General features: G+C 67.2%; 48 protein-coding genes, 1 other RNA gene, 1 pseudogene and 1 riboswitch (1 of these 51 cut by a window edge). Of the genes and pseudogenes, 32 read left to right on the top strand and 18 right to left on the bottom strand.

The genetic code is table 11. The features are described from left to right. A protein-coding gene (locus V3B46_RS13885; protein WP_329892171.1) for a fimbrial protein crosses the window boundary here: on the top strand, positions 1-459 show its 3' portion. It extends 345 nt beyond the left edge of the window; 459 of the gene's 804 nt are visible here — the last part of the coding sequence; its start codon lies beyond the left edge, outside the window; it ends in the stop codon at positions 457-459. 213 nt (positions 460-672) lie between these two features. Here V3B46_RS13885 and V3B46_RS13880 read toward each other — a convergent pair whose 3' ends face one another. From V3B46_RS13880 to V3B46_RS13865, 4 genes are all read right to left on the bottom strand, one after another. Beyond that, positions 673-2,058, bottom strand: coding sequence for an FAD-binding oxidoreductase (locus V3B46_RS13880; RefSeq protein ID WP_329892170.1), 1,386 nt, complete (start codon positions 2,056-2,058; stop codon positions 673-675). Further along, positions 2,055-2,774: a metal-dependent hydrolase gene (locus V3B46_RS13875; protein ID WP_329892169.1), complete on the bottom strand. Its 720-nt coding sequence runs from the start codon at positions 2,772-2,774 to the stop codon at positions 2,055-2,057. The genes V3B46_RS13880 and V3B46_RS13875 overlap by 4 nt, the downstream gene beginning before the upstream one ends. Positions 2,775-2,884: 110 nt before the next feature. Next, the gene (locus tag V3B46_RS13870; protein WP_329892203.1) at positions 2,885-3,253 is read right to left on the bottom strand and encodes a YraN family protein; all 369 of its coding nucleotides are present in this window, start codon (positions 3,251-3,253) and stop codon (positions 2,885-2,887) included. Beyond that, entirely contained in the window at positions 3,243-4,964 is a 1,722-nt protein-coding gene (locus tag V3B46_RS13865; protein ID WP_329892168.1) for a penicillin-binding protein activator, read from the bottom strand. Before V3B46_RS13865 ends, V3B46_RS13870 begins: the two co-directional genes overlap by 11 nt. Before the next feature lie 81 nt (positions 4,965-5,045). Between V3B46_RS13865 and rsmI the strand changes: the two genes are divergently transcribed. Both rsmI and rnpB read left to right on the top strand, forming a co-directional pair. Next, positions 5,046-5,864: a 16S rRNA (cytidine(1402)-2'-O)-methyltransferase gene (gene rsmI / locus V3B46_RS13860; protein WP_329892167.1), complete on the top strand. Its 819-nt coding sequence runs from the start codon at positions 5,046-5,048 to the stop codon at positions 5,862-5,864. Between the two features lie 155 nt (positions 5,865-6,019). Further along, positions 6,020-6,371: RNase P RNA component class A (gene rnpB, locus V3B46_RS13855), an RNA gene on the top strand. Positions 6,372-6,517: 146 nt separating this feature from the next. Here the strand turns inward: rnpB and V3B46_RS13850 are convergent. Together V3B46_RS13850 and V3B46_RS13845 are read right to left on the bottom strand one after the other, a co-directional pair. After that, complete coding sequence (locus V3B46_RS13850) at positions 6,518-6,997, bottom strand: DM13 domain-containing protein (protein WP_329892166.1); 480 nt, start codon at positions 6,995-6,997, stop codon at positions 6,518-6,520. A 101-nt stretch (positions 6,998-7,098) separates the two neighbouring features. After that, the gene (locus V3B46_RS13845) at positions 7,099-7,875 is read right to left on the bottom strand and encodes an NRDE family protein (protein WP_329892165.1); all 777 of its coding nucleotides are present in this window, start codon (positions 7,873-7,875) and stop codon (positions 7,099-7,101) included. 322 nt (positions 7,876-8,197) lie between these two features. Between V3B46_RS13845 and mraZ the strand changes: the two genes are divergently transcribed. The 15 genes and pseudogenes from mraZ (at position 8,198) to lpxC (ending at position 25,045) form a co-directional block, all read left to right on the top strand. Then, on the top strand, positions 8,198-8,644 hold the full coding sequence (gene mraZ, locus V3B46_RS13840; RefSeq protein ID WP_004143635.1) for a division/cell wall cluster transcriptional repressor MraZ: 447 nt from the start codon (positions 8,198-8,200) through the stop codon (positions 8,642-8,644). A gap of 14 nt (positions 8,645-8,658) precedes the next feature. Then, positions 8,659-9,627 (top strand): 16S rRNA (cytosine(1402)-N(4))-methyltransferase RsmH, encoded by a 969-nt coding sequence (rsmH, locus tag V3B46_RS13835; protein WP_329892164.1) that lies wholly within the window; start codon positions 8,659-8,661, stop codon positions 9,625-9,627. Next, the gene (ftsL, locus tag V3B46_RS13830) at positions 9,624-9,887 is read left to right on the top strand and encodes a cell division protein FtsL (protein WP_005412242.1); all 264 of its coding nucleotides are present in this window, start codon (positions 9,624-9,626) and stop codon (positions 9,885-9,887) included. Before rsmH ends, ftsL begins: the two co-directional genes overlap by 4 nt. Continuing rightward, positions 9,884-11,728 (top strand): peptidoglycan D,D-transpeptidase FtsI family protein, encoded by a 1,845-nt coding sequence (locus V3B46_RS13825; protein ID WP_049461624.1) that lies wholly within the window; start codon positions 9,884-9,886, stop codon positions 11,726-11,728. The genes ftsL and V3B46_RS13825 overlap by 4 nt, the downstream gene beginning before the upstream one ends. Beyond that, positions 11,725-13,233, top strand: a complete 1,509-nt coding sequence (locus tag V3B46_RS13820) for a UDP-N-acetylmuramoyl-L-alanyl-D-glutamate--2,6-diaminopimelate ligase (protein ID WP_329892163.1) — start codon at positions 11,725-11,727, stop codon at positions 13,231-13,233. The genes V3B46_RS13825 and V3B46_RS13820 overlap by 4 nt, the downstream gene beginning before the upstream one ends. Beyond that, positions 13,230-14,624: a UDP-N-acetylmuramoyl-tripeptide--D-alanyl-D-alanine ligase gene (locus tag V3B46_RS13815; RefSeq protein ID WP_329892162.1), complete on the top strand. Its 1,395-nt coding sequence runs from the start codon at positions 13,230-13,232 to the stop codon at positions 14,622-14,624. The genes V3B46_RS13820 and V3B46_RS13815 overlap by 4 nt, the downstream gene beginning before the upstream one ends. Next, positions 14,614-15,699: a phospho-N-acetylmuramoyl-pentapeptide-transferase gene (mraY, locus tag V3B46_RS13810; protein ID WP_010481929.1), complete on the top strand. Its 1,086-nt coding sequence runs from the start codon at positions 14,614-14,616 to the stop codon at positions 15,697-15,699. The genes V3B46_RS13815 and mraY overlap by 11 nt, the downstream gene beginning before the upstream one ends. 1 nt (position 15,700) lies before the next feature. After that, a complete protein-coding gene (ftsW, locus tag V3B46_RS13805; protein WP_049399807.1) occupies positions 15,701-17,023 on the top strand; it encodes a putative lipid II flippase FtsW in 1,323 nt (440 codons plus the stop codon). Continuing rightward, on the top strand, positions 17,020-18,108 hold the full coding sequence (murG, locus tag V3B46_RS13800) for an undecaprenyldiphospho-muramoylpentapeptide beta-N-acetylglucosaminyltransferase (protein WP_329892161.1): 1,089 nt from the start codon (positions 17,020-17,022) through the stop codon (positions 18,106-18,108). The genes ftsW and murG overlap by 4 nt, the downstream gene beginning before the upstream one ends. Positions 18,109-18,148: 40 nt before the next feature. After that, complete coding sequence (gene murC / locus V3B46_RS13795; RefSeq protein WP_012510048.1) at positions 18,149-19,585, top strand: UDP-N-acetylmuramate--L-alanine ligase; 1,437 nt, start codon at positions 18,149-18,151, stop codon at positions 19,583-19,585. Then, positions 19,582-20,544 (top strand): D-alanine--D-alanine ligase, encoded by a 963-nt coding sequence (locus tag V3B46_RS13790; RefSeq protein ID WP_329892160.1) that lies wholly within the window; start codon positions 19,582-19,584, stop codon positions 20,542-20,544. Before murC ends, V3B46_RS13790 begins: the two co-directional genes overlap by 4 nt. Then, positions 20,541-21,218, top strand: a pseudogene (locus tag V3B46_RS13785) (cell division protein FtsQ/DivIB); the annotation flags it as partial. The gene V3B46_RS13790 and the pseudogene V3B46_RS13785, both read left to right, overlap by 4 nt. A gap of 68 nt (positions 21,219-21,286) precedes the next feature. Continuing rightward, positions 21,287-22,522 carry a cell division protein FtsA gene (ftsA, locus tag V3B46_RS13780; RefSeq protein WP_005408083.1) on the top strand — a complete coding sequence of 412 codons (1,236 nt, stop codon included), beginning with the start codon at positions 21,287-21,289 and terminating at the stop codon, positions 22,520-22,522. Between the two features lie 170 nt (positions 22,523-22,692). Further along, positions 22,693-23,928 (top strand): cell division protein FtsZ, encoded by a 1,236-nt coding sequence (gene ftsZ, locus V3B46_RS13775; RefSeq protein ID WP_043397963.1) that lies wholly within the window; start codon positions 22,693-22,695, stop codon positions 23,926-23,928. Positions 23,929-24,133: 205 nt separating this feature from the next. Next, on the top strand, positions 24,134-25,045 hold the full coding sequence (lpxC, locus tag V3B46_RS13770) for a UDP-3-O-acyl-N-acetylglucosamine deacetylase (protein WP_005408085.1): 912 nt from the start codon (positions 24,134-24,136) through the stop codon (positions 25,043-25,045). A 282-nt stretch (positions 25,046-25,327) separates the two neighbouring features. Here the strand turns inward: lpxC and V3B46_RS13765 are convergent, their stop codons facing one another. After that, on the bottom strand, positions 25,328-25,777 hold the full coding sequence (locus tag V3B46_RS13765; protein ID WP_005408086.1) for a DciA family protein: 450 nt from the start codon (positions 25,775-25,777) through the stop codon (positions 25,328-25,330). 12 nt (positions 25,778-25,789) lie between these two features. Here V3B46_RS13765 and V3B46_RS13760 point away from each other — a divergent pair, with 12 nt between their 5' ends. The 3 genes from V3B46_RS13760 to V3B46_RS13750 all read left to right on the top strand — a co-directional run bounded on the left by V3B46_RS13760 (position 25,790) and on the right by V3B46_RS13750 (position 30,890). Further along, positions 25,790-26,746 carry a M23 family metallopeptidase gene (locus V3B46_RS13760; RefSeq protein ID WP_107432410.1) on the top strand — a complete coding sequence of 319 codons (957 nt, stop codon included), beginning with the start codon at positions 25,790-25,792 and terminating at the stop codon, positions 26,744-26,746. A gap of 341 nt (positions 26,747-27,087) precedes the next feature. Next, positions 27,088-29,820 (top strand): preprotein translocase subunit SecA, encoded by a 2,733-nt coding sequence (secA, locus tag V3B46_RS13755; protein ID WP_032129708.1) that lies wholly within the window; start codon positions 27,088-27,090, stop codon positions 29,818-29,820. A gap of 113 nt (positions 29,821-29,933) precedes the next feature. After that, positions 29,934-30,890: a Nudix family hydrolase gene (locus V3B46_RS13750; RefSeq protein WP_329892159.1), complete on the top strand. Its 957-nt coding sequence runs from the start codon at positions 29,934-29,936 to the stop codon at positions 30,888-30,890. 87 nt (positions 30,891-30,977) lie between these two features. Here V3B46_RS13750 and V3B46_RS13745 read toward each other — a convergent pair whose 3' ends face one another. Both V3B46_RS13745 and metF read right to left on the bottom strand, forming a co-directional pair. Beyond that, a complete protein-coding gene (locus tag V3B46_RS13745; protein WP_329892158.1) occupies positions 30,978-31,562 on the bottom strand; it encodes a DUF4124 domain-containing protein in 585 nt (194 codons plus the stop codon). A 40-nt stretch (positions 31,563-31,602) separates the two neighbouring features. Beyond that, positions 31,603-32,430: a methylenetetrahydrofolate reductase [NAD(P)H] gene (gene metF / locus V3B46_RS13740; RefSeq protein ID WP_049399801.1), complete on the bottom strand. Its 828-nt coding sequence runs from the start codon at positions 32,428-32,430 to the stop codon at positions 31,603-31,605. Between the two features lie 203 nt (positions 32,431-32,633). On the opposite strand from metF, the gene V3B46_RS13735 reads away from it, so the two are divergent. Genes V3B46_RS13735 through V3B46_RS13725 form a run of 3 tightly spaced genes read left to right on the top strand, consistent with a single transcriptional unit; the run spans position 32,634 to position 35,359 of the window. Further along, positions 32,634-33,560 (top strand): alpha/beta fold hydrolase, encoded by a 927-nt coding sequence (locus V3B46_RS13735; RefSeq protein ID WP_329892157.1) that lies wholly within the window; start codon positions 32,634-32,636, stop codon positions 33,558-33,560. A gap of 24 nt (positions 33,561-33,584) precedes the next feature. After that, positions 33,585-34,631 carry a sensor histidine kinase gene (locus tag V3B46_RS13730; protein ID WP_049425075.1) on the top strand — a complete coding sequence of 349 codons (1,047 nt, stop codon included), beginning with the start codon at positions 33,585-33,587 and terminating at the stop codon, positions 34,629-34,631. After that, the gene (locus tag V3B46_RS13725) at positions 34,628-35,359 is read left to right on the top strand and encodes a LytR/AlgR family response regulator transcription factor (RefSeq protein WP_329892156.1); all 732 of its coding nucleotides are present in this window, start codon (positions 34,628-34,630) and stop codon (positions 35,357-35,359) included. Before V3B46_RS13730 ends, V3B46_RS13725 begins: the two co-directional genes overlap by 4 nt. 47 nt (positions 35,360-35,406) lie before the next feature. Here V3B46_RS13725 and V3B46_RS13720 read toward each other — a convergent pair whose 3' ends face one another. Genes V3B46_RS13720 through V3B46_RS13710 form a run of 3 tightly spaced genes read right to left on the bottom strand, consistent with a single transcriptional unit; the run spans position 35,407 to position 38,518 of the window. After that, positions 35,407-36,699: a sensor histidine kinase gene (locus V3B46_RS13720; RefSeq protein WP_329892155.1), complete on the bottom strand. Its 1,293-nt coding sequence runs from the start codon at positions 36,697-36,699 to the stop codon at positions 35,407-35,409. Continuing rightward, the gene (locus V3B46_RS13715; protein WP_032129701.1) at positions 36,696-37,385 is read right to left on the bottom strand and encodes a response regulator transcription factor; all 690 of its coding nucleotides are present in this window, start codon (positions 37,383-37,385) and stop codon (positions 36,696-36,698) included. Before V3B46_RS13715 ends, V3B46_RS13720 begins: the two co-directional genes overlap by 4 nt. Positions 37,386-37,387: 2 nt before the next feature. After that, positions 37,388-38,518 carry a type 1 glutamine amidotransferase domain-containing protein gene (locus tag V3B46_RS13710; protein ID WP_329892154.1) on the bottom strand — a complete coding sequence of 377 codons (1,131 nt, stop codon included), beginning with the start codon at positions 38,516-38,518 and terminating at the stop codon, positions 37,388-37,390. 105 nt (positions 38,519-38,623) lie between these two features. Here V3B46_RS13710 and V3B46_RS13705 point away from each other — a divergent pair, with 105 nt between their 5' ends. Beyond that, the gene (locus V3B46_RS13705; RefSeq protein ID WP_075675355.1) at positions 38,624-39,181 is read left to right on the top strand and encodes a DUF3228 family protein; all 558 of its coding nucleotides are present in this window, start codon (positions 38,624-38,626) and stop codon (positions 39,179-39,181) included. A 91-nt stretch (positions 39,182-39,272) separates the two neighbouring features. After that, entirely contained in the window at positions 39,273-39,905 is a 633-nt protein-coding gene (locus V3B46_RS13700) for an energy transducer TonB (protein WP_329892153.1), read from the top strand. On the opposite strand, the gene V3B46_RS13695 is transcribed toward V3B46_RS13700, so the two are convergent. Together V3B46_RS13695 and ybaK are read right to left on the bottom strand one after the other, a co-directional pair. After that, entirely contained in the window at positions 39,902-40,405 is a 504-nt protein-coding gene (locus tag V3B46_RS13695; RefSeq protein ID WP_329892152.1) for a hypothetical protein, read from the bottom strand. The two genes, V3B46_RS13700 and V3B46_RS13695, sit on opposite strands and share 4 nt — an antisense overlap. Then, entirely contained in the window at positions 40,405-40,878 is a 474-nt protein-coding gene (gene ybaK, locus V3B46_RS13690) for a Cys-tRNA(Pro) deacylase (RefSeq protein ID WP_106467086.1), read from the bottom strand. Before ybaK ends, V3B46_RS13695 begins: the two co-directional genes overlap by 1 nt. Before the next feature lie 100 nt (positions 40,879-40,978). Here ybaK and V3B46_RS13685 point away from each other — a divergent pair, with 100 nt between their 5' ends. Further along, complete coding sequence (locus V3B46_RS13685; RefSeq protein ID WP_329892151.1) at positions 40,979-41,821, top strand: tetratricopeptide repeat protein; 843 nt, start codon at positions 40,979-40,981, stop codon at positions 41,819-41,821. A gap of 76 nt (positions 41,822-41,897) precedes the next feature. Here V3B46_RS13685 and ahcY read toward each other — a convergent pair whose 3' ends face one another. Next, positions 41,898-43,343, bottom strand: coding sequence for an adenosylhomocysteinase (gene ahcY / locus V3B46_RS13680; protein WP_329892150.1), 1,446 nt, complete (start codon positions 43,341-43,343; stop codon positions 41,898-41,900). Positions 43,344-43,379: 36 nt separating this feature from the next. Then, a riboswitch (S-adenosyl-L-homocysteine riboswitch) is annotated at positions 43,380-43,463 on the bottom strand. Positions 43,464-43,583: 120 nt separating this feature from the next. Here ahcY and V3B46_RS13675 point away from each other — a divergent pair. Both V3B46_RS13675 and ppc read left to right on the top strand, forming a co-directional pair. After that, positions 43,584-46,100 (top strand): S9 family peptidase, encoded by a 2,517-nt coding sequence (locus tag V3B46_RS13675; RefSeq protein WP_329892149.1) that lies wholly within the window; start codon positions 43,584-43,586, stop codon positions 46,098-46,100. A 295-nt stretch (positions 46,101-46,395) separates the two neighbouring features. Further along, positions 46,396-49,107 (top strand): phosphoenolpyruvate carboxylase, encoded by a 2,712-nt coding sequence (gene ppc / locus V3B46_RS13670; RefSeq protein ID WP_329892202.1) that lies wholly within the window; start codon positions 46,396-46,398, stop codon positions 49,105-49,107. Between the two features lie 101 nt (positions 49,108-49,208). On the opposite strand, the gene V3B46_RS13665 is transcribed toward ppc, so the two are convergent. Further along, entirely contained in the window at positions 49,209-49,715 is a 507-nt protein-coding gene (locus V3B46_RS13665; protein WP_154262340.1) for an acyl-CoA thioesterase, read from the bottom strand. A 139-nt stretch (positions 49,716-49,854) separates the two neighbouring features. Further along, positions 49,855-51,066: a methionine adenosyltransferase gene (gene metK, locus V3B46_RS13660; RefSeq protein WP_010481882.1), complete on the bottom strand. Its 1,212-nt coding sequence runs from the start codon at positions 51,064-51,066 to the stop codon at positions 49,855-49,857. 335 nt (positions 51,067-51,401) lie between these two features. Here metK and olsF point away from each other — a divergent pair, with 335 nt between their 5' ends. The 3 genes from olsF to V3B46_RS13645 all read left to right on the top strand — a co-directional run bounded on the left by olsF (position 51,402) and on the right by V3B46_RS13645 (position 55,129). Further along, complete coding sequence (gene olsF / locus V3B46_RS13655; protein ID WP_329892148.1) at positions 51,402-53,114, top strand: bifunctional ornithine lipid synthase OlsF; 1,713 nt, start codon at positions 51,402-51,404, stop codon at positions 53,112-53,114. Beyond that, positions 53,111-53,911 carry a UDP-2,3-diacylglucosamine diphosphatase gene (locus tag V3B46_RS13650; RefSeq protein ID WP_154262342.1) on the top strand — a complete coding sequence of 267 codons (801 nt, stop codon included), beginning with the start codon at positions 53,111-53,113 and terminating at the stop codon, positions 53,909-53,911. The genes olsF and V3B46_RS13650 overlap by 4 nt, the downstream gene beginning before the upstream one ends. Positions 53,912-54,061: 150 nt before the next feature. Then, on the top strand, positions 54,062-55,129 hold the full coding sequence (locus V3B46_RS13645; protein WP_329892147.1) for a metal-dependent hydrolase: 1,068 nt from the start codon (positions 54,062-54,064) through the stop codon (positions 55,127-55,129). A 75-nt stretch (positions 55,130-55,204) separates the two neighbouring features. Here V3B46_RS13645 and V3B46_RS13640 read toward each other — a convergent pair whose 3' ends face one another. Then, the gene (locus tag V3B46_RS13640) at positions 55,205-56,032 is read right to left on the bottom strand and encodes a class I SAM-dependent methyltransferase (RefSeq protein WP_005408109.1); all 828 of its coding nucleotides are present in this window, start codon (positions 56,030-56,032) and stop codon (positions 55,205-55,207) included. Positions 56,033-56,156: the final 124 nt, after the last annotated feature.

Raw genomic sequence — 56,156 nt, 5'->3', positions numbered from 1 at the left:
ACGCCTGATTTTCCTGCGCAGGGAATCACGATTCCGATCAGGATCCAGCTGAATTTCCCACATGTCACGTGCCCCCTGCAGGACACGGCGGAGAATCTGCGGGATGTCGATTTCGCCGAGTTGTCCACGCCGGGCAGCACGGCAGGAGAGAAAGTAGTGGCCATCCGCATGGATTGCGGCACAAGTGTGCCCCGGGCCAGGATGTCGTTGCATGACGCTGCAGATGCTGGCAATACCGGAAGCCAACTGACACCTGTTGCGGGTTCGGACGCCGGCGGTGTGCGCGTACAGCTGCTGCGTGCAGGCAGCGAAGTCAGGTTCGGCCAGCAGTGGGATTTCGACCCGGGTGTGGGCGGCGTGCATAACCACGAGTTTACGGCCCGCTACATCCGCACCTCGGATGCACTCACGCCCGGCGTCATCACGGGTGAGGCGGTGTTGAACGTCGATTACTGGTAGTTGCTACCAAGGGGTGTGGAAACGCCAGGCACGCTGCGTCCCAGCTAAGACGCTGCGACGGTTGCGAACGAAAACCCGCGGTAGAGCCGAGCCCACGCTCGGTTGCCTCTAGCGCGATCCAGGCCAAGAGCCGCAGAGCGTGGGCTCGGCTCTACCAAAGCGAGGAGCAGTCGAGCACGGCTCGACTCTACAACGGCGTTGCCGGGTGGAACGTCACCGCGGCGGCAGCACCTTGCCCGGGTTGAGGATCCCATCCGGATCCAGCGCGGCCTTGATCGCGCGCATGGTCGCCAGCGTTTCCGGTGTGAACGCCTTGGCCATGAAATCACGCTTGGCCAATCCAATCCCGTGCTCGCCGGACAGCGTGCCACCCAACGCAAGCGTCAGTTCGAAGATCTTCGGCAGCGCGGCATGCGCGCGTGCGTTCTCGTCGGCATCGTCCGGGTGGTACAGGATGTTGACGTGCAGGTTGCCGTTGCCCGCGTGGCCGAAGGTGACGATGGTCAGCGTGTGCTCGCGCGCCAACGCCTGCACGCCGGCCACCAGTTCCGGAATGCGTGATACCGGCACCACCACGTCTTCGTTGATCTTGCCCGGCGCGACGCTGCGCAGTGCGGGCGACAACGCCTTGCGTGCGGCCCACAGCTGGTCGCGTGCACGGCCTTCCATCGCTACGTCCAGCGCGATCATGCCGTCGCCTTCAGCGGCGCTGGCCAGCGCCTGCAGCAGATAGGGCAGGGTGTCGTGGTCACCATCGGCTTCGACCAGCAGCATCGCACCGGCCTCCGGCACGTCGGCACCGTTGAGGCGCAGCAGCTCCAGACTGCGTGCGTCCATGAACTCCAGGCGCGTCGGCACCACTGGCTGCGACATCAGCCGCGAAACTGCGGCAGCGGCGGCATCGGCATCGCGGTACAGCACGCGCAGGCCGGCCTGGCTGACTGGCAGCGGGGTCAGTTTCAATGTGGCTTCCACGATGAGAGCGAGCGTGCCTTCGCTGCCCACCAGCAGATGGGTGAGGTCGTAGCCGGTGGCATCCTTGGTGTAGGCGCCGCCGCAGCGGATCACCTCGCCCGCGCCGGTCACCGCGACCAGGCCGAGAACGTTGTCGCGGCTGGTGCCGTACTTCACCGCGCGCGGGCCGCCGGCGTTGCAGGCCAGGTTGCCGCCGACGCTGCAGATTTCGGCGCTTGAGGGATCCGGTGCCCAGAACAGGCCGTGCGGCGCCAGCGCCTGCTGCAGGGTGCCGTTGAGCACGCCAGGCTGCACCACCGCGCAGCGGTCGCCAGCGCGGATCTCGACGATGCGGTCCATGCGGGTGAACGACAGCACGATGCTGCCGGGCAGCGGCACCGCCGCGCCGGTGGTGCCTGTGCCGGCACCGCGCGCGACCAACGCCACGCCATGCGCGCGACAGGCACGCACCAGCGCCTGCACCTGTTCGATGTCGGCTGGCAGCGCCACCGCCGCCGGGCGCTGGTGGCGCCATGAGTTGTCCTGCGCGTTCGCCTCCAGCGTGTTGTCATCCATGCGCCAGCCCTCCGCGCCCAGCAGGGCGGACAGTTCGGCAACCAGTGCAGCAGGCAGGGCAGGGCTCATGACGGATCTCGTGGGGCAGCAGGAGCGGGTTGGATCAGTTTCCAGGCAACAACGGCGCCGGCCAGTGGCAGCCACACCCAGCGCAGTTCAGAGAGCAGGGTGGCCATGCCACGCGCGCTGAAAAACTGCGGGGCGAAGGGTGAAACGCGGATGGGTCGCCACGGCGCGAAGAAGCGCTGTTCGCTCCACGGCCAGGCAAGGGCGACGCCGAGGCCGCCGGAGGTCATCGCATCCAGCAGTGGGTGGCTGGCGGCGCAGATGAAGACGAACACCGCCGCCTGCACGATGGACGCCACCGTTGGCCCTGCCTTGGTAGGTGCCAACCTTGGTTGGCACGAAACCGCCGACCAAGGTCGGCTGCTACCAGAGCGTGCCATTGCCTCTTCGGTAGGTGCCAACCTTGATTGGCACAGCGGCGCCGACCACGGTCGGCGACTACCGGGGCTGTGTGGTGCCGACCAAGGTCGGCCGCTACCAAAGAATGCCAACAGCGCCGCCAACGCCGCCAGCATGCCGGCAAACAGCAGTGAATGACTGGCACCCCGATGCCCAAACGCATCGGCGTAGGGAATGTGCAGTGCAAAGGCCAGCACATCGGCGTCGGGCAGCATCGCTGCGACCACACCCGCAATCAGCAGGCGCGGTGGGATGCGGCCACGATCAGCGGCGCACCACAGCGCCAACGGCACAGCGGCATGGGTGATGATCGAAGGCATCAGTCACGCACCGTGGTCGAGCCGGCCAGGCTGCGCTCTGGTAGGTGCCAACCTTGGTTGGCACAGAAGCGCCGACCAAGGTCGGCCTCTACCAGAGCGGACGGTAACCATCAGCAGTCATCCAGCCGGAATGCATCACGCAGCCACCGCAGCTGCGGCGGTTCACCACTGGCTTCAACCACATCAAAACGGCAGGGTGCATTGGCCAGCGCCGGGTTGTCCTGCAGGTACAGCTGCGCGGCATGGGCCAGGCGCCGGCATTTGCGCGCATCCACCGATGCGGCGCCGCCACCGAAATAGGAACGTGCGCGGTAACGCACTTCCACGAACACCACGGTGCCGGCATCGTCCATCACCAGGTCCAGTTCACCGCCGCGATAGCGAACGTTGCGCGCACGCGGCTGCAGTCCGGCCTGTTTCAGATGCTGCTCGGCGGCGGCTTCCACCGCCGAGCCACGTTGGCTGCGCTCAGCGACCACCGACAATCGGCATCGGCCGGCCGCCATTGAAGGTGGACCATGCCGGCTGGCGCAGGATGTTGCCGTTGCTGTCCAGGAACAGGGTGCCGGTGGCACCGTCCAGGCCGCCTTCGTTGGACAGCTTGTCCAGGTAGGCGGTGATCTTCCAGGCATCGGCACCGAAGGCGAACAGGCGGCCGGCGGCACCGCGTGCGCTGGGCAGGGTGCTGGCCACCTGGCTGGCCGAGGGCAGGCCGGACACGCTGCGCACGTTCCAGGCTTCGTTCGGGTAGACGATGCCGTCCAGCGCCACGTCTTCTTCCACCTTGCCGCTGCCGACGGTCAGCTGCGAGGTGCCGACGCGGGTGGCGCCGCCGGCACCGGCCAGCGCCAGCTGCGGCGCCAGCAGGCGGGCCTGCGGCGCGCGCACGGCGAGGAACACGGCATCGACCTGGCCGGCATTGCGCACCTGCGCGCCGACATCGCCAACCGCGTCGCTGACGCCGACGGTGGCCACCACCTGGCCGCCACGCTGGGCGAAGCGTTGGGCGAAGGCCGCAGCGGCACGGCGGCCGGTGTCGTCGGCACTGTTGATCACCAGCGCCTTGCCGCGCTCGCGGCCACGCAGGTATTCGGCAGCGACGATGCCGTCGTCTTCCGGCGCCAGCGAGAAGCCGGCGCTGCCGGCCGGCGGCGCGTCCTTGCCACGGTTCAGTGCCAGCACCGGCACCTGCAACTGCTGGCGGCCGTACACGGCGTCCACTTCGTCGCGGCCCAGCGGGCCGACCACGAAGTCGGCACCGGAGGCGACGGCCTTGTCATAGGCGGCCAATGCACCGGCCGCAGTACCGGCGGTATCGATGAAGTTGATGTCCGGGCGGCGGCGGGTCTCGCAGTAATACGCCGCCAGCAGGCCGTCACGTACCGGCTGCGCGGCGGTGGCCAGGCGGCCGCTGAGCGGCAGCAGCACGGCCAGCTTGACCGGCGGGCGGTAGCCATCGCTCAGCGCCGGCGGACGCTTGCTGGTATCGAACTGGGCCGCGCCATCACGATCGAACGGGCGCGGCAGCGGCAGGCCGCGCGCGATCAGCGCACGGCCGGCGAAGTTGTACAGCGGATCATTGGCCGGCAGGGCGGCAGCACGGCTGCGCAGGGTGGCGTCGTCGAGGGTGCCGAGCAGGCCGGAGATGGCGGCCTGGTTCTCGCTGCGCGCACTGCCGGTCAGGCTGGCATGAGCGCGTGCACGTTCGGTGGCGGCGCCGAAGGCATCGCCGGTGCCCTGCAGCGCGTTGGCGCGGGCCAGATACCAGCGCGTGCGCAGGGCCGGCACCACGTTGTCGCCGCTGTCCTTCAGCAGGGCCAGCGCCTGCGCCGGCTGCTTGTCGGCCAGCGCCAGCTCGGCGCTGGTCAGCTGGAAGCGCTGCAGGCTGGCGCCCGACAGCTGGCGGGCAGTGAGCTGGCCCAGCAGGCTGCGCGCACGCGTGCTGTCACCAGCCAGGTGCCAAGCCCAGGCCGCATCGGCCAGGGTATTGGCGCGGGCACCGCCACGCAGCGTGGCGGCCAGGCCTTCCAGCTGCAGTGCGGCGTCGCGCGGCTTGCCCTGTTCGATCAGCGCCAGCGCCTGGCTCTGGGCCGGCGATTCGGGCGCACTGGTCAGGCTGGTGGTGGCACAGCCGGCCAGCAGCATCAGCGACAACGACAGGGCGGAGATCCGTGCGACGGGCTTGTTCATGATCGGGTCCATGCGATGAGGGCAGCGGCCTTGGCCGGGTACACGCTACGATTCTACCCTTGCCCCGTGAGTACCGCTGAAATGAGTGTGCCAACCCTGTACGTCGTCGCCACCCCGATCGGCAACCTGGCCGATCTGAGCCCGCGCGCGCAGGAGGTGCTGCGTTCGGTGGCGGCCATCTGTGCCGAGGACACGCGCCGCAGCGGCCAGCTGCTGTCCCATTTCGGCATCCAGCAGCCGCTGGTGGCCCTGCACGAACACAATGAAGAGGCCCTGGCGCAGCGCCTGGTGTCGCGCCTGCAGGCCGGCGAGTCGCTGGCGCTGGTCAGCGATGCCGGCACCCCGCTGGTCAGCGACCCCGGTTTCCGCCTGGTGCGTGCTGCCCGTGCAGCCGGTATCAAGGTCAGCCCGATCCCGGGCGCCTGCGCCGCCATCGCCGCGCTGAGCGTAGCCGGCCTGCCCAGCGACCGTTTCGGTTTCGAAGGTTTCCTGCCGGCCAAGGCCAGCGGCCGACGCGACCGCCTGCAGGCGCTGGCCGGTGAAGTACGCACGATGGTGTTCTATGAATCCTCGCACCGCATCGCCGAATCGCTGGCCGACATGGCCGCGATCTTCGGCGGCGAGCGCCCGGCGGTATTGGCGCGTGAGCTGACCAAGCTGTTCGAGACCGTGCTCGATGGTGACCTGGCCGGCCTGCTGGCGAAGGTGGAAGCCGACGAGAACCAGCGCAAGGGCGAGTTCGTGGTGATGGTGCAGGGCGCGGGTGACGATGAAGAAGCGCAACTGGCGCATGGCCGTCGCGTCTACGCCAAACTGAGCGAGCATCTGCCGCCGTCGACTGCGGCCAAGCTGGCTGCCGAGCTGACCGGCGCACCGCGCAAGGCGTTGTACGGCAGTTGATGGATCATGCGGACCAAGGTCCGCACCGACCAAAGCGGAATCCGCACCCACCAGAGCAGCGGAGTCGGTAGATCCACGCCATTCGTGGATGGCTGAACCGGACGCCGCGATCAGCACGGCAGGAAAGGCGTGCGTAGGCTAGAATGTGCACTGGCGGAGCCGGCCAGACAGTCGCGTCATCCCTTCGGGGGTGCCGAGGAAAGTCCGGGCTCCATAGGGCAAGGTGCCAGGTAACGCCTGGGCGGCGCAAGCCGACGGAAAGTGCAACAGAAAGATACCGCCTACGTCTTCTTCGGAAGGCCGGTAAGGGTGAAATGGTGCGGTAAGAGCGCACCGCGAGTCTGGCAACAGACCGGCACGGCAAACCCCACCTGGAGCAAGACCAAATAGGGATCCTTTGGCGCGGCCCGCGTTGGATCCGGGTAGGTTGCTTGAGCGTTGCGGTGACGTAACGCCTAGAGGAATGACTGTCCACGACAGAACCCGGCTTATCGGCCGGCTCCGCCTCCTTCTTCCATCCACGCATGGCGTGGATCTACCGATGACCATCGCCCGCGCGGTGGGGGCGTAGAGTCGAGCTCGCTCGACTGCTCCATGCAATCGGCGGACAGCGAAAGGCAGTCGAGCAAGCTCGACTCTACGCGGTCGTGCAATCAGCTGGGCGTACGGTACTGCCCTGCGGAAATGAACTGCGAGAAGCGCTCGCACCACACCACCACCGTGGTGTAGTCGTCCACGTTGACGTCATCGGGTACATCGACCAGGAAGCGGTTGAAGGTCTTTACCTCGCCGATGCGCTGGGCCTGCGCCTTGATCTCCAGGAAATCGGCCTTGTTGTCGACGAAGTCGCGCACCAGGTAGACCTTGTAGTCCGGCCCCGGGCCCATCTTGCCGTTGAAGGCAACCTGGCGTGGGCTGACGCTGACTTTGCCTTCCGCCCAGTGCACCGCGTCGCTGCCCTTGAGGTCGCGGCGGAAGGTGGTGTGGTAGCGGGCTTCGCCCATGGCGGCCTGCACCTGTGCGACCGGCGGGTCATCCGGGGCGATCAGGATCGGCAGCAGGTACACGCCCAGGCCGAAGCCGAGGCCGAGCGTGAGCAGGTGGGTGGCGGCAAGTACGAGAACACGGCGCATCGATGACTCCCTGTGGATCGGTGGGGCGCGCGGCAGGACCGCGCCCGGTCATCGTGTGGCGTGCGTGCAGACATTTATAGACACAGAAAACAGGTACAGGGTCAGAAATCGACCTGGCTCTGGCCAAGGGCCACGCCCTGTGGGCCGAAGCGGCGCTCGTGGATCTGGCCGTGACCATCGGCGTCGATCAGCAGCACGGTGCTGGCGCGGGTGCCGTAGTCGTCGCCGCGGATGAAGGCCGGGCTCAGCCAGCGTTCGCGCTCCAGGCCGATGCCGGTGTCGGGCAGGTCGCTGTCGGCGGGGCGGTATTCGTCGGCGAGGGCCTGCCAGAGCGGGGTCAGATCCCTTTCCCCTTGGGAAGGGGATCTGACCCCGTCTTCCTTCAGCCAGGCGGAAAGCGCGGCCATCAGCCGGCGGGTCTTTGGCCAGGGGGCGTCCAGTGCGCCGTTGGACATGCCGTGCACGCCGGGGGCCAGGTGTTGGCGTTCGGCGGGGTGGTTGCCCAGGAACTCCAGGCTGTCGCTATCGGCCAGCAGGAGGTTGAACGGGGCATAGGCGCCGGCCACGGTCGCCAAACGCTCAATATGCACGGCGGCCGGGTCGCGGCCACGCAGGAAGTCGGCCACCAGCGCTCCGCGCGACGGGCCGGTCTGTGCGGCCAGCGGATCGCGGACATTGGTGACCACTGCCATCCGGCCGCCGGCCCCGACGCCGGCCCAGCCACCGCCGGAGCGCAGGTCGCGCCCACCGATGACGGAGGTCTCATCTTGCCAGGGGGCCAGCGCCGCGGTCGGGCGGGCGTGGAACTCATCACGGTTGCCGATCATCACCAGCCGCCAGCGCGGGTGGTGCATCCAGCCAAGAGCGAGCAGGCACATGGCCTCATTGTGCACGTTTGCGCAGTCTGACGCCGTTTTCGACCCGCTGCGGATGAATGCGCGGCCGATGTTTCACGCCCTGTCCACACCCCTGAACTTCCGTTCAATCTCAAAAATTGAGACGGATCAGCAACTTGTGGATAAGCCTTGAACAATTCTCTAAAGGTTGTTGCAAGCCATTGATGCGGCTGGCGATTTCCCTGCTGAAAAGTTGTTGACAACCCTCGGCCCGCTGCTAAGGTGGGCATCAGAGGGAAATCCGGGTGTTTTGTGGGTTTTCGTGGTTCAATGTTTCACCGGGCGAAGGATAGGTGCACGCGTCGTGTTCCAGGGCGAGACGGCCATCACAGTTGACGACAAAGGGCGCATGGCGGTTCCCACCGCTTACCGCGACCTTGTCGCGCGCGCCAGCAACAACCGTCTCGTCTTGACCTACAACCCGTTCGAAGCCGGCTGCCTGTGGCTGTATGCAGAGTCGGAATGGGAGCGGGTCCGCGACGATGTGATGTCCAAGCCCAACACCCAGCGCGTCGTGCGCCTGTTGCAGCAGAAGCTGGTCGGCTCGGCCGCCCATCTGGAGCTCGACGGCAACGGTCGCATCAGCATCCCCGCCAGCCACCGCGGTGCGGTGGGCATTGAGAAGAAGGCGGTATTGCTCGGTATGGGCGACAAGTTCGAATTGTGGAGCGAGCAGGCGCATCGGGCCCTGATCCAGCAGACGTTGTCTGACGAGGATCTGGGTGATGGGTTGCTCGACCTGAAGTTGTGAGCCGGGGTGCCCGGATGCGCCCAGAAGCGCAGACCGGTCACCTTCCGGTGTCGCAGTCGCCGGCGGTGCACCTGCCGGTCCTGTACACCCAGGTCATCGAAGGCCTGAGAGTGATCGAAAACGGACGTTATCTGGATGGCACGTTCGGTCGTGGCGGTCATGCACGTGGCGTGCTCACCCAGCTCGGTCCCGAGGGGCGCCTGCTGGTCATGGACAAGGATCCGGAAGCCATCGCCGTTGCCGAGCGCGATTTCGCGCCGGATGCGCGCGTGTCCATCTTCCGTGGCAGCTTCGCCCAGCTGCTGCAGTGGGATGCGACGGCTGAAGGCCTGGACGGTGTGCTGTTCGACCTGGGTGTGTCCTCGCCGCAGCTGGACGTGGCCGAACGTGGCTTCAGCTTCGGCAAGGACGGCCCGCTGGACATGCGCATGGATCCGGACAGCGGTGAAAGCGCCGCGCAGTGGATCAACCGCGTGGAAGAGCGCGAGATTGCCGACGTGCTGTGGACCTACGGCGAAGAGCGCCAGAGCCGCCGCATCGCCCGCGCCATCGTGGCCCGCCGCGAGAAGCAGCCGTTCACCCGCACCGCCGAACTGGCCGAGCTGATCGCTTCGGTGATGCCGCGTGGGAAAGACAAGATCCACCCGGCCACGCGCAGCTTCCAGGCCATCCGCATCCACATCAACCGCGAGCTGGCCGATCTCGAAGCCGGCCTGGATGCGGCGGTGGAACGGCTCAAGCCCGGTGGCCGCCTGGCGGTGATCAGCTTCCACTCGCTGGAAGACCGCATCGTCAAGCAGTACATGAATCGCCTGGCCAAGGCGCCGCCGGCCAACCGCCGCCTGCCCGAGGCGGTGGCGTTCGTGCCGACGCTGGACCTGATCGGCGGTGCCATCAAGGCCACCGACGAAGAGCTGGCGGCCAACCCGCGTGCGCGCAGCGCCGTGCTGCGTGTGGCGCAGAAGCGGGAGGCCAGCGCATGAGCCGGCTGCTGCTGATCATCCTGTTGGCCTCGACCGTGGCCTCGGCGATCGGCGTCGTGTTCGTGCGTCACCGCCATCGGCAGACGTTCATCGAGCTGTCGCGCGCCGAGCGCAAGCGCGATGACATCAATCTGGAATTTGGCCGCCTGCAGCTGGAACAGGCCACCCTGGCCGAAGCCAACCGTGTCGATCGCATCGCCCGCGAGAAGCTCGGCATGAAGTTCCCCGAGGCCGCCGACATCGTGGTGGTGCGCCCATGAGCAAGACCGGCCGCAACCGCCCGCGCAACGCCTTCAACCTGCGCCAGCGCCTGCGCTGGGTCGCGCTGGCGCTCGGCCTGTGCTCGGTGTCGCTGGTCGGTCGCGCCGCCTACGTGCAGATCATCAACAGCGACTTCTACCAGCGCCAGGGCGAGGCCCGCTACCTGCGCGAGCTGCCGATCAAGACCTCGCGCGGCATGATCACCGACCGCAACGGCGAGCCGCTGGCAGTGTCCACGCCGGTTGCCTCGATCTGGGTCAACCCGCAGGACCTGCTGCGCTCGCCCGAGCGCATCCCGGAGCTGGCGCAGGCGGTCGGCATGTCGGTGGATGAGCTGAGCAGCCGCCTGTCGCAGAAGTCGGACAAGGAATTCATGTACCTGCGTCGCCGGATCAATCCGGACGAGGCAGAGAAGGTGGTCGCGCTGAAGATTCCGGGCGTGGCCGCGCAGCGCGAGTTCCGCCGCTTCTACCCGCAGGGTGAGGCGATGGCGCATGTGCTGGGCTTCACCAACATCGACGACCGCGGCCAAGAAGGCCTGGAGCTGGCGTTCGACGAATGGCTGCGCGGCAAGGCCGGCGCCAAGCGGGTGATCCGCAACCGCAAGGGCGAGACCGTCGAAAGCGATCTGCTGCGCGCCGCCGAACCAGGCAAGGATCTGACCCTCAGCATCGACCGCCGCATCCAGTACCTGGCCTTCAAGGAACTGCGCAACGCGCTGGTGGCCAACAAGGCAGCCGGCGGTTCGATGGTGATCATGGACGTGACCACCGGCGAGATCCTGGCCATGGTCAACCTGCCGACCTACAACCCGAATTCGCTGACCGGCGCGCTGCCCGATGCGCGCCGCAACCGTGCGGTGACCGACCTGGTCGAGCCGGGTTCGACGATGAAGCCGCTGACCATCGCCACGGCGCTGCAGGCCGGTGCGGTGACCAAGGACACCATCATCGACACCAACCCGGGTTACATGACCCTGGGCCGCTTCACCATCCGCGACGTGCCGCGCAACAACGGCGTGCTGAACGTGACCGGCGTGATCACCCGCAGTTCGAACGTGGGCGCGGCCAAGGTCGCGGCGAAGATGCCGGACCAGGTGTTCTACGACGGCGTGCGCCGCTTCGGCTATGGCTCGGTGCCGCACAGCGGTTTCCCGGGTGAGTCCGGTGGCGTGGTGCTGCGCCCGGCCCGCTGGTCGGGCACCACCAAGACCACCATGTCCTACGGCTACGGCCTGAACGTGACCCCGCTGCAGATCGCCACGGCCTACTCGGCGCTGGCCAACGGCGGCCGCCTGATCGCGCCGACCTTCGTCAAGGGCCAGCGCAACGAAGGCCAGCAGATCATCGACGAGAACGTCGCCAAGCAGGTGGTGGCGATGATGGAAACGGTGGTCACCCAGGGCGGCGCCAAGCAGGCGGCGGTGCTGGGTTACCGCGTGGCCGGCAAGACCGGTACCGCGCGAAAGGCCGGTCCGGGCGGTTACGAGCGCGGCCATTACAACGCGCTGTTCGCCGGCGTGGTGCCGGCCACCAATCCGCGCTTCGCCACCGTCATCGTCATCAACGACCCGCAGGCCGGCAAGTTCTATGGCGGCCTGGTGTCGGCGCCGGTCTACCACAACGTGATGGAAGGCACCCTGCGCCTGATGGACGTGCCGCTGGACGACCTGCAGTCGTGGCTGGCCGCACAGCAGTCCGGCAAGGTCGGCCATTCGGCCTCGATCCTGCCCGCGCCGCCGGCCGAGGCCGCGCTGCCGGTGGATGCCGCCGCTGAATTCGACGCTGCGCTGCCCAGCGCGCAAGCCCAGACGCCGCCCGCTACGGGAGGCACGCAATGAGTCCTTCGATGTTGCTTTCGCAGTTGCTTCCGGATGTGGCCCTGGCGGGCCACGATCCCGTTCTGACCGGCCTGGTGCTGGACAGCCGCGCCGTGCGCCCCGGCAATGCCTTCGTCGCCATCGCCGGTTTCGGCGCGCATGGCCTGGGCTTTGTCGAGCAGGCCCGTGCGGCCGGCGCCGGCGCCATCCTGTTCGAACCGCCGGCACCGGTCGAACTGCCGGCACCGGACGATGCGATCGCTGTGCCGGGCCTGCGCGCGCGCATGGGTGCGATGGCCGACCAGTTCCATGGCGCACCGTCGCGGGCGATGGCGATGGTGGGCGTGACCGGCACCAACGGCAAGACCTCCACCGTGCAGCTGCTGGCCCAGGCCTGGCACCTGCTCGGAACGCCCAGTGGCAGTATCGGCACGTTGGGCGCCGGACTTTATGGTTCGGTTGAGCCGACCGGTTTCACTACGCCGCTGGTGCTGCAGATGCATGCGCTGCTGGCGCAGCTGCGTGATGCCGGTGCGCGCGCGGTAGCGATGGAAGTCAGCTCGCACGCGCTGGACCAGGGCCGCGTGGATGCGGTGCACTACGACGTGGCGGTGTTTACCAATCTCACCCGCGACCATCTGGACTACCACGGCGACATGGCCAGCTACGGCGCGGCCAAGGCACGGCTGTTCCATCGCCCGGGACTGAAGGCCGCGGTGATCAATCTTGACGACGCGTTCGGTCGCCAGCTGTTCGCCGGCCTCCCGGCGGGCGTGCAACCGATCGGCCTGAGCTCGCGCGGTGCCACCGATGCCAGCGTGCGCGCCGAGGCGCTGCAGCTGGACGGCCGTGGCATTGCCTTCGAACTGGTCATCGACGGCCAGCGCGCGGCGGTGCAGTCGCCGCTGCTGGGCCGCTTCAACGTGGACAACCTGCTGGCCGTGGCCGGCACCCTGCATGCGCAGGGTCAGCCGCTGCCGCGCATTGCCGAGGTGTTGTCGGCGCTGCAGCCGATCCGTGGCCGCATGAACCGCCTGGGCGGCGAAGATGGCCTGCCGACCGTGGTGGTCGATTACGCACATACCCCGGACGCACTGGAACAGGCGCTGGACAGCCTGCACGGCCACCTGCAGGGCACGCTGTTCTGCGTGTTCGGCTGCGGTGGCGAGCGTGATACCGGCAAGCGCCCGCAGATGGCCGCGATCGCCGAACGCCTGGCCAACCAGGTGATCGTCACCGACGACAACCCACGTGGCGAAGATGGCGACGTGATCGTGTCCGACATCCTGGCCGGCTTCACCGATGCCTCCGCCGTGACCGTGCAGCGCAGCCGCGCGCGTGCGATCGGCCTGGCGGTGAAGCGTGCCGGTGCCGGCGACATCATCCTGATCGCTGGCAAGGGCCACGAGCCGTACCAGGAAGTGCATGGCGTGCGCCATGACTTCGACGACACCGAAGTGGCCGCCGCTGCGTTGGCCGCCAAGGCCGGTGTGCTGGCGGCCCAGGCCGGGGAGGGCATCGCATGAAGCGCACCCTGCTTTCGCTGATCGCACACTGGGCCGGCGGCGAGATCCACGGCGACGACGTGGCCATCGATGCGGTCAGCAATGACACCCGCAGCCTCGGCCCGGGCAGCCTGTATGTGGCGCTGCGCGGCGAGCGTTTCGATGGCCATGACTTTGCCGCCGACGCGCAGGCGCGCGGTGCCAGCGCGCTGCTGGTCGAGCGCCTGCTGCCGATCGAACTGCCGCAGGTGCTGGTGGCCGACAGCGAACTGGCGCTGGCGAAGATCGCCACCGGCATGCAGCGTGACCGCGATACCGAGGTGTTCGCGATCACCGGCAGCAACGGCAAGACCAGCGTGAAGAGTCTGCTGCTGGCAATCCTGCAGCAGGTGGCCCGTCATGCGCACAAGGTGGTCTACGCCAACCCGGGCAACCGCAACAACGAGATCGGCCTGCCGCTGGCAGTGATCGATGCCCCGGAAGATGCCGACTACGCGGTCTACGAGATGGGCGCGGGCAAGCCGGATGACATCGCCTACCTGACCGACATCGCCCGCCCGCGCTATGCGCTGGTCAACAACATCGCCCCGGCGCACCTGGAACGCATGGGCAGCCTGCTCGGCGTGGCAGTGACCAAGGGCGCGATCTATGCCGCGCTGCCGGCCGATGGCGTGGCCGTGATCAACGTCGACGATGCCTACGGCCGCTGGTTCGAACAGCACTTCGTCGGCACCCCGCCGCGCTGCCGCGTACTGCGCTATGGCCTGGAGCACACCGCGGACATCACCGCGCGCGACATCCGCGCCGGCGCGCAGGGCAGCCAGTTCACCCTGGTCGCACCGGGCGGCGAAGCCCGCGTGGTGCTGGGCCTGCCGGGTCGCCACAATGTCAGCAATGCGCTGGCCGCTGCCAGCCTGGCGCTGGCCGCCGGTGTCGATCTGGCGCTGATCGCGGCCGGCCTGGCCGAAGCACAGCCGGTACCGGGCCGCCAGATCGCCCATCAGCTGCGCAACGGCGCGGTGCTGGTGGACGACAGCTACAACGCCAACCCCGGTTCGCTGGCCGCGGCCATCGACGCCCTTGCCGCCGCACCGGAAGAGGGTTGGCTGGTGCTGGGCGACATGCGCGAGCTGGGTCCGGACGCCGAAGCGCTGCACGCGCAGGCAGGGCTCCGCGCGCGCGCTGCTGGCCTCAAGCGCCTGTATGCGCTGGGCCCGCTCAGCGCCGCTGCCGCCACCGCCTTCGGTGAAGGCGGCCGTCATTTCGCCACCCATGACGCGCTGTCGCAGGCGCTGAAGGACGAGCTGCACGCCGGCGTGCGCTGCCTGGTCAAGGGTTCCCGTGGCAGCGCCATGGACACGATTGTCAAAGCGCTGCTGGCGCAAGGAGAGGAATCCCCGCATGTTGTATGAACTGGCTCGATGGTTGCAGCAGTTGGAGAGCCTGTTCGGGCTGTTCAACTACCAGACGTTCCGCGCCATCCTTGCCGCGTTGACGGCCCTGTTCCTGTCGCTGTGGCTCGGCCCGGCGATGATCCGCAAGCTTGCCCAGTTCAAGGGCGGCCAGCCGATCCGCAAGGACGGTCCGCAGACCCATTTCTCCAAGGCCGGTACGCCGACCATGGGCGGTTCGCTGATCCTGCTCACCATCACCCTGTCGGTGCTGATGTGGGCCGACCTGCGCAACCGCTACGTGTGGCTGGTGCTGGCGGTGATGCTGTGCTTCGGCGCCATCGGCTGGTATGACGACTGGATCAAGATCGTCCGCCGCGACCCGAACGGCCTGAAGTCGCGCTGGAAGTACCTGCTGCAGTCGATCTTCGGCCTGGCCGCGGGCCTGTTCCTGTTCTACACGGCCGACGTGCCGGCGGCGCTGACCTTCTACATCCCGATGTTCAAGTCGATCGCGCTGCCGCTGGCCGGCATCGGCTTCGTGGCCATCGCCTACTTCTGGATCGTCGGCTTCTCCAACGCGGTGAACCTCACCGACGGCCTGGACGGCCTGGCGATCATGCCGACCGTGCTGGTGGCCTGCGCACTGGGCGTGTTCGCCTACGCCTCGGGCAACGTGGTGTTTGCCAACTACCTGCAGATCCCGCAGATCCCGGGCGCCGGCGAGCTGGTCATCATCTGCGCGGCCATCGCCGGTGCGGGCCTGGGGTTCCTGTGGTTCAACACCTATCCGGCCATGGTGTTCATGGGCGACATCGGCGCGCTGGCGCTGGGTGCGGTGCTGGGTACGATCGCAGTGATCACCCGCCAGGAGCTGGTGCTGGTGATCATGGGCGGCGTGTTCGTCATCGAAACGCTGTCGGTGATGATCCAGGTCGCCTCGTTCAAGCTGACCGGCAAGCGCGTGTTCCGCATGGCACCGATCCACCACCACTTCGAACTGAAGGGTTGGCCGGAGCCGCGCGTGATCGTGCGCTTCTGGATCATCTCCGTCGTGCTCGTGCTGATCGGCCTGGCCACGTTGAAGGTGCGCTGAGATGAACGACCTGTCCCGCCAGGCAACACGCCTTGAGGCCATCGAAGGCAGCTACGACAAGTGGCTGCTGGGCGCGATCATCGCGCTCACGGGCATCGGCGTGGTGATGGTGGCGTCCAGCTCGATCGCTCTGATGAGCAGCCCGTTCTACTACCTCAACCGCCACCTGATCTTCCTGGCGGTGGGTATCGTGCTGGCGGTCGTTGCCGCCCGCACTGAACTGAAGTCCATCGAGCAGTACAACCAGATGCTGCTGCTGGGCTGCTTCGTGCTGCTGCTGGCGGTGTTCGCACCGGGCCTGGGCAGCACGGTCAACGGCGCACGCCGCTGGATCAATCTGGGCATCTCCAAGTTCCAGACGGTGGAAGCGGTGAAGGTGCTCTATATCGTCTGGCTGTCCAGCTACCTGGTGCGCTTCCGCGACGAGGTCAACGCGACCTGGCCGGCGATGCTCAAGCCACTGGGCGTGGCCGGTGCGCTGGTGCTGTTGCTGCTGCTGCAGCCGGACTTCGGTTCCTCGACCCTGCTGCTGGCGATCACCGCCGGCATGCTGGTGCTGGGCGGTGTGAACATGCCGCGCATGTCGATGCCGGTGATCATCGGCCTGGTCGGCATGAGCGCGCTGGCGATCATCGAGCCGTACCGCATGCGCCGCATCACCTCCTTCCTCGACCCGTGGGCCGACCAGCAGGGCGACGGCTACCAGCTGTCCAACGCGCTGATGGCCGTGGGCCGCGGCGAGTGGACCGGCGTTGGCCTGGGCAACTCGGTGCAGAAGCTGTACTACCTGCCGGAAGCACATACCGACTTCATCTTCTCGGTCACCGCGGAGGAGTTCGGCTTCCTCGGCACCTGCGTGATCGTGGCCCTGTACGCGCTGCTGGTCGGCCGCACGTTCTGGCTGGGCATGCGCTGCGTGGAAATGAAGCGCCACTTCTCCGGTTACATCGCCTTCGGCATCGGCCTGTGGATCAGCATGCAGACCTTCGTCTCGATCGGCGTGAACCTGGGCATCCTGCCGACCAAGGGCCTGACCCTGCCGCTGATCTCCTCCGGCGGTTCGTCGGTGCTGATGACCTGCGTGGCGATGGGCCTGCTGCTGCGCGTGTCCTATGAACTCAAGCGCGCCGAGCGTCGCCAGGCCGTGCGCATCGGCGGTGGCGACGAGGCCGTGGCCGATGCACCCGTGGACGCGCCGGCCGCACCGGCTGCGGCCAGCGTGCCGATGAGCGCCGAGCCGACGGCTGCCGCTGCAGCGAACGCCGCACGCGGTACCAGCCGCCTGCAGTCGCGCATCGAACCGACCTTCGGGAGGCTGTCATGAGCGCAGCCACCGATAACGTGCGCCCGGTGATGATCCTGGCCGGTGGCACCGGCGGTCACATCTTCCCCGGTCTGGCCGTGGCCCGCGTGCTGCGCGCCCGCGGCGTACCGGTCACCTGGATGGGCGCCGATGGTGCGATGGAAACCCGCCTGGTGCCGCAGCACGACATTCCGATCGACACGCTGGCCATCACCGGCCTGCGCGGCAAAGGCAAGCTGGCCCTGCTGGGCGCGCCGTGGCGGCTGATGCGCGCGCTGCGCGCGGCCGGCATGATCATCCGCAAGCGCCAGCCGCGTGCGGTGGTCGCCTTCGGTGGTTTCGCGTCCGGCCCGGGGGGCATGGCCACACGCCTGCACGGCCTGCCGCTGCTGGTGCACGAGCAGAATCGCGCTCCCGGCATGACCAACCGCATCCTGTCGCGCTATGCGCGCCGGCTGCTGACCGGCTTCCCGGGCACCTTCGCCAAGGGCGAAGAGTTCGTCGGCAACCCGGTACGTGCGGAGATCGCCGCCATCGCACCGCCGGAACAGCGTTTCGCTGACCGCCAAGGTCCGCTGCGCGTGCTGGTGGTCGGTGGCAGCCAAGGCGCGCGTGCGCTCAACACCGGCGTGCCGCAGGCGATTGCTGCGCTGGGCACGAGTGTGCCGGTGCAGGTTCGCCACCAGAGCGGCGAAAAGCTGCATGCCGAAGCGGTCGAGGCATATGCCAAGGCCGGCGTGCAGGCTGAAATCACGCCGTTCATCGCCGACATGGCCGAGGCCTTTGCCTGGGCCGATCTGGTGGTGTGCCGTGCGGGCGCTTCGACGCTGGCCGAGCTGTGTGCGGTGGGTGTCGGCAGCGTGCTGGTGCCTTTCCCCGCTGCCGTCGACGATCACCAGACCCGCAATGCGGAGTACCTGGTCGAGCGCGGCGCGGCGGTTTTGCTGAAGCAGGACGGAACGCTGGCCGACGGCATTGCCGCACTGCTGCGCGATCTGTCCGAAAATCCCGCCCGCCGCATGCAGATGGCGCGAGCCGCGCGTGCCCTGGCCAAGGTCGATGCCGCCGAGCGCATCGCCGATATCATTCTTGAGGAAGCTGTATGAAGAAGGCATGCCACCGCGCCTGCCCTGCGCGAGGCCGCGCATGATCCGTCGCCTGCACGACACCAACGACCTGGTGCGCGCGTTCCCGCGCGTGCATTTCGTCGGCATCGGCGGCACCGGCATGAGCGGTATCGCCGAAGTGATGCTGACGCTGGGCTATGAGGTGTCCGGCTCGGACAACGCCGACAACGTGGCGACCCGTCGCCTGGCCAGCCTGGGTGCGCGCATCATGCGCGGCCACTCCGCAGCCAACGTGCTGGGCACCGACTGCGTGGTGGTCTCCAGCGCCATCCGCGAAGACAACCCGGAACTGATGGAAGCGCGCAGCCAGCGCATTCCGATCATGCCGCGTGCGGCGATGCTGGCCGAGCTGATGCGCTTCCGCCGCGGCATCGCGGTGGCCGGTACCCATGGCAAGACCACCACCACCAGCCTCACCGCTGCAGTGCTGAGCGAAGGTGGCCTGGACCCGACGTTCGTGATCGGTGGCCAGCTGCTGGCTGCCGGCGCCAACGCCAAGCTGGGCGGTGGACAGTGGCTGGTGGCCGAGGCCGACGAAAGCGATGGCAGCTTCCTGCGCCTGAACCCGCTGATGTCGATCATCACCAACATTGACGCCGATCACCTGGAGAACTACGGCAACGACTTTGCCCGCGTACAGGCGGCGTTCGCCGAGTTCCTGCAGCGCCTGCCGTTCTACGGCCTGGCGGTGCTGTGCATCGACGATCCAGAAGTCGCGGCTCTGGCTGCCAAGACCCCGCGCCACGTGATGAGCTACGGCATGAGCCCGCAGGCCGACGTGCGCGCCGAGAACGTGGTGCAGGAAGGCTCGCGCATGCGCTTCACCCTGCGCCTGCCGCAGGGCACCAGCCAGGAAGTGGTGCTGGCGCTGCCGGGCAAGCACAACGTACTCAACGCGCTGGCCGCCGCTGCGGTGGGCTGGCAGCTGGGCGTGGCACCGGACGCGATCGCGCGCGCACTGGAAGGCTTCGCCGGTGTCGGCCGTCGCTTCAACGATCTGGGCGAAGTGACCACCGCCAGCGGCGCCAAGGTCCGCATCATCGACGACTACGGTCATCACCCGAGCGAGCTGGAAGCGGTGTTCGCCGCCGCCCGTGGTGGCTGGGCCGACAAGCGCCTGGTGGTGGCCTTCCAGCCGCACCGCTACAGCCGTACCCGCGACCAGTTCGACAAGTTCGCCGCGGTGCTGTCCAGCGTCGATGCACTGGTGCTGAGCGAGGTCTACCCGGCCGGCGAGGAACCGATTGCTGGTGCCGATTCGCATGCGTTGGCCCGCGCCATCCGTGCGCGTGGCCGCAGCGAGCCGGTGGTGGTGGGCAAGGCCGCCGAGCTGGCCAGCGTGCTGCCGGACGTGCTGCAGGACGGTGACCTGCTGCTGATGATGGGTGCCGGCGACATCGGTGCCGTGGCCACCCATATCGCGGTGGAAGGCTTCAAGGGGGAGGGCGAGGCGTGAGCGCGCTGACCTTCCCGCCGCTGCGCGTGACCGACCCGGCCGTGTTCGGCCGCGTCGCCGTGCTGCTCGGCGGCAGCTCCAGCGAACGCGAGGTGTCGCTGGACTCCGGCCGCAACGTACTGGAAGCGCTGCAGTCGCGCGGCGTCGATGCGTTCGCGGTGGATGGCATTCCGGCGCTGGCCAAGGCGCTCGCCGCCGGTGGCATCGATCGCGTGTTCAACATCCTGCATGGCCACAACGGTGGCGGTGAGGACGGCATCGTGCAGGGCCTGATGGACGCCTTCGGCGTGCCGTACACCGGCTCGAACGTGCTGGGCTCGGCGCTGAGCATGGACAAGATCCGCACCAAGCAGGTGTGGCTGTCGCTGGGCCTGCCCACCCCGCAGTACCGGAAGGTGGACGCGACCACGGTGCATGCACTGGCAGCCGAACTGGGCCTGCCGGTAGTGGTGAAGCCTGCCAATGAAGGCTCCAGCGTGGGTATCAGCCGGGTCACCGATGACGCCGGCCTCGATGAAGCCGTGGCGCTGGCCGCGCGCTACGACGGCCAGCTGCTGATGGAACAGATGGTGGTCGGCGACGAACTGACCGTGGCCATCCTCGGCGATGTCGCGCTGCCGTCGATCCGCATCGTGCCCAAGGGCCAGTGGTACGACTACAACGCCAAGTACGTCGCCGAAGACACCCAGTACCTGTGCCCGGGCCTGGACGGTGACGACGAAGAGGAAATCCGCCGCATCGCGCTGGCCGCGTTCCGTGCCGCCGGCTGCCGTGGCTGGGGCCGCGTGGACGTGATGCGCGACCGTGACAGTGGTCGCTTCTACCTGCTGGAAGTGAACACCGCGCCGGGCATGACCAGCCATTCGCTGGTGCCTAAGGCTGCACGCCAGGCCGGCATCGGTTTCGAGGAACTGGTGTGGCGCGTGCTGGAACAGACCCTGGAGGCATCGCACGCATGAACGCGCTGCTGCGCATCTTCGTCTGGCTGTTGGCGCTGTCGGTGGTTGCACTGCCGGTGGTGGCCGTGGTCAATGGCTGGGTCGGCGCCGAGCGCTGGCCGCTGGCGAAGCTGCGCGTGCACGGTGAGTTCAAGCGGGTGCCGGCCGAGCAGTTGCAGCAGGTGCTGCTGCCGTACGCGCATGCGGGCTTCTTCGCGGTCAAGCTGCAGGACGCGCAGGACGCCCTGGAGCAGCTGCCGTGGGTGGAAAGCGCGCAGGTGCGCAAGCAGTGGCCGGACGTGCTGGAAGTGACCCTGGTCGAGCACAAGCCGTTCGCGCGCTGGGGCAACGACCGCCTGGTTTCCGAGCAGGGCAAGTTGTTCCCCACGCCGAAGAAGCTGGCCGATCTGGCGCTGCCCGAACTGGATGGCCCCGACAGCCAGACCGAAGAAGTGATGAAGCTGTACAGCGACTCGCGTGCATTGTTCGCACCGGCCGGCGTCGACGTGCGGCGGGTGACGATGGATGCGCGCGGCAGCTGGTCGCTGGTGCTGAGCAACGGTACCGAAGTGGTGGTCGGCCGCGACGACGCGCGCTCGCGCATGCAGCGCTTCGTCAAGGTGCTGCCGCAGCTCAACCGCCAGGACGCGCCGATCGAGCGCGCCGACCTCCGTTACACCAATGGTTTCACGCTGAGCTGGGGTACCCCGGCCACGCCGGCGAAAACGCCGGCGACCCCAGCCAGCAGGACGCAGGAAAGGACATGAATCGCAAGGGTGACAAATCGCTGATCGTTGGCCTGGACATCGGCACCTCCAAGGTGGTGGCGCTGGTGGGCGAGTACTCGCCGGGCAACCCGATCGAAGTGATCGGCATCGGCTCGCACGAGTCGCGCGGGCTCAAGCGTGGCGTGGTGGTGGACATCGAATCGACCGTGCAGTCGATCCAGCGCGCGGTGGAAGAAGCCGAGCTGATGGCCGGCTGCGAGATCCGCTCGGTGTATGCCTCGATTTCCGGCAACCACGTGCAGTGCAAGAATTCGCCCGGCATCGTGCCGATCCGCGACGGCGAAGTGACCTGGGGCGACCTGGATCGCGTGCTCGATGCGGCCAAGGCCGTGGCGATTCCGGCCGACCAGAAGATCCTGCACGCGATCCCGCGCGAGTACGTCCTGGACGATTCGCAGGAAGGCATCCGCAACCCGGTCGGCATGACCGGCGTGCGCCTGGAAGTGCATGCCCACCTGGTGGTGTGCGCGCAGTCGGCTGCGGCCAACATCAGCAAATGCGTCCAGCGCTGCGGCCTGCAGGTGGACGACCTGGTGCTGTCCTCGCTGGCCTCCAGCGTGGCGGTGCTGACCGCTGACGAGCGCGAGCTGGGCGTGGTGCTGGTCGACATGGGCGCCGGCACCACCGATATCGCGGTGTTCGTGCAGGGCGCGATCTGCCACACGGCTTCGCTGCCGATCGCCGGCGACCACGTCACCAATGACATCGCGCACATGCTGCGCACGCCGACCCCGGAAGCCGAGCAGATCAAGGTGCGCTATGCCTGCGCCCTGGCCCAGCTGGCCACCGCCGAGGAAAGCATCCAGGTGCCGTCGGTGGGCGACCGCCCGCCGCGCCGCATGCCGCGCCATTCGCTGGCGCAGGCCGTGCAGGGCCGCTACGAGGAAATCTTCGAGATGGTGCAGGCCGAACTGCGCCGCTCCGGCTTCGAGGAACTGGTACGCGCCGGCATGGTGCTGACCGGTGGCGCTTCGAAGATGGAAGGCGTGGTCGAACTGGCCGAGGAAATGCTGCAGATGCCGGTTCGCGTGGGCATCCCGCAGCACGTCACCGGCCTGGGCGAAGTGGTGGGCAACCCGGTGCATGCCACCGGCGTGGGCCTGCTGCTGATGGGCAGCCAGATCGAGCACCCGCGGCGGCCGTCGCTGCCGACCGGGCGCGCTGGAAGCATGTTCAAGAAACTCAAGACCTGGTTCCGCGGCGAGTTCTGACGCGGAACCCGTAACACCGGGCATCGCCCGGGCGCAGCACCCGCAGTACCCGTAGCACAACGCAACACCGGCAACACACAACCCACACAGCCGCAACGTCGGCATGCAGCAGGACGGCAGGACGCCCGAATGCCCATGCCAGCCAAAGCGGATACAACGAGGACACGGACATGGCGCATTTTGAACTGATCGAAAAGATGGCACCCAATGCGGTGATCAAGGTGGTTGGCGTGGGCGGCGGCGGCGGCAATGCCGTGGCGCACATGGTCAACTCGGCGGTGGACGGCGTGGAATTCATCACCGCCAACACCGACTCGCAGGCCATCAAGAATTGCGGTGCCAAGCTGCAGCTGCAGCTGGGTACCAACGTGACCAAGGGCCTGGGCGCAGGCGCGAACCCGGAAGTCGGCCGTCAGGCCGCGCTGGAAGACCGTGAGCGCATCATGGACGCGCTGCAGGGTGCGGACATGGTGTTCATCACCGCCGGCATGGGCGGTGGTACCGGCACCGGCGCTGCGCCGGTGGTGGCACAGCTGGCCAAGGAAATGGGCATCCTGACCGTGGCCGTGGTCACCAAGCCGTTCCCGTTCGAAGGCCGTCGCCGCATGCAGGTGGCGCTGAAGGGCATCGAGGAACTGAGCCAGCACTGCGACTCGCTGATCACCATCCCGAACGAGAAGCTGATCACCGTGCTGGGGCGCAACGCGACCATGATCCAGGCCTTCCGTGCCGCCAACGACGTGCTGCAGGGCGCCGTGCAGGGCATCGCCGACCTGATCGTGCGTCCGGGCCTGATCAACGTCGACTTCGCCGACGTGCGCACCGTCATGTCCGAAATGGGCCTGGCGATGATGGGTACCGGCACCGCCCGTGGCGATGACCGCGCCCAGGCCGCCGCCGAAGCCGCGATCCAGAACCCGCTGCTGGACGATGTGAACCTGGCCGGTGCCAACGGCATCCTGGTCAACATCACCGCCGGCGCCGACTTCACCATGGCCGAGTTCGACGAGATCGGCCGCACCATCGATGGCTTCGCTTCCGAGGACGCCACCGTGGTGGTCGGTACCGTGCTGGATCCGGACATGCAGGACGAAGTGCGCGTGACCGTGGTCGCTACCGGCCTGAACCGCGTGTCGGCCAGCAAGACCCAGCGTCCGGGCGAGCGTGCGCCGATCAAGCTGGTCCGCAATGCCACCACCGGCCAGCCGGAATTCGGTGACTTCGACAACGGCGGCGACGCCGTGTCCAAGGCCGTGGGCGGCATGGGTCTGGGCCTGCGTCGCGCCAGCAGCGATACCGCGGCAGCCTCCGCTCCCTCGGCCCCGGCCGCTTCGGCCCCGGCGGCGGCGGAACTGCCGAACGATTACCTGGACATCCCGGCGTTCCTGCGCCGCCAGGCGGACTAAGCGGGGCGCCCGGGGCTTGTCCTCCCCGGGTTGCGCCACCATGTCCTGAAAACGCGGGCGCCGGGCCAGGATGGGCCCGGCTGCCCTGCTTCACGCGCGTCCCCGCGGCGTGCCGGTGCGTCCTGCCGGCAGCCTTCACTGGCGTTTCAGCCAGGGTAGGGGAGGGCGCGTGTTAATCTAATGTGTCACTTCCGGCCCATCCCCCATGATCCAGCAACGCACCCTCAAGAACACGATCCGCGCCACCGGCGTTGGCCTGCACAGCGGTGACAAGGTCTACATGACCCTGCGCCCGGCACCGGTCAACCATGGGATCGTGTTCCGTCGCGTGGACCTGGACCCGGTGGTGGAAGTGCCGGCCAAGGCCGAACTGGTCACCGAAGTGACCCTGTGCACCGGCCTGACCTGCAACGACGCCAAGATCCAGACCGTCGAACACCTGATGTCGGCGCTGGCCGGCCTGGGTGTGGACAACATCATCGTCGAACTGTCCTCGGCCGAGCTGCCGATCATGGACGGTTCGGCCGGCCCGTTCGTGTTCCTGCTGCAGTCGGCAGGCATCGTGGAACAGGACGCGCCCAAGCGCTTCATCCGCGTGCTGAAGACCGTGGAAGTGACTGAGGGCGACAAGGTGGCCCGCTTCAGCCCGTACGAGGGCTACAAGCTGGGCTTCACCATCCAGTTCGATCACCCGATGATCCCGGCCAAGCAGTCGCGCCAGGAAATCGAGTTCTCGACGCTGGCCTACACCAAGGAAATCTCCCGCGCGCGCACCTTCGGTTTCATGCGCGACCTGGAATACATGCGCGAGCGCAACCTGGGCCTGGGCGGTTCGATGGACAACGCCATCGTGCTGGACGAGTTCCGCGTGCTCAACGAAGACGGCCTGCGCTACGCCGACGAGTTCGTGCGCCACAAGATCCTCGACGCGATCGGCGACCTCTATCTGGCCGGTGGCCAGGTGCTGGGTGCCTACGAAGGCTTCAAGTCCGGTCACGCCCTCAACAACAAGCTGGTGCGGGCGCTGATGGCCGACGCCACCGCCTGGGAATGGGTCAGCTTCGACTCGCCGGCCACCCCGGACCCGGTGGAATATGCCACTCCGGCCTACGCCTGATTCCTGTAGATCGTTGAATTGAAAGACAAAAGCGCCGCCTTCCAGGGCGGCGTTGTCGTTTCAGGCGTGTCCGGCGCATTCAGCATGCTTGACGCGCGTCAAGGCCGGTTCGAGGTCACGGTTTTGTGAACCTGTTGGATCGGAAGCCTGAATTTAACGCAGTTTTAACAACAATCTAACGACAGGCCCCCGGATGGCAGCTAGGATGCGACCCGGCCCCCGAAATGTTTCACGCCGTGGTGACACGCGCGACGGGGAGCGGAGCCGGATGCTCCGTTGTCGTCAGGACCGCTTCTTCGGCTTCGAAGGAACGTCCTGCAGGCAAGCCAAGGCGTCGCGTAGCCCTTTGTGCGTGGCGGCTGAAACTGCGTGGGGTCCATTCCGGTTGTCGAGCGCTGGGGAGCGCGTGGGAGTGGGAGACGCAGTCTTGATGGTCACCCTGGTGGCCTTCAGCCCGATGGAACGGGCCGCGTCGAGCAACTGGGCTTCGGCAAGCCGCAACTTGGCATGCCAGACCGGGGACTCGACGAGAAAAACGAGGTGTTCCCCGTCCACATTGGCCAGCCGGCAACGGCTGCGCAGAGGTGGCGGCAACTGGGGGCGCAACTGACGGTCCAGCGCGTCGAGCCACAAGGCACGCCGCAGCGGGTTCCCGCTTTTGTCCGCCATCACCGCATCCAGCGCCGGCTTCGGCACTGACGCGGGGCGAACGCTGGATTTCGGCTCAGACATGAAAACTCACTGATGGCATTCAAAAAGATCGTAATCAAAACGCGTGAAGGACAGGCCAAAGCGTCGCCGATCGCGCGTTTGCGGTTCTATTTCGAGGACCGCCCCCGCGCCCTGCTGGGCAGCGTGCTCGGGGTAGGCTGCATTATCGGCCTTGCCGGCGGCATTGGCGCCAGCGCGCTGAATGATTCCCGCCTGCAGGCCAAGGTCGAGCGCCAGGATGCAGAGCTGGCCAAGGTCAAGCGCGATGCGCAGACCCAGGTCAACGCGCTGGCGGCCCGCCTCGGCGAGCTGCAGGCCCAGGCCACCCGCCTCAACGCCCTCGGCGAACGGCTGACCCAGATGGGCAAGCTGGAAGACGGCGAGTTCGACTTCAACGAGACCCCCGGTCTCGGTGACGGCGACGCCGGCGGCCCGACCAGCGACATCCCGGTCAAGGACGTCAACGCCGACTTACAGGTGCTGGAGCAGCGCTTCGCTGCTTCAGGCCGCCAGTTGTCGGTGATGGAATCGCTGATGTTCGACCACCAGCTGCAGCAGAACGCCGTGCCGTCGCGCATGCCGATCCGCAACAGCTACGTGACCTCCGGTTTCGGCACCCGTGCCGACCCGTTCGGCCGCGGTGCCGCCACCCACAAGGGCATGGACTTCCACGCCAGGGTCGGTGACCCGGTGATGGCCGTGGCCGAAGGCGTGGTCAGCTTCTCCGGCGTGAAGGGCGGCTACGGCAACGTGGTCGACGTCGACCACGGTAACGGCTACGTCACCCGCTACGCGCACAATTCGCGCCTGGTGGTGAAGGTCGGCGACCTGGTCCGTGCCGGGCAGGAAGTGGCCAAGGCCGGTTCCACCGGTCGTTCGACCGGCGCTCACGTGCACTTCGAGGTGTGGGAGAACGGCAACGTGGTCAACCCGCGCAAGTTCCTCGGCGACGGCGGCAACACGCCGGTCGGCCGCGTCAGCCGCGGCTGATGCCCCATTGGGGTGCCGGCTGCCGTCGGCACTACCGCCCCCGGAGTACGGGGGCAGCGCCGTAGGCGCGGGGGTGTGGAGGCGAGGTAAGTGGGGCCCACGGTTCGCGCAGCGAAGCGTGGGAGCGCCAGCGCGCATGCGCTGACGCGTACCCGGCCAGCGGCCGGCACTACCGGGAGTGTTCGGATGCCATTGCCGCCAAAGGGTTGAAACCCCTTGCGGCCGTCCCAAGCTACAATGGGTGTTGCCATCGACAGGGCGCCAGGCGCCCTGTTTCGTTTGCGGCGGACGGATCCCAAGGGGGAGGCCGGGCGTCGTGTCCATCCAACCCGGTTCCTTCAATGATCAACAGCCTGCTTACCCGCGTATTTGGCAGTCGTAACGAACGACAGCTGCGCCAGCTCAACCGCATCGTCGCCAAGATCAATGCGCTGGAGCCGGAGATCGAGAAGCTTTCCGACGAGCAGCTTCAGGCCAAGACGCCGGAGTTCAAGCAGCGCATCGCCGACGGTGAAGCCCTGGACAAGGTGCTGCCAGAAGCGTTCGCGGTCTGCCGCGAAGCCGGTCGCCGCGTGCTGGGCATGCGCCACTACGACGTGCAGCTGATCGGCGGCATGGTGCTTCACCTGGGCAAGATCGCAGAAATGCGCACCGGTGAAGGCAAGACCCTGGTGGCGACCCTGCCGGTGTACCTCAACGCGCTGGAAGGCAAGGGCGTGCACGTGGTCACCGTGAACGACTACCTGGCGCGCCGCGACGCCGCGCAGATGGGCAAGCTGTACAACTGGCTGGGCCTGAGCGTGGGCGTGGTGTACCCGGGCATGCCGCACAGCGACAAGCGCGAAGCCTATGCCTCGGACATCACCTACGGCACCAACAACGAATTCGGCTTCGACTACCTGCGCGACAACATGGCGCTGTCCAAGGCCGACCGCTACCAGCGCGGCCTGCACTACGCCATCGTCGACGAAGTCGACTCCATCCTGATCGACGAAGCGCGTACCCCGCTGATCATCTCTGGACCGGCCGACGATTCCCCGGAGCTGTACATTCGCGTCAACCGCGTCGTACCGAACCTGGTCAAGCAGGAAGCGGAAGACGGCGAAGGCGACTTCTGGGTCGATGAGAAGGGCAAGCAGGTGCACCTGTCCGAAGCGGGCATGGAGCACGCCGAGCAGCTGCTGGTCGAGGCCGGCATCCTCGACGGCGAGACCGAAGGCCTGTACGCGCCGCAGAACCTGACCGTGGTCCACCACCTCAACGCCGCGCTGCGCGCGCACGCGATCTACCAGCGTGACGTGGATTACATCGTGCGCGATGGCGAAGTGGTCATCGTCGATGAGTTCACCGGCCGCACCCTGTCCGGCCGCCGCTGGTCCGATGGCCTGCACCAGGCGGTGGAAGCGAAGGAAGGCGTGCCGGTCCAGCGCGAGAACCAGACGCTGGCGAGCATCACCTTCCAGAACCTGTTCCGCATGTACAAGAAGCTGTCCGGCATGACCGGTACGGCCGATACCGAAGCCTTCGAGTTCCAGAGCATCTACGGCCTGGAAGTGGTGGTGATCCCGACCAACCGCCCGACCATCCGCAAGGACAGCCCGGACCAGGTGTTCCTGAACCGCAAGGGCAAGTTCAATGCGGTGCTGGCCGACATCGAAGAGTGCGCCAAGCGTGGCCAGCCGGTGCTGGTGGGTACCACCTCGATCGAAACCTCGGAAATGCTGTCCGAGCACCTGCGCAAGGCCGGCGTGAAGCACGAAGTGCTCAACGCCAAGCAGCATGACCGCGAAGCGACCATCGTCGCCAATGCCGGTCGTCCGGCCGCGGTCACCATCGCCACCAACATGGCCGGTCGTGGTACCGACATCGTGCTGGGCGGTTCGCTGGAAGCGGAAATCCACGAGCTGGGCGAAGGCGCGACCGACGAACAGAAGGCCGCGGTCAAGGCCGATTGGCAGAAGCGCCACGAGGCCGTCAAGGCTGCCGGCGGCCTGCACATCGTCGGTACCGAGCGCCATGAATCGCGTCGTATCGACAACCAGCTGCGTGGCCGTTCCGGCCGCCAGGGTGACCCGGGTTCGTCCCGCTTCTACCTGTCGCTGGAAGACAACCTGATGCGCATCTTCGCCTCCGACTGGGTGCAGAAGGCCATGCGCATGATGGGCATGAAGGAAGACGACGTCATCGAGGACCGCCTGGTCAGCCGCCAGATCGAGAAGGCGCAGCGCAAGGTCGAGGCCCACAACTTCGACATCCGCAAGAACCTGCTGGACTTCGACGACGTCAACAACGACCAGCGCAAGGTGATCTACGCACAGCGCGATGAACTGCTGGACGCCGAGTCGGTGAAGGACAACGTCGACGGCATCCGCGACGACGTGATCTTCGACGTGGTGGCCCGCTTCGTGCCGCCGAACTCGATCGACGAGCAGTGGGACCTGCGTGGCCTGGAAGCAACCCTGGAGTCGGACTTCGGCCTGCAGATGTCGCTGACCGACCTGGTCAAGTCGCACGAAGAGCTGGACGCCGAAGCCATCGCTGCCAAGGTGCAGGAGCGCGTCAACCAGCACTTTGCCGAGAAGGAAGCCGGTGTCGGTGAGGAAACCATGCGCGCGCTGGAGAAGCACGTGATGCTGACCGTGCTGGACCAGAGCTGGAAGGAGCACCTGGCGCGCATGGACTACCTGCGCCAGGGCATCTACCTGCGTGGTTACGCGCAGAAGCAGCCGAAGCAGGAATACAAGAAGGAAGCCTTCGAGCTGTTCTCGGACATGCTGGAGAACGTCAAGCGCGAAGTGGTGACCCTGCTGTCGCGCGTGCGCATCCGCAGCGACGAGGAAGTGCAGGCGCTGGAAGCGGCCGAACGCCAGCAGGCCGAAGCGCGCCTGAGCCAGTCGCAGTTCCAGCACCAGGACGTGGGCGGCTACAGCGCCGACGAGGAAGCCGCGCAGGTGCAGGCTGCCCAGCAGGGCATTGCACAGGCGCAGCGCGATGAGCCGAAGATCGGCCGCAACGATCCATGCCCGTGCGGCAGTGGCAAGAAGTACAAGCACTGCCACGGCCAGCTGAGCTGACCCCGAAGAGCCCCGCGAAAGCGGGGCTCTTTTTTCATGGCGGCTGTTTCGTGGGGCTGATCCGGCCCGATCCGAGATTGCGCGGGCCGCCCTGTTCTGGGCATGCTTCCCCCATGGCTCCCCCCACCCGATCGATCCACGTCGTGGCCGCCGTCATCACCGACGCCCGTGGCCGCGTGCTGCTCAACCGTCGTACCGAGAACCGCGACATGGCCGGCCTGTGGGAGTTCCCCGGCGGCAAGCGCGAATCCGGCGAGACCTCCGAGCAGGCGTTGGTTCGCGAGCTGCGCGAGGAGCTGGGCATCGAAGCCGATGTCGGCGAATGGCTGATGGATGTGCCGCAGCGCTACCCGGACAAGTACCTGACCCTGGAAGTGCGCCACGTGCGCAGCTGGAAGGGGACGCCACGTGGCCGCGAGGGTCAGGCCATTACCTGGGTGGCGCCGGACAAACTGGGTCGCTATTCGATGCCACCGGCCGACCTGCCGGTGGTGGCCGCGCTGCGCCAGCCCGACAGCTACCTGATCACCCCGGCGCCGGCCGATGATGAGGGCGGCATGCAGCATTGGCATGAACAGCTGCAGCGTGTGGTGGCGGCGGGCCAGCAGCGCATCCAGCTGCGGTTGCCGACGGCACATCCGCAGCGCCAGGCGATGGTCGAACAGGCCGTGCGCACGCATCGTCGCAGCGGGGTGCAGTGGCTGCTCAACCGCGATATCGAACGCGCGCGCGTACTGGGCGTTGGGGTGCACCTGGGCAGCGAGCAGCTGCTGGAGTTGTCGCAGCGTCCGCTGCCCGAAGGCCAGCTGGTGGCCGCGTCCTGCCATGACCTGCAGCAGCTGCAGGCCGCACAGCGGTTGGGCTGCGACTTCGCCGTGCTGGGCCCGGTGCAGGCCACGGCCAGCCATCCCGATGCCGTGCCGCTGGGCTGGAACGCGTTCGCCGAGCTGCGCGCGCAGGTGTCACTGCCGATCTATGCGCTGGGCGGCATGGGCCGCGGTCACATCGCCGAAGCGCGCCGCCATGGCGGGCAGGGCATCGCCGCCATCCGCGCGCTGTGGCCGGAGTAAGGCTGCTTCGCTCGCCGGGCATGGCCCGGCGCTACCGTGTGGGATGGAGGCAGTAGATCCACGCCATGCGTGGATGGATGCTCGCGATCACAGCGTGATCCAGAAACACCCGTATTGCCGTCGCAACCCCAGCACCGTCGAAGCGCGCGACGCGCTGCCGGGCAGGGTCTGCTCCAGGCGCAGGCCGATGGGATGCCGCGCCACAGAGGCCACAGGGTCGAATCCCAACGCGGCAGGGCTCTGATCCTCATCCTGCGATTGCGGCAGCGCCTGTGACGGATACACCGGCACCACGTCCACCAGGGGCCGCCGCGCCAAGGATTCCAGCTGGCCGAGGATGCGCTGCGCGCCCGCATCGGAAACCGCGCCCCACAGATACAGTGAGGACAGCCGATTCACATCGTTGCTGACGATGCCGACGCGCAGCGCGTCCACCAGTTCACTCAGCCGCCGCGGGCAGCGTGCCCCCAGGGTGTCGCGCTGCAGGGTATTGCCGGCGGGCGCAGGCGGTGGCAACCGCGACCGCGCGCCCAGGCTGTCGCAGGGCCGGTCGGTGTAGACGCTTTGGCCCTGGGCATCGGTGCAGCGGTTCAGGCGTGTGGACTGTGCGTGGGCGACGCTCGACAGCACGCACAGCGGCAGCAGCAACAGCAGGAAGGAAAGCCGGATCATCCTCGCAGGGTAGCGCCGATCACGCTTGCGCGCCGTGCTTTCAGCCCTGCAGCAGCTTCAGCACCGAAGTGGTCGGCTTGGCCAGGTTCAAGGTGTAGAAGTGCAGGCCGGGTGCGCCGCCTTCGATCAGGCGCTGGCACAGCTTGGCCACCACTTCAGTGCCGAATGCACGCACCGACTCTGCATCATCGCCATAGGCCTGCATCTTGCGGCTGATCCAGCGCGGGATCTCCGCACCGCACTGTTCGGAGAAGCGGCGCAGCTGGCTGAAGTTGGCGATCGGCATGATGCCGGGCGTGATCGGTACCTGCACGCCCAGCCGCCGCACTTCGTCGACGAAATGGAAGTAGGCATCGGGGTTGAAGAAGTACTGGGTGATCGCCGCATCGGCACCGGCGTCGATCTTGGCCTTGAAATGCTTCAGGTCGGCCAGTGCGTCGGAAGCCTGCGGGTGCGTTTCGGGGTACGCGCCCACTTCGATATGGAACGCATCGCCGTGCTCGGCGCGGATGAAGTCGATCAGTTCGGCGGCATAGCGCATGTCACCGGGGAAACCCATGCCCGACGGCAGATCGCCGCGCAGCGCGACCAGGCGGCGGCAGCCGATGGCGCGATACAGCTTGAGCAGCTCGCGGATTTCCTGACGGGTGCCGCCGACGCAGGACAGATGCGGTGCGGCATCGAAGCCATGGTGCTGGTTGAGATGGCGCACGGTCTCGGAGGTATAGCTCAGGGTCGAGCCACCGGCGCCGAAGGTACACGACACGTACTCGGGACCGTAGTCCTTCAGCCTGGCCGCGGCGCGGTCCAGCTGGCTGCGCTGTTCGTCGGTCTTGGGCGGATAGAACTCGAAGCTGATGGCGGTCATGGCACGGGCGGCAGCGGCGGGTGCGGATTAGTATATCGCTTCATCAAGATGGATGTTGTCAATTTCTGCGGGCGTATATCGTCAGCCGCCTGCGACCGTTCGCCCCGGCGATCGGCCGTTGCTCCGGAATCGCAACCGGGGGCGCTGGACCGACGGCACGCTGATCCCATCCCGGCACCACCCACCTGATGAAGGAGCAGACGATGAAGATCTTCCTGGCACTCTGGTACGCAATGAAGGCGCTGGCCCGGCTGGCGATGATCGGCATGGCGATGGCCGTGCTCGGCTCCGGTTCCGCGCATGCCGCCACTGACTCGACCGCCGGCAAGGTGCAGGTCGAGGTGGTCGGCAAGGGCCGACCGCTGTTGATGATTCCCGGCCTCAACAGCAGCGCCGAGGTGTGGCGCGAGACCTGCCTGGCCCTGAAGGATGTGCAGTGCCATCTGGTGCAGCTGCCCGGCTTTGCCGGTGCGCTCGCGGCCGATCCGCGCCCGGTCGAGTTCCTGCCGGCGATGCGCGGGCAGCTGCTGGCCTACCTGCATGACCAGCATCTGGGGCCGGTGGTGGTGGTTGGCCACAGCCTCGGTGGCCTGCTGGGCCTGCAGATGGCGCAGGCCGAGCCGAAGGCGGTCAGCGCGCTGGTGGTGGTTGACGCCCTGCCATTCCTGCCGGCCGCGCGTGACCCGAAGGCCACCGCTGACAGCGTGCGGCCGGTGGCCGACCAGCTGCGCAAGGGCATGCTGGCCGCCGACGCCGCGCAATGGCAGGCGCAGTTGAAGGCGGGCCTGCCGGGGATGACCCGCGATACTCAGCGCCAGGCCGAACTGGGCCGCTGGGGCGAAGACAGCGATCGCCAGACCACGGCCGATGCCATGCATGCGGTGATGACCACTGACCTGCGTGACAGCATTGCCTCGATCACCGCACCGACGCTGGTGCTGGGCAGCTGGGCCGGCTACCAGCCGATGGGTGGCACCGAGGACGGCACCCGGGCGGTGTTCCAGGCGCAGTACGCGAAACTGCAGGGCGTACAGATCGCGATGAGCGCGCAGGGTTTCCACTTCCTGATGTGGGATGATCCGCGCTGGTTGCAGGAACAGGTGCAGGCCTTCCTCGACCGTCACCACTGAGTTTCAACACGCCTCGGAATGGACATGCCGGATTCCTCCTCGACGGTACGCTTCTGGCTGCTCAATGCGCTGGTATGGGCGCTCTATGGCGTTGCCGGAATCGGCCTGCGCCAAGCCTATTTCAGCGATGCCGGAAGCGCAGGCGTGTTGATCACACTGGGCCTGGCGTTGGCCCTGTTTGGATGCAGCGGTGCCATCCGTGCGCTGGCGCTGCGTGCCGACTGGTGGGCGCGCGGTACGGCCGGGCTGTTGCTGCGGCTGGCGCTGTCGGTGGCATTGGGCGCGGCAGTGGCGCAGCTGCTGGTGAACATCGCGCTGCACTCGGCGCTGGCCTGGAACTGGGTGAGCCTGGGGCGGCAGACGGCCGACTTCAGCCCCAAGGCGCTGCTGCTCTACTGGTACACCACTGCGGTGATGCTGGCCCTGTGGGCAGCGCTTTGGGCAAGCCTGCACAGCCTGCGCCGGATACGCGGGGCGGAACTGGCCCGCCTGCGCGCCGAAGCCGAGCGCAGTGCGCTGGAACGCGATGCGCTGCGTGCGCGGCTCAACCCGCACTTCATGTTCAATGCGCTGAACAACCTGCGTGCGCTGATCCTGGAAGATCCTGAGCGTGCGCGCGACATGGTCACCCGCCTGTCGCGCACGCTGCGCCAGGCGCTGGCGCACAACCGCAGCGAGCAGGTCACGCTGGCCGAGGAACTGGCGGTGGTCGACGACTATCTGGCCATCGAGGCCATCCACTTCGAGCAGCGCCTGCAGGTGCGGCAGCAGATCGATGCCGATGCCATGCAGGCGCAGCTGCCTGCGATGGCGTTGCAGCTGCTGGTGGAGAACGCGATCAAGCACGGCATCGCCAGCCGCCCCGGCGGCGGCGAGGTGCAGATCCGTGCCACGCTGGACAATGACGTGCTGCGCCTGCAGGTGGACAATCCGCTGGGCAGCGCCAACGAGCCCACCCCTGGGCATGGCGTCGGCCTGGCGTACCTGCGTGCGCAGCTCGGTACGCAAGGTCGTTTCACCCTGCAGCCGGTCGGCGACCGCATGCAGGCCCTGCTGGAGATTCCGCAATGAGTGGCGTGCTGCGCGTATTGATCGTTGATGATGCGCGGCTGGCGCGGCAGGAGCTGCACACGCTGTTGTCGGCGCTGCCGTGGGTGCAGTGCGTGGGCGAGGCCGACGATGTGCCGGCCGCGCGCGAGGCGATCGCCACACTGGCGCCGGACCTGGTGCTGCTGGATGTGCAGATGCCCTCCGGCAGTGGCTTCGATGTGCTGGACGGGCTGGAGACGGTGCCGGCGGTGATCTTCGTTACTGCCTACGACACCTACGCGGTGCGCGCGTTCCAGGCCAACGCGCTGGACTATCTGGTGAAGCCGGTCGAGGCACCGCGCTTGTTGGAAGCGTTGCAGCGGGCGCGCCAGCGCGAGGTGGTGGCGGGCGAAACGCCGGAGCCGCGCAGCACGCTGGGCGCGCAGGACCAGGTGTTCGTGCGCGAGGGCGAACGCTGCTGGTTCGTGGCGGTCTCGGAGATCCGCCGGCTGGTGGTGGATGGCAACTACACGCGGCTGTGGTTCCGCGACCAGAACGCGTTGCTGACCCGCAGCCTGAGTGCGCTGGAAGCACGCCTGCCGCCGGATCTGTTCTTCCGTGCCAACCGCAACACGCTGGTCAACCTGCGCCGCATCCGAGGCGTGACGCCCAGCATCGCTGATGGTTATGACCTGGCACTGGACGACGGCAGCGAGGTGGAGGTGTCGCGCCGGCAGGCGCGGGAGCTGCGCGAGCGGATGGCGTTGTAGCTGCCGCTACCGCTCGGCACTGACGGGGCTGGACCGCCGGAGGCGCTTCATGCCTCGGCTGGCTGCCCCCTCAAGCGGGCCATCACCCCGCCACCGCCGTGCTGGATGACCAGTTCGAGCCCGTAGTGGCTGCACAGTCGCCGCATGATATCCAGGCCCAGACCGTTGCCCTCGCTGCCATCACGCTTGTCGAATGGCCGCGGCTCGGGCCAGTTGCCAAGGAAGGGCGAAGCACCTGCCGTGTTGTGCACCAGCAGCTGAGCGTCCTGCCATGCAATCAGGACCTGGCCCTGCGCGGTATGCGCGAACGCATTGCCGACCAGATTGGCCAGGACTACGCGCAGGGCCGCCTCGGGCGCGCGCAGCGTGGCCCCGTCGGGCACAGTCAGCTGTACCTCGACCGGCCGTGCAGCCAGCAACGGAGACTGCTCGATGATCACCCGTTCCAGCAGCGGCACAAGTTTGACCGGCGGAGCGCCGTGGCTGGCGGTTTCCTCGCGAGCCAGCGCCAGCAGCGCCGCAATGGCCTGCTGCAGCTGCAGTGCCGAAAGACGGATATGCTGCACATGCTGGCGGCCACGCTCGGACAGGCCCGACTCGCTGGCCAACTGGCCTGCCGCACTGGAGATGACGCTCAAGGGTGTGCGCAGTTCGTGGCTGGCATCGCGCGTGAACGCGTGTTCGCGGGCAACGAAGGCAGCGACGCGTGCGGACAATCCATCCAGGGCGCGCGCGAGCACGCCAATCTCGTCATCGTCGAAACGTGCTGCCAGGCGCACGCCGGGGCCTGGTTCCGGCTGCAGCGCTTCAACCTCCTCGACCAGCGCGTAGAGCGAGCGTGTGCTGCGATGGGCGAGCCAGATGCCGAGGACGATCGCCGCGATCAGGACCAGCAGTGCTGTGCCGGCAAGCAGCATTACGACCCGATCGCGGATCGGCCGGACCACCAGTTGCGCACTGACCTCCGAAACAAGCCAAGCAGGGCGGGCGCCGGCCGGGGGATCGATTCGCTTGAGATGGTAGTGCCGACCATCGACACCCGCGAACTCCGAGCGCCACGGTTCCTTTGCGAACTCGCTGCGCAGATCGTCGGGGAAGGTAGAGGGTGAACGATGCAGCTGGATTGCGGCATCGGCAGGTGTACGCCAGTCCCCTTCGAGCGCGTGCCAGGCGAGCTGAGCCCGTGCTTCACGGTCCAGTTGGGCGTTGAAGATGCTGTCTTCCACCACATACATGAACACCAGCGAGTAGGTGCCGAACACCATGGCGGTGAACAGCGCGAAGGCTGTGAATGTGATCAGCAGTCGACGGCGCAGGTGCTGGGTGGGCCGCGGTTTCATGGCGAAGCTTCCAGACGGAAGCCGACACCGTGGACGGTGCGCAGCATCTCGCCTTCGAACGGCCTGTCCAGTACCTGCCGCAACAGGTACAGATGCGAGCGCAGCGGATCGGAAGGAGGTGCTTCATCCCCCCACAGGCGTTGAACGAGCTCGCTGCGGGTGACGGTTCGCGGCCAGGCCTCGGCCAGTACGAGCAGGATGCGCTGCGGAACCTGTGCCAGCTCCAGCAGCAATCCCGCGCGCCAGGCCTGGCCGCTGCGGCGGTCGATGCTCAACGGTCCAATCTGCAGGAGGTTCGGTTGACCCACGCGATGGCGGCGGGCGAGGGCGAGACAGCGGGCGAGCAGCTCGGCATCGTCGAAGGGCTTGACCAGATAGTCATCCGCGCCCGCAGCGAAGCCCTGCAGCTTGTCGTCGATCGCATCGCGTGCGGTCAGCATCAGGATGGGGACGTGCCGATCACTGCACTCGCGCAACCGACGGCAGACCGTCGTACCATCGGTGCCCGGCAACCCGATATCGAGCAGCAGCACATCCGGCGGTGACGCCAGCGCCAACTGCAGCCCGACGTGTCCGCCAGCGGCGAAATCGACCAGATGGCCATGCGCCTGCAGCATGTCGATGATGGCCGAGGCCAACGGCAGGTTGTCTTCAATCAACAGCAGGCGCAGGCGCTCGGCGTCCATGGTCAGGGCTGCATGCGGGCCAGGAGAGCGTTAGCTTCGTCCAGACCGGGCTGCTTTTCCAGCACAGCCAGTACCTGCGAACGGGCCAGATCGGTCCGGCCCAGGCGCCAGTGCGCTTCTGCCATCGCGACCTGCAGCCTCGGCTCGTCCATATGCGGGCTGGCCAGCTGCATGATGGACAGCGCGTCGGCGGTTGCAGTGGCGTCCTTTGCTGCTTTCAGCTGGTAGAAACCCAGCATGCCGATCAGCTCGACGTGATGGTCGGACGGGCGCTGCGCCAGTATCTGCGCCGCCTGACCATCACGCTGCTGCAGGTGCTGCTCCACCAGCGCCATGCTGCGCTCATCGCGCCATGCCTGGCGTGCCAGTGGCACACGCCCGCTGGCGCGCACGAAGGCGTCAGCCAGTGCGGCGGTCGAGAACGGGTTCTGACCGGTCAGCAGGCGTCCATCGACTACGACCTTGGGCATCATCAGCGGTGCCTCCTGCCAGCGTGCGCCCAGCTCGCGCATGCGCGGTTCAAGCTGGAACGCGAACTCCTTCGCCCAACGTTTGCCGAACAGTGCTTCTTCTTCTTCCGTGAATCCGGTCATGGCGCGGCCTTCCACCATGGCCCGGCCATCGGGAAGGCGAACACCCACCAGTGCGGCCGGACCATGGCATACCGCCGCGACCAGTCCACCCTGCTGCCAGATTCCGGCAATCGTGGCATGCAGGGCCTTGTCGGCCGGAAGGTCGAACATGGCACCCTTGCCGCCGATCACCAGGACGCCCTGGTAGTCGCTGGCACGCAGTTGTGCAGTGGGCACGGTCGCGGCAAGCTTGCCCATGGCCTGGGAATCGGCAAGGACAGCTGCGTTGAAGGCCTCGGAGGGGTTGTACTTGTCAGCCTCGACGGCGCCGCCACGCGGACTTGCCACGTCGATGTCGAAGCCGTTCTGCTTGAGGATGAGCCAGGCCTGGGCGAATTCGTCCATCTCGAAGCCCGGACGGGTCTTCCCTTGGTCCCGGCCTTCGCTGCTGACGACGAGCAGCACGCGCGATGGTGCGGCAGACGCGGAGGATGGGGCCATGGCAGGGAGGAGAAGGACGGCCAGCAGGCCGGACAGCAGGGGGGAGCGGAAGCGGTTCATGCAGGACTCTCCGGGAGATGTGCGCGCACTGTGGCCGGCAAATGTGAAGCAGACTTCAAGCGCATCGACGGTTACCCTGAGGGCCTGTTCTCGTTCGTGCATGCCATGTCCATCGTCCTCACCGACTTCGCCCGTCCCCGCCTGTTCCCGCGCGTGCCGCGTGGCAACACCATCCAGGACTGTACTGCCGAGCAGTTCGAGGCGCACCTCAATGCGCACGCGCCGCTGAAGGTGCTCGACGGCTACGCGCCGTTCTGCAAGTTGTTCGTCTACGAGAACTGGACCAGCACGCGTTGCCTGACGGTGCCGGTCACCGAGGCCAACCGCCACCAGCTGCGCAGCGGCTACGAGGCGCGCAACCGCGAGGAACTGCCGGTGCTGGTGCGCTGGTTCGAGGGCGTGGAGTCGCCGCGCGCGAACTATCTGGTGGTGATCCTGTATAGCGCCGAGCAGCTGGCGAAGGAAGGTTCACCGATCGAGGCCGACTGGGGCATCGTCGGCTGCATCTATACCGCCGAACCGGAAGAAGTGCCGATGGCACCGATCACCATGATGCGCAATGCGCTGGGCGTGGAGGAGGGTGGTTCGGGTGTGCCGCTGGACCGGGAGGCCTACCAGCGCTCGGTGGCGTTCTGGGAGAACAACGCCAACTGGCGGCCGTGAGCCCACGCTGCGGCCGGACAGTCGGCATGTGAACAGGGAAGTTTGCAGCGGGGCGCTACCATGGCGGTGAATCAACGCAGGGAGCACAGGGATGGATGTTCGCAGTTGGATGCCGTTCGCATGGGTCGCCGCAGGCCTGCTGGCCGCGTGTGAGGGCTCTGCAGCAAAATACGATGCAGGCGCTGCCTGTGGGGCCCTGTCCGACGTGACGCCGATCCGTGATGCCGACGTGGGTTCACTGCAGGCGCAGGCAACGTCGGGGCGCTGCACGTTCCATGTGGAAGCGGATGACGCTGCAGCGCTTTCGCGTCAGCAGTTGTTGCTGCAGAGCGTGTCGGCGATCGCCTGTGGTGCGCCAGCCACCACCCGGCCTTCGCAAGGGGCTGCAGGCTTCGACCTGGAGATGCCTGCACGTTGCCCACTCTCTTCCAGCACGCCCTTGATTGCCCGGGAAGGAGGCTGGCACCAGCGGCGACTTTCGTCGGTCCCGACGTATCCTGCGGCCGCCATGCGCGAGGCCCAGCAGGGAGGTGTCGAGCTGATGCTGCTGCTGGATGCGCAGGGCAAGACCCAGGCGATCATCCTGTCCCGATCCAGCGGCTACCCGCTGCTCGATGCGGCGGCGCTCAAGCACGCGCGTGACTGGCGCTACGAGCGTGAAGCGGCAGGCAAGGCACCAAGCATGAGCCTGATACGCGGCACGGTCACGTTCAAGCTCAACTAAGGCGTCTGCAGGGCGGGCTCGGGCTTCCACTCCCACCAGGTGTAGTGGTATTCGCGCTCGGTCGCGCTCCATTGCTGCGCGCAGCAGGTGCACGTCAGCCGGTAGCATTCGCCCCAGCCGTCCTCCGCTTCGCCCCGTGCACGCAGCTGCACGTGACCTTGTTGCAGCAGCGGCTCGGGGCTGAAAAACACATAGGATGGGTAGAGCGCGCACAGGCAGCCTTCGTGTGCCTGCCAGTAGCGCAGCCGTTGCAGGGCCGCCTTGAGGTGCGCCTGGTTGCTGATCAGCATGCCGCCAAGGGCGATGCCTTGGCAGCTGCGTTCGATCGTATCCACATGCGCGACCAGCGCGTCCAACGATGAGGCGCTGAACAGCCGAGCGACCGTACGCGCGGCATCGTTGATGCGCGTTGCATCGCGCGAAAGCAGGTCCTGCAGCAGCACATCGGCCTGTGCATCGTCGAGCCGGGGTATCGGCGCTGCAGACCAGGGCCAGCGCATCAGCGTGACTTGCCGATGGCAGCGTAGTGGCCGGCAGTCAGTCGCAGCAGGTCGGTCGGCGCCAGTTCCACTTCCAGGCCACGGCGTCCGGCGCTGACATGCAGCGCGGGCAGCGCTTCGGCACTGGCATCCAGGAAGGTGCGCAGGCGCTTCTTCTGTCCGAGCGGGCTGATGCCGCCGACCAGGTAACCGGTCGCGCGCTGTGCGGCGTCTCCAGCAGCCATCTCGCATTTCTTGCAGCCGGCCGCTTCGGCCAGCGCCTTCAAGTCCAGCTGGCCGGCCACCGGCACGATCGCCACCAGCAGTTCGTGTGTCTCGGTGCTGGCCAACAGGGTCTTGAACACCTGGGCCGGGTCGAGGCCGAGCTTGTCGACGGCTTCGCCGCCATACGATTCGGCGTGGGCGTCGTGCACGTAGCTGCGCACGGTGTGGGCGATCTTCTCGCGCTTGAGCAGGTTGATGGCCGGAGTCATGGGTGAATCGTAGCGCGGGGTGGGGGAGTTGCCTTGACCGAGGCTACTACCAGGCGCAGCGCGGTGATAATGGACGGTAGACACTGCCTGGACATCGAACATGCGCGCTCCGCAATGCCTTCATGACCTGACCCTGGATGCTGAACCGTGCGCGGGACCGTACCCGCCGCAGGGCTTCTGGCCGGTCGCCGAAGGCGCACTGGGGAATGGCGATCTGTTTGGTCTGTACTGGCCGCTGGGGCGCGAAGCTGAGCCGCCGGTGGTCTGCGAGATGTTCCATGACGAAGGGCGCATGGTCTTCAGCCATTCCTCGCTGGACGCCTTCGTCCGGTGGCTGGATGCCGGTGGCGGGTGGGACGGTGACGATGAAGATCGCGATCCACCCGAGCACGAGGTTGCAGATGCGGATTCGCCGTTGCTTCTGGTTGAGCGCGCGCAGCGGCATGTGCAGGCCGGTGCACCGGCTGAAGCCATCGTGCTGCTGGAAGATGCCTGCAGCCGCTTTCCCGAGCTGCAGCGGGCATGGGCCATGCTGGCAGGGCAGCAGATGCGCCTGGGGCAGCACGCGGCGGCTGTGGCGTCGGCGCGTGCGGCGGTCCTGGCGAACTGGGCATTCGGCATTCCCGAGCCCGGTGTACTGCGGATTCTGCGTGCAGCCGATGCGGCCGGCGATCCTGTGCTGGCGATGGCCCAGCAGATGGGGTTTGCTTTCGGTGGCGCCAAGACCAACCCGGACTATGCCGTGATGCAGGCCTGCATCGAACGCTGTTGGGAGGCGGGTGACACGATGGCGGCGCTGCGCCTGAGCCAGAATCGCTGCTATGCGCTCAGCGCCGAGACCGTTTCATTCCAGCAGCGCGAGGGATTCGATTTGGCTTGCTGGCAGAGCGACTTCGTCGCGCAGTGCCAGAGCGCGCTGCAGGATGATCGGCAGCACATGTAGCGCCACGACCACCTGCTCGCGTCGGCAGAGGGGGGCGGAGCCCTTTCCTGCGGAAAGGGATCCGACCCCGGCACGATCAGTAGCGGTAATGGTCCGGCTTGAACGGGCCTTCCACCGGCACGCCGATGTAGTCGGCCTGTTCCTGGCTCAGGGTGGTCAGCTTCACGCCGATCTTTTCCAGGTGCAGGCGGGCCACTTCCTCGTCCAGCTTCTTCGGCAGCAGGTAGACCTTCTTCTCGTAGCTGTCCTTGTTCGCCCACAGGTCGATCTGGGCCAGGGTCTGGTTGGCGAAGCTGTTGGACATGACGAAGCTCGGGTGGCCGGTGGCGCAGCCCAGGTTCACCAGGCGGCCTTCGGCCAGCAGGAAGATCGCGTTGCCGTTCGGGAAGATGTACTTGTCCACCTGCGGCTTGATGTTCACGTGCTTCACGCCCGGGAACGCGACCAGCGCATCGACCTGGATCTCGTTGTCGAAGTGGCCGATGTTGCAGACGATGGCCTGGTCCTTCATCGCGCTCAGGTGCTCGATGCGGATGATGTCCTTGTTGCCGGTGGTGGTGACGTACAGGTCGGCACGGCCCAGGGTCGATTCGATGGTGTTGACTTCATAGCCTTCCATCGCCGCCTGCAGGGCGCAGATCGGGTCGATCTCGGTGACGATCACGCGCGCGCCGTAGGCACGCAGCGAGGCCGCGCAGCCCTTGCCGACGTCGCCGTAGCCGCAGACCACGGCCACCTTGCCGGCCAGCATCACGTCCATCGCGCGCTTCAGGCCATCGGCCAGCGACTCGCGGCAGCCGTACAGGTTGTCGAACTTGCTCTTGGTGACCGAGTCGTTGACGTTGATCGCCGGGATCAGCAGGGTGCCGGCCTGGGCCAGCTGGTACAGGCGGTGCACGCCGGTGGTGGTCTCTTCGGAGACGCCCTTCCAGTCCTTGACCACGCGGCCCCAGTAACCCGGGCGCTCCTTGGCGACGCGCTTGAGCAGGTTCTTGATGACCTGTTCTTCGTGCGAGGCAGAGGCGGTGTTGACCCAGTCGCTGCCGTTTTCCAGCTCGTAGCCCTTGTGGATCAACAGGGTCACGTCACCGCCGTCGTCGACCACCAGTTCCGGGCCGGTCAGGGTGCCGTCGGCCAGGGTGAAGGTCAGCGCGTCCAGGGTGCAGTCCCAGTACTCTTCCAGGGTTTCGCCCTTCCAGGCGAACACCGGGGTGCCGGTGGCGGCGATGGCGGCAGCAGCGTGGTCCTGGGTCGAGAAGATGTTGCACGAGGCCCAGCGCACGTCGGCGCCGATGTCCTTCAGGGTCTCGATCAGCACCGCGGTCTGGATGGTCATGTGCAGCGAGCCGGTCACGCGCACGCCCTTCAGCGGCAGCTCGGCCTGGTACTTGCGGCGGATCGACATCAGGCCCGGCATTTCGTGCTCGGCGATGTCCAGTTCCTTGCGGCCCCAGTCGGCCAGCGTGATGTCGCGGATCTTGTAATCACCTTCGGTGGAGAAGGTCTTGGCAACAGCGTTCATTCGTGTGCTCCGGTTGTGGGCGAGCGGGTGCTCGCATCTAGCCGGGCGCCGTTGTTACAAAGCCACCTTACCGAGCCTGGCCGGGCCTCATGGGATCCGGTCGCAGCGCCCCTCGGCAGGGGAGAACCCCCATTATATCGCGGCCCCGGCATGACATCCCGATGACCCAACCATCGGCAGGTGGGATCGCGTGCACGGCCTGTTAAGGTCGGTGTTTTCACGCATCACACAGGTGGAACGATGAGCATGCACGCGCGCCGCACACGGCGCTGGACCGGCCTGGTCCTGTCGATGGGACTGCTGGCGGTGGCTCCGCTGGCCTGGGCCGCGTCCCCGCAGCCCGCCCAGGTACAGGCCCAGGGCGTCAACGGCTACGAACTGCCTTCGGCGGCGCTGCAGGCGGTGGTGGACGCGCCGCGCGCGCCCTCGCTGTACCTGTCCCCGCGCCGCGACGTGGCCGCGATGATGCAGATGCCGTCGCTGCCGTCGATCCAGGTGGTGGCGCAGCCCGAACTGAAGCTGGCTGGCCTGCGCATCAACCCGCGCACCTTCTCCGACAGCCGCTTCAGCTTCGGCGAGAAGCTGTGGCTGATGAACGTGGCCGACGGCAAGGAACGGCAGATCAGCGGCCTGCCGGCCACGCTGTCGATCGCCAGCGTGATGTGGTCGCCGGACCAGAAGTGGCTGGCCTTCAACCAGGTCGACGCCGCCAGCGGCGCCAATGAACTGTGGCTGGTGGACGTGGCCGGCGGCAGTGCCCGTCGTCTGGTTGCCGGCCTGAACACGGTGATCGGCAGCGGCTACCAGTGGTTGCCGGACAGCCGCGGCCTGGTAGTCTTCACCCGCCCGGCCAACCTTGGTGCGGCCCCGGCCGCCGACGGCATTCCGACCGGCCCGGCCGTGCAGCAGACCAGCCAGGGCGGCGGCGTGGTGTCGATCCGCACCTACCAGGACCTGCTGAAGAACGAGGTCGACGCGCGCCAGTTCGATTACTACGCCACCACCCAGCCGATGGAAGTCAGCCTGGATGGCAGCACCCGCGCGATCGGCGCAGCCGGCATCTTCATCGGCTTCTCGGTATCGCCGGATGGTCGCTTCGTACTGCGCCAGCCGGTGCAGCGGCCGTACTCGTACGTGGTGCCGGTAAGCAGCTTCCCGCGCCGCATTGAAGTGATCGACCGTGCCAGCGGCAAACTGGTGCACACCGTGGCCGTGCGTCCGCTGGTGGAAGGCCTGCCGACCGGCAACGATGCCGAAGTGACCGGCGTGCGCGATATCAGCTGGCGCGGAGATGCCGATGCCACCCTGGTCTGGGCCGAGGCGCAGGACGGGGGCGACCCGAACAGGGACGCCAAGGTGCGCGATGCGGTGTTCATGCAGGCTGCGCCGTTCGACAGGCCGCCGGTGACCGTCGCCCAGCTGGGCAGTCGCTACGCTGGCATCAGCTGGGCCCGTGGCGATCTCGCACTGCTGACCGAATCGTGGTGGAAGACCCGCAGGACCAAGACCTGGTTGATCGCCCCGGACAACGCCGGTACCGAGCCACGCCTGTTGTGGGATCGTGACGCGCAGGACCGCTACGCCGATCCGGGCCGGGCGCTGATGGTCAGCGATGCGCGCGGTCGTTCGCTGCTGCAGACCAGCCCCGATGGCAGCAGCCTGTACCTCGCCGGCGCCGGTGCTTCGCCGGAAGGCGACCGCCCGTTCGTGGACCGCTTCGACATCGCCAGTGGCAAGGCCACGCGCCTGTTCCACTCGCAGGCGCCGAGTTACGCGCTGCCGGTGGCATTGCTGGACGACCAGGCCAGCTCGCTGCTGCTGAGCCGCGAGAGCCCGGACGAGCCGGCCAACTTCTACGTGCAGTCGCTGGCCGATGCCGGCGCCGCGCCGCGTGCGCTGACCCACTTCGCCCATCCGCTGCCGCAGCTGAAGGGCGTGCAGAAGGAGCAGATCCGTTACAAGCGCAAGGACGGCGTGGACCTGACCGCGACCCTGCTGCTGCCGCCGGGATACGACCCGAAGCGCGACGGCCCGCGCCCGCTGCTGATGTGGGCTTATCCGGGCGAGTTCAAGAGCGCGGCCGCGGCCAGCCAGGTCACCGATTCGCCGTACCGCTTCAACGCGGTCAGCTACTGGGGCCCGCAGGCGTTTCTGGCCAAGGGCTATGTGGTGCTGGCCAGCCCGTCGATGCCGATCATCGGCGAGGGCGACAAGGAGCCGAACGACACCTACATCGAACAGCTGGTGGCCAACGCGCAGGCAGCGGTGGATGAAGTGGTGCGCCGTGGCGTGACCGATCGCGATCACATCGCCATCGGCGGCCATTCCTATGGTGCGTTCATGACCGCCAACCTGCTGGCGCACACGCGCCTGTTCAAGGCCGGCATTGCCCGCAGCGGCGCCTACAACCGCACGCTCACCCCGTTCGGCTTCCAGGCCGAGGAGCGCAACTACTGGCAGGCGCAGGACGTGTACCAGAAGATGGCGCCGTTCAATTACGCCGACAGGATCAAGGATCCGATCCTCTTCATCCATGGCGTGGACGACAACAACTCTGGCACGTTCCCGATGCAGAGCGAGCGCATGTTCGCGGCGGTGAAGGGCCTGGGCGGCACCGCGCGGCTGGTGATGCTGCCGAACGAATCGCATGCCTACCGTGCACGCGAGTCGATCATGACCATGCTGGCCGAAAGCGAGCGCTGGCTGGAACAGACCATCGGCCCGGCCGAGCAGGGCAAGGCGAAGAAGAAGCGCTGATCCGCGCATGACGGCGGCCCCTGCAACGGGGGCCGCCATGACGCGACGGGGTAGAGTCGACTGTTAGTCGACTATCGCGCGCAGCGCGGGCTTTCGAAGATCTGACAGGAGAGCAGTCGACTGACAGTCGACTCTACCAAGTCGGTGTTTCCCGCACAGTGGTTCCCGTCGGAGCTTCCACTCCGGTCACATCAGGCGATGCGTGCAGATGAAACCATTTTTGCATCGCAGCACGATGCCCGTTCTGGTTTAGGCTTGGGGTCTGGATCCGTTGACCGAGGCCTGTGCGTCGCCGATGAACGAGTACCGCAGCAGCATCGAATTCGCTTCTCCCGATCTTCCGCTTCGCGATGATGTGCGCCGGCTTGGCGCGCTGGTCGGCGATCTGCTGGTCGAGCAGGTATCCGCCGCGTTCCTCGACGATGTCGAGGACGTGCGCACCCGCGCCATTGCCCGCCGCGAGAATCAGGCGCCGCTGTCCGAGCTGGCCGACGGCCTGGCCGGGCGCGCGCCGCAACAGGCCGAAACCATGGTGCGGGCCTTCAGCACCTACTTCCAGGTGGTCAACATCGCCGAGCGCGTGCATCGCATCCGCCGTCGCCGCGACTACCAGCGGGCCGGCACCACCGCGCCGCAGCCCGATGGCCTGCAGGACGCGCTGCAGCACCTGAAGGCGCAGGGCGTGGGGCTGGACGAGCTGGCGCTGTGGTTGCCCCGCATCGATATCGAACCGGTGTTCACCGCACACCCGACCGAAGCGGTACGCCGCGCGCTGCTGGAAAAAGAGCAGTTGATGGTGGCCAGCCTGGTCGACAACCTTGACGGCCAGCGCACGCCGGGTGAGGCCGCCGCCGATGCCGCGCGCTTCCGCATGGCATTGACCGCTTCGTGGCAGACCACCGATTCTTCGCCGGTGCGGCCCACCGTTGATGACGAGCGCGAGCACGTCGGCTTCTATCTGGTGCAGGTGCTGTACCGGGTGATTCCGGTGCTGTACGAATCGCTGCAGCAGGCGCTGCGCGATACCTATGGCGAAGAACTGCCATTGCCGCGACTGCTGCGCTTCGGCACCTGGGTGGGCGGCGACATGGACGGCAACCCGAACGTGGATGCCCATACCATCCGCAACACGCTGGATGCGCAGCGGCAGGCGGTACTCGCGCGCTACCAGAAGGAGCTGCTGCAGCTGGCCAGCCTGCTCAGCCAATCCACCGAGCGGGTGGGTGTCAGTGATGCCCTGCAGGCGCGCGTGGCGCACTACCAGCAGCTGCTGCCGCAGGTGCAGTCGCGCCCACGCCATGCCGACATGCCCTACCGCCTGCTCAATGACCGCATGCGCGCACGCCTGCAGGCCACACTGGATGACGGCGAAGGCGCCTACGCCGGTCCTGATGAACTGATCGAGGATCTGCAGCTTATCCTGGACAGCCTGCGCGCCAACCGCGGCGAACATGCCGGTGGCTTCGCCGTGCAGCGCCTGCTGTGGCGGGTGAAGACGTTCGGTTTCCACCTTGCGCGGTTGGACGTGCGTCAGGAATCGAGCGTGCATGCACGCGCGTTGGCCGCGGTGCTGGGCGGCGACGCTGCGTGGGAGGGCCAGGATGTACTGGGTCGCGCGCGCCTGCTGGCGCCGCATGCCGGTGGCGAGGTGCCTTTGCCAAAGGGTGAGGACGAAGGCAACCAGCGTTTGGATGCGGTGTTCGCGGCGTTGGCCGATGCGCGTGCGCGCCATGGTGGTGATGCACTGGGCAGCTACATCATCTCGATGGCACACGACCGCAGCGACGTACTGGCGGTGCTGGCACTGGCGCGCCGTGGTGGTCTGGTGGATGACAACGACGCGGTACCGCTGGATATCGCGCCCTTGTTCGAGACGGTCGATGACCTCAAGCGTGGCACTGCGACCCTGCGCGACCTGCTGGCCGATCCGGTGTACCGCACGCACCTGCGTGCACGCGATGACGTGCAGATGGTGATGCTGGGGTACTCGGACAGCAGCAAGGACGGCGGCATCGCCGCCTCGCGCTGGGGCCTGCAGCGTGCACAAGTGGAACTGCTGGAGGTGGCGGCCGAGGCGGGCATCCGCCTGACCTTCTTCCATGGCCGTGGCGGCTCGATCAGCCGCGGTGGTGGCAAGACCACGCATGCGGTGGATGCATCGCCGCGCGGCAGCATCGATGGCCGCCTGCGGGTGACCGAGCAGGGCGAGGTGATCCACCGCAAGTACGGCATCCGCGCGCTGGCCCTGCGCTCCCTGGAACAGGCCACGGGTGCCGTGCTGCGCGCCAGCCTGCGCCCGCGTGCGGCGGAGCCGCGCGAGGACGACTGGCGGCCGGTGATGGATGTGGTCGCCGGCTCCAGCAGCGAGGTGTACCGCGCCTTCGTCGGCCAGTCTGGCTTCATGGACTACTTCCGCACGGCCACGCCGATCGACGTGATCGAGCGGATGACGCTGGGGTCGCGCCCGTCGCGTCGGCTCGGTCAGGACGCAGCACTGGGCAACCTGCGCGCGATTCCGTGGGTGTTCGCCTGGAGCCAGGCGCGTGCGGTCATTCCCGGGTGGTATGGCGTGGGCAGCGGCCTGCAGGCGGCAGTCGATGCTGGCCACGAGCAGACGCTGCGCGAGATGGCGCGTGACTGGCCGTTCTTCCGCACCTTCCTCGACGACATCGCGATGGTGCTGTCCAAGGGCGATATCACCATTGCCGAGCAGTTCTCGCTGTTGTCGGGCGACCTGCACGGGCGCTTCTTCCCGCAGGTGCAACGTGAGCTTGAACTCACCCGGCATTGGTTGCTGGCGCTGATGGGCCAGCAGACGCTGCTCGACCACGATGCGCGGCTGTCGCTTTCGATCCGCCTGCGCAATCCCTACGTCGATCCGATCAGCGTGCTGCAGGTGGATCTGCTGCAGCGCTGGCGCGAAAGCGGGCGCGAGGATGACGAGCTGCTGCGCGCGCTGGTGGCCTGCGTGAACGGTGTTTCGCAGGGTGTTCAGAACACCGGGTGAAATGCATCCGCCGGGCATGGTCCGGCGAATTCGAAATGGTAGTGCCGGCCGCTGGCCGGCAACTGCGGCCTCGCTGGGTGCGGGGCTTGCCCCGCACACCCTCATTCCTCCGGCGACGGCGGGTTCGACGCCAGCAGTTCCAGATGGCGCTGTTCCATTTCCTGGCGCAGCTGGCGGCGGATCAACGCGGCGGCCTGCCGGCGCTTCTCATCGGACGTAGCCGGCTGCAGCGGCGGTACCGGCGTCGGCCGGCCTTCCTCATCCACGGCCACCATGGTGAAGAAGCAGCTGTTGGCGTGGCGCACGCTGCGCTTGAGGATGTCCTCGGCCACCACCTTGACGCCGATCTCCATCGACGAGGTGCCGGTATGGTTCACCGAGGCCAGGAAGGTGACCAGTTCGCCCACCGCGATCGGCTGGCGGAACATCACCTGGTCCACCGACAGGGTGACCACGTAGCGGCCGGCATAGCGGCTGGCGCAGGCGTAGGCGACCTGGTCGAGCAGGCGCAGGATCGCGCCACCGTGAACCTTGCCGGAGAAATTGGCCATGTCCGGCGACATCAGCACGGTCATGGACAGCTGGTGGGTTTTCAGTTCGGTCGACATGGGGCGATTGTATCGGCAACCGGTAGTGCCGGCCGCTGGCCGGCAACCACGCGATTGTTTCCGGAGGCCATGAAAAAGCCGGCCAGCGGCCGGCTCTACCGAAAAAGAGAAGGGCCGCGTGAGCGGCCCTTCGTGTTTCTTACTTCAGCTTCGCATCGGCGCGCAGGGCGGCGGCGCGGTCGGTCTTCTCCCAGGAGAAGGCCGTGGCGTTGACGGTCTCGCCTTCGCCGTTGAGGTAGCTGAACTCCTTCGGCTTGCGGCCGAAGTGGCCGTAGGCCGCGGTCTGCTGGTACATCGGGTGCACCAGGTCCAGCATCTTGATGATGCCGTACGGGCGCAGGTCGAAGTGCTTGCGGATCAGCTTCTCGATCTTGTCGTCGCTGATCTTGCCGGTGCCGAAGGTGGTGACCGAGATCGAGGTCGGCTCAGCCACGCCGATGGCGTAGGAGACCTGCACTTCGCAACGGTCGGCCAGGCCGGCGGCAACCACGTTCTTGGCCACGTAGCGGGCCGCGTAGGCCGCCGAACGATCGACCTTGGACGGGTCCTTGCCGGAGAAGGCGCCACCACCGTGACGGGCCCAGCCGCCGTAGGTGTCGACGATGATCTTGCGGCCGGTCAGGCCGCAGTCGCCCACCGGGCCGCCGATCTCGAACTTGCCGGTCGGGTTGATGTGGAACTTGGTGCCCTTGTGCAGCCACTTGGCCGGCAGCACCGGCTTGATGATCTCTTCGCGGACGGCCTCGATGAGGTCCTTCTGCTTGATGCCCGGGGCGTGCTGGGTCGACAGGACCACGGCGTCGATGGCCGAGACCACGCCGTTTTCATAGCGCAGGGTGACCTGGCTCTTGGCGTCCGGGCGCAGCCACGACAGCGGCGAGTTCTTCTTCTTGCGGATCTTGGCCTGCTGCTCGACCAGGCGGTGCGACAGGTGGATCGCGGCCGGCATGTAGCTGTCGGTCTCGTTGGTGGCATAGCCGAACATCAGGCCCTGGTCGCCAGCGCCCATTTCTTCCGGCTTCTTGCGATCCACGCCCTGGGCGATGTGCGGCGACTGCTTGCCGATCAGGTTCAGCACGCCGCAGGTGGCGCCGTCGAAGCCGACGTCGGAGCTGTCGTAGCCGATGTCCGTGATGACCTTGCGGGTCAGGGCTTCCAGGTCGATCCAGGCGCTGGTGGTGATTTCACCGGCGACGATGGCAACACCGGTCTTGACCATGGTCTCGCAGGCCACGCGGGCGCGCTGGTCCTGGGTCAGGATCGCGTCCAGCACCGCATCGGAGATCTGGTCGGCAACCTTGTCCGGATGGCCTTCGGAGACCGACTCGGAGGTGAAGAGATAGCTGGACATCAGGCGTAATATCCCTTGATTCGGATGGAAAGATGGGCGCGCATGATACACGGGGTGCGCCGCCTGTGCATTGTGAACCTGTACCGGTTGCCGGTGGTTAAGCCCATGTAGGCCCGGCAGGGGCCGTCCGGCCGGGATTGAGGCCCAGCCTCGAGGCCCAGTGTTCCACCAGCGTGACAACGTACCGGGCTGCTACCGGCCCGACTGCGCGGGCCACCTCGCCCGCCCCAGGACCGGCCAGCCGTCATCGTTCTGCCCAAAAACCGCCATCTGGCTGCCGCCTGCCGGGCGCAGGCTGTCGGCCAATCCGGCCGCCGGGCATGAGTGGATCTGCCATGCAGGAACTTGAACAGCGTCTCCAGCAACGCTTCCCCGATTGGTTCCATGGTCGTCGTGGCCAACTGGCCCGGCCCTTGCTGCGCAGCGTCGGCCGCTGGTCGCGGTTGGACCAGATCGAAGCCTTCCTGCAGCGCAGTTCAGGCCTGCGTGGCTTCGGCTTCGTCGCCGCCGGCCTGGAGTTCATCGACGGCCAGTACAAGGTGGACCCGGCCGCGCTGGCCAGGATCCCGGCCGGCCGCCTGCTGATCGTCGCCAACCATCCCTCCGGGGCACTGGATGCCCTCGCCCTGCTGGACGCGGTCGGCCGCATCCGCCGTGACGTGAGGATCGTGGCCAACGACCTGTTGGGGGCAATCGCGCCACTGCAGGACCTGCTGCTACCGGTGCGCATCCTCGGTGGCAAGGCTCAGCGTGGCAGCCTGCATGCCGTCGAGGAGGCGTTGGCCGCCGAGCAGTGCGTGATCGTGTTCCCGGCCGGCGAGGTCTCGCGGCTGTCGCTGCGCGGCATCCGTGATGGTCGCTGGCAGCGCGGGTTCGTCCGCTTTGCCCGCGCTGCCGGTGCGCCGGTGCTGCCAGTACGTGTGGAGGCACGCAACTCGGCCCTGTTCTACGGCGCCTCGACCCTGTTCAAGCCGGCCGGCACCGCGCTGCTGGCGCGCGAGATGTTCACCCGTCGTGGCCGTCCGCTGCGGCTGAGCATCGGTGAGCCGATGCAGCTGGGCAAGGGCGACGACCCGGGTGCACAGCTGCTTGCGGTGCGCCGCGCGCTGTATGCGCTGGGCCGTAATGGGGCGGCGGGCGATGCAGCTGCTGTTGCAGGCCCCGAGCCGTTGGCTGCCCCGGTGCCGCCTTCACAGGTGGCTGCAGGCATCGCCGCGGCGACCCAACTGGGCCAGACCGCCGACGGCAAGCAGATCCTGCTGGCGACCTGTACCGCCGATTCGCCGCTGCTGCTGGAGCTGGGGCGCCTGCGCGAGCTGACCTTCCGTCAGGTAGGCGAGGGCACCGGACGCAGCCGCGATCTGGACGATTACGACCCGCGGTACGAACACATCGTGATCTGGGACGCGGCCGCGCAGCGCATCGCCGGCGCCTATCGGATCATGCGTGGTGCCCACGCGCTGGCCCGGCACGGCCTGTCCGGGCTCTACAGCGCATCGCTGTTCCGCTATTCCGACGATGCCATCACCCACATTGCAGAGGGTCTGGAGCTGGGCCGCAGCTTCGTGGTGCCTGATTACTGGGGCAGCCGCAGCCTGGACTACCTGTGGCAGGGCATCGGCGCCTACCTGCAGTGCCGGCCCGGCATCCGCTACCTGTTCGGCGCCGTGTCGATCAGCGCAGCGCTGCCACGCGATGCACGCGAGCAGCTGGTGGCGTACTACCAGCGCTACTACAGCGGTAGCGCCGGCCTGGCCGAATCGAACCGCCCCTTCCAGTACTTCGCCGCGCCGCCGAGTTTCGGCGAACTGGATGCCGGTGCCGCGTTCGATGTGCTCAAGGCCAACCTGGCCGCACTGGGTACCGGCGTGCCGACGCTGTACCGCCAGTACACCGATCTGTGCGAACCCGGTGGCGCCCGTTTCCTTGCATTCGGTGTCGACCCGGACTTCAGTGATTCGATCGACGGCCTGATTGAAGTGGACCTGTGCGCTATCCGGCCGAACAAGCGCAAACGCTACCTGCGCGACGCGGGGACGCCGGCATGAGCGCGCTGGCGAACCTGTCGCCGCACCGGCGCGCAGTGTTCGTCTCCGACGTGCACCTGGGGTCACGTCATTGCCATGCCACCGAGCTGGCGCGGTTCCTCTCGCAGCTGCGCTGCGAACGGTTGTACCTGGTGGGCGACATCATCGACCTGTGGTGGATGGCGCATCGCCGTGCCAACTGGCGCCAGTCGCACAGCGAAGTCATCCAGGCCCTGCACGCGCTGCGCCGTGCCGGGACCGAGATCGTCTATATCCCCGGCAACCACGACGCCTCGCTGCGCCACGTGTGCGGTCTGATGCTGCCGGCCATGCAGGTGCGCCGTCGCGCCATCCATGTGACCGCCGATGGCCGTCGCTTGCTCGTTGCGCATGGCGACGAGTACGACGGCGTGACGCACTTCGGTGGCCTGCAGGAAAAATTCGGCGACTGGCTGTACTACCGGATCCTCACCGGCAACCAGGCGTTGAATGCGGTGCGGCGCCTGCTGGGGATGCGCTACTGGTCGCTGTCGGAATTCCTGAAGAAGCGCAGCGGCGCGGCCGAACGCTATATCGAGCGCTTCGTGCAGGCCGGGCTGGACGACGTGCGGCGGCGTGGCCTGGATGGCATCGTCTGCGGCCACATTCACCGCGCCGCGTTGATCGAGCGCGATGGCCTGGTCTATGCCAACGACGGCGACTGGGTGGAGAGCCTGACCGCACTGGCCGAAGACCATGATGGCGCGCTACGCCTGCTCGACCACAATGGGCAGACCCTGGTCGAACTTCCTGGCGCGCGGTTGTCGCAGGCGGCATAACCCGCTTTTGTAGAGTCGACTGTCAGTCGACTATCGCGCGTAGCGCGCGGTTTCCACTGCCAGACGGAAGAGCAGTCGACTAACAGCCGACTCTACAGACGCGGTGTTCGGGAGTGAGACGGCGCGCCCGCAAGCCGCTAGCATCGGCCCATGGATTCCCTGACCCAGATCGTGCTCGGCGGCGCCGTCGCTGCTGCCATCGCCCCGCCCGGCCATCGCCGTGCGGCCCTGCTGGCCGGTGCCGCGCTCGGCACCCTGCCGGACCTCGACGCTCTGTGGCTCGGCTTCACTGCCGCCGACCCGGTGGCGAACATGATCGAGCACCGCAGCTTCAGCCACTCACTGCTGGTGCTGCCCTGGGTGGCGGCACTGATCTGGTGGTTGTTCAAGCGCTTCGGCAATGGCCGCGTCGCGCAGTCACCGGTACGCTGGTTCTGGGTGATCCTGCTGGCGCTGGTCACCCATCCCGTGCTGGATGCGTTCACTGTGTACGGCACGCAGTTGTGGTGGCCGCTGCGCCCGCACCCGACCATGGGCTCCAGCGTCTTCATCATCGACCCGGGTTATACGTTGTGGCTGCTGCTGGGCTGCGTGCTGGCCTGGTTCGGCAGCGCTCGGCCCTGGGCAGGCAAGGTGCTGGGTCTGGCGCTGCTGGTCAGCAGTGCCTACCTGGGCTGGGGCCTGATCGCCAAGGCGCAGGTCGACCGTGCTGCCCAGCAGAGCCTGGCGGCGATGGGCCTGGGCGATGCGCCGCGCTTCTCGGTGCCAATGCCGTTCAACACCCTGCTGTGGCGCGTGGTGGCAATGACGCCGAACGGCTACGTGGTGGGCGACCGCTCGCTGGTGGCCGACCACGGGCCGATGCAGTTCGAAGGCCACGCATCCAACGTGCAGGCCCTGCGCGAAGCAGGGGGCATCCCGGCGGTACAGCAGCTGACCTGGTTCAATCGCGGCTTCATGCGTGCGCAGGTGGTGGACGGTCGGCTGGTGCTGAGTGACCTGCGCATGGGCCTGGAGCCGGACTACACGTTCAACTTCGCGGTGGCCAAGCAGGCTGATGGGCAGTGGCGGGCGATCACGCCCGAGCAGGTGCGGGTGGATTACAGCAGCCCGGCTGCACGCGCCGACGTCGGACGCCGGTTGGCCGCGATGTGGCAGCGGATCTGGCAGGAGCCGGCAGCACCGCCGGGTGCGGTCGACCATACCGCCGTGCATTGATCAGTAGATCCACGCCATGCGTGGATGGCGGGGGGCATCGGCGAAGGCAGCCACGCATGACGTGGCTCCACCGAATCAATACACCGTGGCGCGGCCCTGCACGAACGAATAGAAGAACACCGCGTTCGGGTCGTTCTGCACCAGACGGAACTCGCGACGCATGCCTTCCACGGTTTCTTCGTCCACCGATCCGGCCTGCAACAGCTGGTCGGCAGCCGACAGCAGCAGCTGTTCCCAGAACGCGATCATCGTCTTGCGGCGTGCCGGCTCGCGGTTATCCAGGTGGATGGTCTTGATCTCGGTGTGCACGTCGCGGAAGCCGCCGGCCAGCAGCAGGTTGCCCAGCTTTGCGCCGACGAACGGGTCGCCCCCGTGGTCGTACTGGAAATCGTTGAACGCCATCCAGTAGCGCCAGATATGCGGCGAGTACGGGTCGAGCAGGAACGAGGCATTCATCACCTCGGTGATGTACACCGGCGAACCCGGCGCCAGCACGCGGCGCACCTCGCTCAGTACGCGTGCTGGTGACGGCACGTGCTCCAGCACCCAGCACAGGAACGCCGCGTCGAAGCTGCGTGCCTCGAACGGCAGTTCGCCAGCATCGGCCTGCTGCAGGGTGTAGCGGTCGCTGCACCACGGTGTGCGCGCCAGGTTCTCGCGCGCGGTGGCCAGCTGTGTTTCGCTCAGGTCCACGCCGGTCACGTGCAGCTCGGGGAAGCGGCGCAGCAGGATCTCGGTCTGCGCGCCGACGCCACTGCCGACTTCCAGCAGGCGCCGCGCGCCGCTGTAGTCGATCTGGCCGAAGATGCTCGATTCCAGCAGCCGGGCCTGGGTCATCAGGCGCTGCTGTTCGGTGCCGGAAAATCCGTGCAGGTAGGTCGGGGAGGAAATCGGCGGGGTCATGGGGGCGGGCTCTTGTAGCGTCGAGCGTGATCAATGGAAGGGGCGCGTAGAGTCGGGGGGGGGGGGGGGGGGGGGGGGGGCCGGGCCCGCCCCCGCACGCCACCGGAGGGAGGAGCGAGGACAC

This window comes from Stenotrophomonas sp. SMYL11, from assembly GCF_036320005.1.
In the GTDB taxonomy this organism is placed as follows: Bacteria; Pseudomonadota; Gammaproteobacteria; order Xanthomonadales; family Xanthomonadaceae; genus Stenotrophomonas; species Stenotrophomonas maltophilia_A.
Note: the sequence above shows the minus strand (reverse complement) of the source record. Positions and strands in the feature narration are given on the sequence as shown.

Bases quoted from the DNA above. Each gene is read 5' to 3' on its own strand.
- V3B46_RS13880 (WP_329892170.1), bottom strand. From the start codon at position 2,058: ATGAGCCCTGCCCTGCCTGCTGCACTGGTTGCCGAACTGTCCGCCCTG.
- V3B46_RS13875 (WP_329892169.1), bottom strand. From the start codon at position 2,774: ATGCCTTCGATCATCACCCATGCCGCTGTGCCGTTGGCGCTGTGGTGC.
- V3B46_RS13865 (WP_329892168.1), bottom strand. From the start codon at position 4,964: ATGAACAAGCCCGTCGCACGGATCTCCGCCCTGTCGTTGTCGCTGATG.
- rsmI (WP_329892167.1), top strand. From the start codon at position 5,046: ATGAGTGTGCCAACCCTGTACGTCGTCGCCACCCCGATCGGCAACCTG.
- V3B46_RS13850 (WP_329892166.1), bottom strand. From the start codon at position 6,997: ATGCGCCGTGTTCTCGTACTTGCCGCCACCCACCTGCTCACGCTCGGC.
- V3B46_RS13845 (WP_329892165.1), bottom strand. From the start codon at position 7,875: ATGTGCCTGCTCGCTCTTGGCTGGATGCACCACCCGCGCTGGCGGCTG.
- rsmH (WP_329892164.1), top strand. From the start codon at position 8,659: ATGCGCCCAGAAGCGCAGACCGGTCACCTTCCGGTGTCGCAGTCGCCG.
- ftsL (WP_005412242.1), top strand. From the start codon at position 9,624: ATGAGCCGGCTGCTGCTGATCATCCTGTTGGCCTCGACCGTGGCCTCG.
- V3B46_RS13825 (WP_049461624.1), top strand. From the start codon at position 9,884: ATGAGCAAGACCGGCCGCAACCGCCCGCGCAACGCCTTCAACCTGCGC.
- V3B46_RS13820 (WP_329892163.1), top strand. From the start codon at position 11,725: ATGAGTCCTTCGATGTTGCTTTCGCAGTTGCTTCCGGATGTGGCCCTG.
- V3B46_RS13815 (WP_329892162.1), top strand. From the start codon at position 13,230: ATGAAGCGCACCCTGCTTTCGCTGATCGCACACTGGGCCGGCGGCGAG.
- mraY (WP_010481929.1), top strand. From the start codon at position 14,614: ATGTTGTATGAACTGGCTCGATGGTTGCAGCAGTTGGAGAGCCTGTTC.
- ftsW (WP_049399807.1), top strand. From the start codon at position 15,701: ATGAACGACCTGTCCCGCCAGGCAACACGCCTTGAGGCCATCGAAGGC.
- murG (WP_329892161.1), top strand. From the start codon at position 17,020: ATGAGCGCAGCCACCGATAACGTGCGCCCGGTGATGATCCTGGCCGGT.
- murC (WP_012510048.1), top strand. From the start codon at position 18,149: ATGATCCGTCGCCTGCACGACACCAACGACCTGGTGCGCGCGTTCCCG.
- ftsA (WP_005408083.1), top strand. From the start codon at position 21,287: ATGAATCGCAAGGGTGACAAATCGCTGATCGTTGGCCTGGACATCGGC.
- ftsZ (WP_043397963.1), top strand. From the start codon at position 22,693: ATGGCGCATTTTGAACTGATCGAAAAGATGGCACCCAATGCGGTGATC.
- lpxC (WP_005408085.1), top strand. From the start codon at position 24,134: ATGATCCAGCAACGCACCCTCAAGAACACGATCCGCGCCACCGGCGTT.
- V3B46_RS13765 (WP_005408086.1), bottom strand. From the start codon at position 25,777: ATGTCTGAGCCGAAATCCAGCGTTCGCCCCGCGTCAGTGCCGAAGCCG.
- V3B46_RS13760 (WP_107432410.1), top strand. From the start codon at position 25,790: ATGGCATTCAAAAAGATCGTAATCAAAACGCGTGAAGGACAGGCCAAA.
- secA (WP_032129708.1), top strand. From the start codon at position 27,088: ATGATCAACAGCCTGCTTACCCGCGTATTTGGCAGTCGTAACGAACGA.
- V3B46_RS13750 (WP_329892159.1), top strand. From the start codon at position 29,934: ATGGCTCCCCCCACCCGATCGATCCACGTCGTGGCCGCCGTCATCACC.
- V3B46_RS13745 (WP_329892158.1), bottom strand. From the start codon at position 31,562: ATGATCCGGCTTTCCTTCCTGCTGTTGCTGCTGCCGCTGTGCGTGCTG.
- metF (WP_049399801.1), bottom strand. From the start codon at position 32,430: ATGACCGCCATCAGCTTCGAGTTCTATCCGCCCAAGACCGACGAACAG.
- V3B46_RS13735 (WP_329892157.1), top strand. From the start codon at position 32,634: ATGAAGATCTTCCTGGCACTCTGGTACGCAATGAAGGCGCTGGCCCGG.
- V3B46_RS13730 (WP_049425075.1), top strand. From the start codon at position 33,585: ATGCCGGATTCCTCCTCGACGGTACGCTTCTGGCTGCTCAATGCGCTG.
- V3B46_RS13725 (WP_329892156.1), top strand. From the start codon at position 34,628: ATGAGTGGCGTGCTGCGCGTATTGATCGTTGATGATGCGCGGCTGGCG.
- V3B46_RS13720 (WP_329892155.1), bottom strand. From the start codon at position 36,699: ATGAAACCGCGGCCCACCCAGCACCTGCGCCGTCGACTGCTGATCACA.
- V3B46_RS13715 (WP_032129701.1), bottom strand. From the start codon at position 37,385: ATGGACGCCGAGCGCCTGCGCCTGCTGTTGATTGAAGACAACCTGCCG.
- V3B46_RS13710 (WP_329892154.1), bottom strand. From the start codon at position 38,518: ATGAACCGCTTCCGCTCCCCCCTGCTGTCCGGCCTGCTGGCCGTCCTT.
- V3B46_RS13705 (WP_075675355.1), top strand. From the start codon at position 38,624: ATGTCCATCGTCCTCACCGACTTCGCCCGTCCCCGCCTGTTCCCGCGC.
- V3B46_RS13700 (WP_329892153.1), top strand. From the start codon at position 39,273: ATGGATGTTCGCAGTTGGATGCCGTTCGCATGGGTCGCCGCAGGCCTG.
- V3B46_RS13695 (WP_329892152.1), bottom strand. From the start codon at position 40,405: ATGCGCTGGCCCTGGTCTGCAGCGCCGATACCCCGGCTCGACGATGCA.
- ybaK (WP_106467086.1), bottom strand. From the start codon at position 40,878: ATGACTCCGGCCATCAACCTGCTCAAGCGCGAGAAGATCGCCCACACC.
- V3B46_RS13685 (WP_329892151.1), top strand. From the start codon at position 40,979: ATGCGCGCTCCGCAATGCCTTCATGACCTGACCCTGGATGCTGAACCG.
- ahcY (WP_329892150.1), bottom strand. From the start codon at position 43,343: ATGAACGCTGTTGCCAAGACCTTCTCCACCGAAGGTGATTACAAGATC.
- V3B46_RS13675 (WP_329892149.1), top strand. From the start codon at position 43,584: ATGAGCATGCACGCGCGCCGCACACGGCGCTGGACCGGCCTGGTCCTG.
- ppc (WP_329892202.1), top strand. From the start codon at position 46,396: ATGAACGAGTACCGCAGCAGCATCGAATTCGCTTCTCCCGATCTTCCG.
- V3B46_RS13665 (WP_154262340.1), bottom strand. From the start codon at position 49,715: ATGTCGACCGAACTGAAAACCCACCAGCTGTCCATGACCGTGCTGATG.
- metK (WP_010481882.1), bottom strand. From the start codon at position 51,066: ATGTCCAGCTATCTCTTCACCTCCGAGTCGGTCTCCGAAGGCCATCCG.
- olsF (WP_329892148.1), top strand. From the start codon at position 51,402: ATGCAGGAACTTGAACAGCGTCTCCAGCAACGCTTCCCCGATTGGTTC.
- V3B46_RS13650 (WP_154262342.1), top strand. From the start codon at position 53,111: ATGAGCGCGCTGGCGAACCTGTCGCCGCACCGGCGCGCAGTGTTCGTC.
- V3B46_RS13645 (WP_329892147.1), top strand. From the start codon at position 54,062: ATGGATTCCCTGACCCAGATCGTGCTCGGCGGCGCCGTCGCTGCTGCC.
- V3B46_RS13640 (WP_005408109.1), bottom strand. From the start codon at position 56,032: ATGACCCCGCCGATTTCCTCCCCGACCTACCTGCACGGATTTTCCGGC.